This is a genomic window from Litoribrevibacter albus (assembly GCF_030159995.1).
Taxonomy (GTDB): domain Bacteria; phylum Pseudomonadota; class Gammaproteobacteria; order Pseudomonadales; family Litoribrevibacteraceae; genus Litoribrevibacter; species Litoribrevibacter albus.
Genome location: NZ_BSNM01000002.1, coordinates 288,358 through 346,028, shown reverse-complemented (window position 1 = coordinate 346,028; position 57,671 = coordinate 288,358). Strand labels below are relative to the sequence as shown.

Annotated in this window: 42 protein-coding genes (2 of these 42 only partly in view); 19 read left to right on the top strand and 23 right to left on the bottom strand. The window is 45.6% G+C overall.

Annotated elements, in window-relative coordinates:
* Window positions 1-339: the 3' portion of a histidinol-phosphate transaminase gene (hisC, locus tag QQL66_RS01635; RefSeq protein WP_284377994.1), read on the top strand. 720 nt of this gene lie to the left of the window's left edge; 339 of the gene's 1,059 nt are visible here — the last part of the coding sequence; its start codon lies off the left edge, out of view; its stop codon occupies window positions 337-339.
* A 64-nt stretch (window positions 340-403) separates the two neighbouring features.
* Here the strand turns inward: hisC and QQL66_RS01630 are convergent, their stop codons facing one another.
* Window positions 404-1,048 (bottom strand): LysE/ArgO family amino acid transporter, encoded by a 645-nt coding sequence (locus QQL66_RS01630; RefSeq protein WP_284377992.1) that lies wholly within the window; start codon window positions 1,046-1,048, stop codon window positions 404-406.
* 164 nt (window positions 1,049-1,212) lie between these two features.
* On the opposite strand from QQL66_RS01630, the gene QQL66_RS01625 reads away from it, so the two are divergent.
* Window positions 1,213-2,100, top strand: a complete 888-nt coding sequence (locus tag QQL66_RS01625) for a LysR family transcriptional regulator ArgP (RefSeq protein ID WP_284377990.1) — start codon at window positions 1,213-1,215, stop codon at window positions 2,098-2,100.
* Window positions 2,101-2,208: 108 nt separating this feature from the next.
* On the opposite strand, the gene QQL66_RS01620 is transcribed toward QQL66_RS01625, so the two are convergent.
* From QQL66_RS01620 to ttcA, 4 genes are all read right to left on the bottom strand, one after another.
* On the bottom strand, window positions 2,209-3,510 hold the full coding sequence (locus QQL66_RS01620; protein WP_284377987.1) for an ammonium transporter: 1,302 nt from the start codon (window positions 3,508-3,510) through the stop codon (window positions 2,209-2,211).
* Window positions 3,511-3,563: 53 nt separating this feature from the next.
* Window positions 3,564-3,902: a P-II family nitrogen regulator gene (gene glnK / locus QQL66_RS01615; protein WP_284377985.1), complete on the bottom strand. Its 339-nt coding sequence runs from the start codon at window positions 3,900-3,902 to the stop codon at window positions 3,564-3,566.
* Window positions 3,903-4,122: 220 nt separating this feature from the next.
* Window positions 4,123-4,755, bottom strand: coding sequence for an HTH-type transcriptional repressor FabR (gene fabR / locus QQL66_RS01610; protein WP_284377984.1), 633 nt, complete (start codon window positions 4,753-4,755; stop codon window positions 4,123-4,125).
* Window positions 4,756-4,925: 170 nt separating this feature from the next.
* Window positions 4,926-5,822: a tRNA 2-thiocytidine(32) synthetase TtcA gene (gene ttcA, locus QQL66_RS01605; RefSeq protein ID WP_284377982.1), complete on the bottom strand. Its 897-nt coding sequence runs from the start codon at window positions 5,820-5,822 to the stop codon at window positions 4,926-4,928.
* A gap of 212 nt (window positions 5,823-6,034) precedes the next feature.
* On the opposite strand from ttcA, the gene QQL66_RS01600 reads away from it, so the two are divergent.
* Window positions 6,035-6,631 carry a DNA-J related domain-containing protein gene (locus tag QQL66_RS01600; protein ID WP_284377979.1) on the top strand — a complete coding sequence of 199 codons (597 nt, stop codon included), beginning with the start codon at window positions 6,035-6,037 and terminating at the stop codon, window positions 6,629-6,631.
* Window positions 6,632-6,634: 3 nt separating this feature from the next.
* Here the strand turns inward: QQL66_RS01600 and acs are convergent, their stop codons facing one another.
* Both acs and QQL66_RS01590 read right to left on the bottom strand, forming a co-directional pair.
* Window positions 6,635-8,581 carry an acetate--CoA ligase gene (gene acs, locus QQL66_RS01595; protein ID WP_284377976.1) on the bottom strand — a complete coding sequence of 649 codons (1,947 nt, stop codon included), beginning with the start codon at window positions 8,579-8,581 and terminating at the stop codon, window positions 6,635-6,637.
* Between the two features lie 149 nt (window positions 8,582-8,730).
* Window positions 8,731-11,067 (bottom strand): response regulator, encoded by a 2,337-nt coding sequence (locus tag QQL66_RS01590; RefSeq protein ID WP_284377973.1) that lies wholly within the window; start codon window positions 11,065-11,067, stop codon window positions 8,731-8,733.
* 97 nt (window positions 11,068-11,164) lie between these two features.
* Between QQL66_RS01590 and QQL66_RS01585 the strand changes: the two genes are divergently transcribed.
* Window positions 11,165-11,788, top strand: coding sequence for a YecA/YgfB family protein (locus QQL66_RS01585; protein WP_284377971.1), 624 nt, complete (start codon window positions 11,165-11,167; stop codon window positions 11,786-11,788).
* Window positions 11,789-11,825: 37 nt separating this feature from the next.
* On the opposite strand, the gene QQL66_RS01580 is transcribed toward QQL66_RS01585, so the two are convergent.
* A complete protein-coding gene (locus QQL66_RS01580; protein ID WP_284377969.1) occupies window positions 11,826-13,517 on the bottom strand; it encodes a fused response regulator/phosphatase in 1,692 nt (563 codons plus the stop codon).
* 220 nt (window positions 13,518-13,737) lie between these two features.
* Between QQL66_RS01580 and QQL66_RS01575 the strand changes: the two genes are divergently transcribed.
* Window positions 13,738-14,196, top strand: coding sequence for a YbaN family protein (locus QQL66_RS01575; protein ID WP_284377967.1), 459 nt, complete (start codon window positions 13,738-13,740; stop codon window positions 14,194-14,196).
* A gap of 92 nt (window positions 14,197-14,288) precedes the next feature.
* Here the strand turns inward: QQL66_RS01575 and QQL66_RS01570 are convergent, their stop codons facing one another.
* A complete protein-coding gene (locus QQL66_RS01570; RefSeq protein ID WP_284377965.1) occupies window positions 14,289-16,091 on the bottom strand; it encodes an ABC transporter ATP-binding protein in 1,803 nt (600 codons plus the stop codon).
* A gap of 109 nt (window positions 16,092-16,200) precedes the next feature.
* Window positions 16,201-16,638: a nucleoside deaminase gene (locus QQL66_RS01565; RefSeq protein ID WP_284377962.1), complete on the bottom strand. Its 438-nt coding sequence runs from the start codon at window positions 16,636-16,638 to the stop codon at window positions 16,201-16,203.
* A 296-nt stretch (window positions 16,639-16,934) separates the two neighbouring features.
* Here QQL66_RS01565 and QQL66_RS01560 point away from each other — a divergent pair, with 296 nt between their 5' ends.
* From QQL66_RS01560 to QQL66_RS01550, 3 genes are all read left to right on the top strand, one after another.
* Window positions 16,935-18,857, top strand: coding sequence for a PrkA family serine protein kinase (locus tag QQL66_RS01560; RefSeq protein ID WP_284377959.1), 1,923 nt, complete (start codon window positions 16,935-16,937; stop codon window positions 18,855-18,857).
* A 118-nt stretch (window positions 18,858-18,975) separates the two neighbouring features.
* A complete protein-coding gene (locus QQL66_RS01555) occupies window positions 18,976-20,271 on the top strand; it encodes a YeaH/YhbH family protein (protein WP_284377957.1) in 1,296 nt (431 codons plus the stop codon).
* Complete coding sequence (locus QQL66_RS01550) at window positions 20,268-21,830, top strand: SpoVR family protein (RefSeq protein WP_284377954.1); 1,563 nt, start codon at window positions 20,268-20,270, stop codon at window positions 21,828-21,830. Before QQL66_RS01555 ends, QQL66_RS01550 begins: the two co-directional genes overlap by 4 nt.
* Window positions 21,831-21,926: 96 nt before the next feature.
* On the opposite strand, the gene QQL66_RS01545 is transcribed toward QQL66_RS01550, so the two are convergent.
* Complete coding sequence (locus tag QQL66_RS01545) at window positions 21,927-23,186, bottom strand: response regulator (RefSeq protein ID WP_284377952.1); 1,260 nt, start codon at window positions 23,184-23,186, stop codon at window positions 21,927-21,929.
* A 212-nt stretch (window positions 23,187-23,398) separates the two neighbouring features.
* Here QQL66_RS01545 and QQL66_RS01540 point away from each other — a divergent pair, with 212 nt between their 5' ends.
* Window positions 23,399-27,061, top strand: coding sequence for a response regulator (locus QQL66_RS01540; protein WP_284377950.1), 3,663 nt, complete (start codon window positions 23,399-23,401; stop codon window positions 27,059-27,061).
* A gap of 344 nt (window positions 27,062-27,405) precedes the next feature.
* Here the strand turns inward: QQL66_RS01540 and QQL66_RS01535 are convergent, their stop codons facing one another.
* The 8 genes from QQL66_RS01535 to napE all read right to left on the bottom strand — a co-directional run bounded on the left by QQL66_RS01535 (window position 27,406) and on the right by napE (window position 35,316).
* Entirely contained in the window at window positions 27,406-29,850 is a 2,445-nt protein-coding gene (locus QQL66_RS01535; RefSeq protein WP_284377949.1) for an EAL domain-containing protein, read from the bottom strand.
* Between the two features lie 176 nt (window positions 29,851-30,026).
* The gene (moaB, locus tag QQL66_RS01530; protein ID WP_284377947.1) at window positions 30,027-30,542 is read right to left on the bottom strand and encodes a molybdenum cofactor biosynthesis protein B; all 516 of its coding nucleotides are present in this window, start codon (window positions 30,540-30,542) and stop codon (window positions 30,027-30,029) included.
* Between the two features lie 92 nt (window positions 30,543-30,634).
* Window positions 30,635-31,219, bottom strand: a complete 585-nt coding sequence (locus tag QQL66_RS01525; RefSeq protein WP_284377945.1) for a cytochrome c3 family protein — start codon at window positions 31,217-31,219, stop codon at window positions 30,635-30,637.
* 16 nt (window positions 31,220-31,235) lie between these two features.
* Complete coding sequence (locus tag QQL66_RS01520; RefSeq protein WP_284377943.1) at window positions 31,236-31,718, bottom strand: nitrate reductase cytochrome c-type subunit; 483 nt, start codon at window positions 31,716-31,718, stop codon at window positions 31,236-31,238.
* A gap of 13 nt (window positions 31,719-31,731) precedes the next feature.
* Entirely contained in the window at window positions 31,732-34,227 is a 2,496-nt protein-coding gene (gene napA, locus QQL66_RS01515; RefSeq protein ID WP_284377941.1) for a nitrate reductase catalytic subunit NapA, read from the bottom strand.
* A gap of 62 nt (window positions 34,228-34,289) precedes the next feature.
* Complete coding sequence (locus tag QQL66_RS01510) at window positions 34,290-34,574, bottom strand: chaperone NapD (RefSeq protein WP_284377939.1); 285 nt, start codon at window positions 34,572-34,574, stop codon at window positions 34,290-34,292.
* Window positions 34,575-34,583: 9 nt separating this feature from the next.
* Complete coding sequence (gene napF / locus QQL66_RS01505; RefSeq protein WP_284377936.1) at window positions 34,584-35,168, bottom strand: ferredoxin-type protein NapF; 585 nt, start codon at window positions 35,166-35,168, stop codon at window positions 34,584-34,586.
* 1 nt (window position 35,169) lies between these two features.
* Window positions 35,170-35,316 carry a periplasmic nitrate reductase, NapE protein gene (gene napE, locus QQL66_RS01500; protein ID WP_284377934.1) on the bottom strand — a complete coding sequence of 49 codons (147 nt, stop codon included), beginning with the start codon at window positions 35,314-35,316 and terminating at the stop codon, window positions 35,170-35,172.
* Window positions 35,317-35,441: 125 nt separating this feature from the next.
* Here napE and QQL66_RS01495 point away from each other — a divergent pair, with 125 nt between their 5' ends.
* Window positions 35,442-35,960 (top strand): protease complex subunit PrcB family protein, encoded by a 519-nt coding sequence (locus QQL66_RS01495; protein WP_284377932.1) that lies wholly within the window; start codon window positions 35,442-35,444, stop codon window positions 35,958-35,960.
* A 339-nt stretch (window positions 35,961-36,299) separates the two neighbouring features.
* Window positions 36,300-37,100 carry an alpha/beta hydrolase family protein gene (locus QQL66_RS01490; protein WP_284377930.1) on the top strand — a complete coding sequence of 267 codons (801 nt, stop codon included), beginning with the start codon at window positions 36,300-36,302 and terminating at the stop codon, window positions 37,098-37,100.
* A 125-nt stretch (window positions 37,101-37,225) separates the two neighbouring features.
* On the opposite strand, the gene QQL66_RS01485 is transcribed toward QQL66_RS01490, so the two are convergent.
* The 3 genes from QQL66_RS01485 to QQL66_RS01475 form a co-directional block, all read right to left on the bottom strand.
* Complete coding sequence (locus QQL66_RS01485) at window positions 37,226-38,446, bottom strand: DUF445 domain-containing protein (RefSeq protein WP_284377927.1); 1,221 nt, start codon at window positions 38,444-38,446, stop codon at window positions 37,226-37,228.
* 199 nt (window positions 38,447-38,645) lie between these two features.
* Window positions 38,646-38,936 carry a hypothetical protein gene (locus tag QQL66_RS01480; RefSeq protein WP_284377925.1) on the bottom strand — a complete coding sequence of 97 codons (291 nt, stop codon included), beginning with the start codon at window positions 38,934-38,936 and terminating at the stop codon, window positions 38,646-38,648.
* Between the two features lie 96 nt (window positions 38,937-39,032).
* Window positions 39,033-41,072 (bottom strand): methyl-accepting chemotaxis protein, encoded by a 2,040-nt coding sequence (locus tag QQL66_RS01475; RefSeq protein WP_284377923.1) that lies wholly within the window; start codon window positions 41,070-41,072, stop codon window positions 39,033-39,035.
* 482 nt (window positions 41,073-41,554) lie between these two features.
* Here QQL66_RS01475 and QQL66_RS01470 point away from each other — a divergent pair, with 482 nt between their 5' ends.
* The 8 genes from QQL66_RS01470 to QQL66_RS01435 all read left to right on the top strand — a co-directional run bounded on the left by QQL66_RS01470 (window position 41,555) and on the right by QQL66_RS01435 (window position 57,252).
* Window positions 41,555-44,425: an insulinase family protein gene (locus tag QQL66_RS01470; protein ID WP_284377921.1), complete on the top strand. Its 2,871-nt coding sequence runs from the start codon at window positions 41,555-41,557 to the stop codon at window positions 44,423-44,425.
* A gap of 203 nt (window positions 44,426-44,628) precedes the next feature.
* Window positions 44,629-45,537, top strand: coding sequence for a sulfate adenylyltransferase subunit CysD (gene cysD, locus QQL66_RS01465; RefSeq protein WP_284377919.1), 909 nt, complete (start codon window positions 44,629-44,631; stop codon window positions 45,535-45,537).
* 21 nt (window positions 45,538-45,558) lie between these two features.
* Window positions 45,559-47,235, top strand: coding sequence for a sulfate adenylyltransferase subunit CysN (gene cysN, locus QQL66_RS01460; RefSeq protein WP_284377917.1), 1,677 nt, complete (start codon window positions 45,559-45,561; stop codon window positions 47,233-47,235).
* Between the two features lie 274 nt (window positions 47,236-47,509).
* The gene (locus tag QQL66_RS01455; RefSeq protein WP_284377916.1) at window positions 47,510-48,349 is read left to right on the top strand and encodes an adenylate/guanylate cyclase domain-containing protein; all 840 of its coding nucleotides are present in this window, start codon (window positions 47,510-47,512) and stop codon (window positions 48,347-48,349) included.
* Between the two features lie 20 nt (window positions 48,350-48,369).
* Window positions 48,370-50,607: a UDP-forming cellulose synthase catalytic subunit gene (gene bcsA / locus QQL66_RS01450; protein WP_284377914.1), complete on the top strand. Its 2,238-nt coding sequence runs from the start codon at window positions 48,370-48,372 to the stop codon at window positions 50,605-50,607.
* A complete protein-coding gene (locus QQL66_RS01445; protein WP_284377912.1) occupies window positions 50,594-52,798 on the top strand; it encodes a cellulose biosynthesis cyclic di-GMP-binding regulatory protein BcsB in 2,205 nt (734 codons plus the stop codon). Before bcsA ends, QQL66_RS01445 begins: the two co-directional genes overlap by 14 nt.
* A gap of 66 nt (window positions 52,799-52,864) precedes the next feature.
* Entirely contained in the window at window positions 52,865-53,947 is a 1,083-nt protein-coding gene (locus QQL66_RS01440; protein WP_284377909.1) for a family 8 glycosyl hydrolase, read from the top strand.
* Window positions 53,944-57,252 (top strand): cellulose synthase subunit BcsC-related outer membrane protein, encoded by a 3,309-nt coding sequence (locus QQL66_RS01435; RefSeq protein WP_284377906.1) that lies wholly within the window; start codon window positions 53,944-53,946, stop codon window positions 57,250-57,252. The genes QQL66_RS01440 and QQL66_RS01435 overlap by 4 nt, the downstream gene beginning before the upstream one ends.
* A gap of 46 nt (window positions 57,253-57,298) precedes the next feature.
* Here QQL66_RS01435 and QQL66_RS01430 read toward each other — a convergent pair whose 3' ends face one another.
* Window positions 57,299-57,671, bottom strand: partial view of a DUF4344 domain-containing metallopeptidase gene (locus QQL66_RS01430; protein WP_284377904.1) — the end only. 653 nt of this gene lie beyond the right edge of the window; the window shows 373 of its 1,026 coding nt (coding positions 654-1,026); the start codon falls outside the window, past its right edge; it ends in the stop codon at window positions 57,299-57,301.

Genomic DNA, 57,671 nt, shown 5'->3' with positions numbered 1-57,671 from the left:
TCCTACCCACTGGATAGACCAGCACAAGCCGCAGCGGTTGCTTCCTTCCTGGATGAAGAGTACTTCCAATCATGCTGTCAAAAGGTGATTGCATCTCGTGAATCATTAACTGAAGCACTTACAGCGCTTGGATTTGAGGTTCTACCTTCAGCCGCAAACTTTATATTTGCCAAACACCCAGAGCATGATGCAGAAACCTTGGCCAATCAGCTTCGTGAGCGATCTATTATCGTGCGTTACTTCAAAAAGCCTAAGATCGATCAGTTTTTACGAATCAGTATTGGCAGCACTGAAGAATGTGAACAATTAGCCACAGCATTGAAAGACATGCTTGGATAAGTAATTCATCAAGAATTAGTAAAAAGCCAGTGAGATCACTGGCTTTTTATTGAGACGAAAATATTCAGAATGGCCATTGCTCGATGACTTTAATCCATAAGGTATAGGCAATTGCCCACATCATCAGACACACCAAAGAATCCAGGATCATCCAGGATTTAGGCTTTTCAAAAATCGGGGCTAAGACAGCTGCGCCATAACTTAAGCTATAAAACCATAAGACCGAAGACAAAGTAGCACCACTGGCAAACCACCAGCGCTCAGGGATGGCATACTGCCCCCCAACACTGCCAATAAGCACGACCGTATCCAGATATACATGCGGGTTCAGTAGACTAATCGAAGCCGTCACCACCACTGCCTGAGTCAAAGAATTCAGCCCTCGTGATTCCGCTTTTAATTGTTCCCCGGAGAACGCCGACATAAAAGATCTGGCACCATACCCGGTTAAGAACAGAGCGCCCAACAAAGCAATCAACCACATCGCCATCGGATTACTCGAAATCAACACCCCCATTCCAGCCACACCGGCAAAGATCAGCAAGGCATCCAATGAACAACAGACGGTGGCAATTTCAAAGTTATATTGCTTTCGCATTCCTTGAGCGAGCACAAACGCATTCTGAGCCCCAATGGCCATTATCAACGCGATGCTGGTGGCCATACCCGTGGTAAAAGCAGCATAACTATCAATAGAAAATAAAGACATAACAAAGGCATTCCTTAACAGCACGTAGCACTTACGCATAGCCCAATGGACGCGCTCACTGAGTTTATGCCCTCACTATAGAAAACCCTGATTAATTAGTTAAATTAATCATTTTAAACTATCATTAATTTTTCTAATCTAGATTCTAATGATTTTCACCCTCTATGAAAGTTAACTTAAGCCTATTGGAAACCCTTGCGGCAATCGTTGAAGAACAAACTTTTGAAGCGGCTGCCGACAAACTGTGTTTAACACAGTCCGCTGTCTCACAACGACTAAGACAATTGGAAAGCACACTCGGTCAAACACTGTTGGTTCGCTCAACCCCACTGGCATTAACCGATGCAGGTCATTCGGCCTTACGATATTTTCAACAGGCAAAACTGCTGCAAAATGAGTTTCTGGATTCCATAAACCAAACCACAACCGAGTACACTCAGCTGCACTTAGGGGTAAACGCTGATAGCTTGGCCACTTGGTTATTTGATGCATTAGAAACGCTACTGGCAAAGGAAAAAGTTCTACTGCACATCAAAGTCGATGATCAGGATAAGACACGAGAACTGATGACCACCGGAGAGGTAATAGGCTGTATCAGCTCGGATGAGGTTCCCATTAAAGGATGCAATTGCTTCTATCTGGGGACCATGAAATATCGATGCTTAGTCTCACCCGGGTTTAAAAAACTCAACTTTAGCAAGACGCCCACCAGAGAAGAGCTTCAAAATACCCCCGCGATACAGTTCAATCACAAGGACGATCTTCAAAAACATTACATGGAACGTTACTTCTCCACATCAGATATTGGCATCAAGCATCGCATTCCTTCCACCGAATCCTATCTGGACCTGATTAAACGAGGCTATGGTTGGGGAATGGCGCCCGACATTCAAAGCCAACCGCTACTCAATGAAGGATCAGTGGAAGAACTGATTCCCAACCAGACGTTAGAAATCCCGTTGTATTGGCACATATGGAATTTGAAAACACAACTCAATCAACAACTCACCGACCACATTAGGAATTACGCCAGCAAAGTCCTGGATGCCTAAATTACAAGCATAAAAAAGCCCCATACGGACAACCGTATGAGGCTTGAGATGATCTTGGCTGCTATCAAGAAGCTCAAGCAACCTCGGATCAAGCGATCTGACTAATGACTAGATAATATAGCCACGTTCATCGTGTTCACGTAAATCAAGACCTTCAGTTTCAGTCTCTTTATCAACACGTAAGCCAATCACCGCATCAATTACTTTTAATAGCACGTAAGAAATAATCGCAGTGTAAGCAAAGGTCGCTACAATGCCTACTAGCTGAACGCCAACCTGCTCACCCATGGTAGCGATACCATCAGCAAAGCCTTGACCACTGAACACACCCAACTCGGTAGATGCGAAAATTCCCGCCAGGAACGTCCCCAAGATACCACCAACACCGTGCACCGGGAAAACATCCAAGGAATCATCAATTTTCAGACCATTTTTGATCCATGCAGTCATGAAGTAACACACGATGCCCGCTGTGAAACCGATGATTACTGCACCACCAGGCCCCACAAAACCAGAAGCAGGAGTGATGGTACCTAAACCTGCCACCATACCCGTAACGATACCCAACACAGACGGCTTACCATGACGAATCCACTCGATCGTCATCCAAGCCAAAGAACCGCATGCTGCAGAAATATGAGTTACCAACATCGCCATGCCTGCATCACCGTTTGCAGCCAACGCACTACCCGCGTTGAAACCAAACCAGCCAACCCACAGCATACCAGCACCGGTCACAGTCATAGTTAGGTTATGAGGAGGCATTGGTGTTTTACCGTAACCATTACGATTACCCAAGACAATCGCCGCCACAAGCGCACCGACACCTGCAGTAATATGAACAACCGTACCACCAGCGAAATCAAGTAAGCCCATTTCAGCTAACCAACCGCCACCCCAAACCCAGTGGGTCACAGGAACATACACAACCAACAACCAGATCGCACTGAAGATCAGCATGGCAGAAAACTTCATACGTTCAGCAAACGCACCCACCATAAGAGCAGGTGTAATAATAGCGAAGGTCATCTGGAACATCACAAATACAGATTCAGGGATGTCTCCGGACAATGTTTCTTCTTGCACACCAGCAAGAAACACATTACTTAATCCGCCAATCCAGCTATTCAAGCTTCCGCCATCAGTGAATGCCATGGTGTAACCCACAATCATCCACAGCAATGAAGCAACACAGGCAATCGCAAAACACTGCATCAATACCGACAATACGTTTTTAACACGTACCAAACCGCCGTAGAAAAGCGATAAACCTGGCAAGGTCATCATCAACACCAAGGCTGTAGACGTTAGAATCCAAGCCGTGTTCGCACCATTCAAATCATCAGCCAAGGCAAGCGATGGCAAAAGCCCTGCACCAATAAAGAGCAAAAGTTGTTTAACAAGTTTCAATGTTCTTCCCCTAAAAAACGTCTGTTATCAAATTAGGTAATCAATGATCAGAGTTAGAGTGCAGCGTCGTCCAACTCACCGGTACGGATTCGCACTACGCGCTCAAGATCTGCAACAAAGATCTTTCCGTCACCAATTTTGTTGGTATTAGCCGAGTTAATGATGGCATCAATCACAGAGTCGACCTGATCATCAGACACAGCGACCTGTAGTTTGACTTTAGGAACGAAGTCAATGATGTATTCAGCACCACGATAAAGCTCGGTGTGGCCTTTTTGACGACCAAACCCCTTCACTTCTTCGACTGTGAGGCCCTGAATGCCTACTTCAGCCAATGCTTCACGTACATCATCTAACTTAAAAGGTTTGATAATTGCAGTTACTAGCTTCATGCCTCCCCCATAGAGTGCACTTATAATTTAGTTATAATAAAACGCATCCTTTTAGGGCATTCAAAAATAAGGCCAACTTAAAGGAACTCAGTAGATTCGGGGGATAAAGCAAAATACCGCTCTAGAAAAGAGCACAAGAAAGAACCAAATTAATGCAAAATAACCAATATCGCACCAACTTGGTTCAAAATATGAAAAATATCATCACCACATTGAGGCGTTAATCATCTCTCCGATGAGCCTCTTTTGACATCAATTCAGAACCCAACATCAACATCCGCAACTGACTGATCATTTCTTCACCAATCTGTTTCTTTTGCGCTTTCGAGGTATCCAACGCATCCGCACCCTGGTTAAAGACAATGGTCACCATTGCGTGTGCAACCAAATCATGTCGGTATAACACCTGGTTTCTCATTTTAGCCTGAGCCTCAAGATGCTCGGTTAACTCGGAGACAAAATGCTCAATTTCACGTTGAATTGCCTGCCTCAGCTCCACTGAGATACCAGCTTTTTCTCGTAACAGTAGACGAAACAAATTGGGGTTTGAATGAAGAAACTCCAGAAAGGTTTCGACAGATGTTCTAATTGCTGTACCACCATTTTGGGCAATGCGTTTACGAGCTTTACGCATTAGCTGACGCAGTGATAAACCAGCCTCATCCACCAAGGCCAAGCCTAATTCATCAAGATCCTGAAAGTGACGATAGAAAGAAGTTGGTGCTATGCCTGCTTCACGAGCGACTTCACGCAAACTTAGGTTTGAAAACGCCTTATCCTGGCCGATTTGTTTTAACGCAGCCTCCATAATGGCTCTACGAGTTTTTTCCTTTTGCTCTGCTCGAATTGACATAGTACTTCCAAAATTGACGGATCAGAGAATCAAATAGCCCTTCAAAGAGTTTGAAAAAGGCAAGCGTGAAATTGTATGCTGGTTTTATAAGAACAACAAACAAGACCAGTATCTATTGGATCACGATCTTGTCACTGAATGTAAAAAGCCGCTTAATTGCGGCTTTTCATCTAATTCACCTCAACAACGTTTATATACTGCACGTCATCAAAACTGGTGGAAGATACCACTTCTTCCTCAAACGCATATTCTTGCTTATCCCCAGTTCGATCAATTTGAAGATCAGAGAAGTTATAGAGAGAGGTATCAGCTAGCTGAGTTGGGCTGACATTCTGAATGGATTTAAAAATGTTATAGATTCGTCCTGGTTGTTCTTTTTCCCAACCTGACAACATCCCTTTGATCGCCTGACGTTGAAGGTTTTCCTGAGAACCACACAGGTTACATGGAATGATTGGGTATTCTTTGTATTCAGCGAAACGAATTAAGTCCTTTTCACGACAATACGAAAGCGGGCGGATCACGATATTACGTTGATCATCCGAGCGAAGCTTCGGTGGCATCGCACTCAAATTAGCACCGTGGAACATGTTCAGGAACAAGGTTTCCACGATGTCATCCATGTGGTGGCCCAGCGCAATTTTGGTCGCACCGATTTTCTCGGCAAACGAATATAAGGTTCCGCGACGCAAGCGAGAGCACAGACCACAGGTAGTTTTTCCTTCCGGAATCTTTGACTTCACTACCGAATAGGTATCTTTATCAATGATGTAATACGGGACATTGATGGATTCGAAGTAATTCGGCAGCACATCCTCCGGGAACCCTGGCTGCTTTTGATCCAGATTGACCGCAATCACTTCGAAATCAATCGGCGCAGACGCCTTCAGGCTGAGAAGAATATCCAACATTGCGAAGGAGTCTTTCCCTCCGCTGATGCAAGCCATCACAACATCATTCTCTTCAATCATGTTGTAATCATTAATCGCTCTTCCAACATTTGCTCGAAGATTCTTTTGTAGCTTGTTGTATTCAAGCTTGGCTTTCTTTGGATCAGTCTGAGTCATATCCGGGCTTCAATAGAAATAAGAGTTAAGGGACAGTGTGTTGCCCCCCAGAAAAGTGGCCATATTTTATACGTCTTCCAAACAAACTCAAGGAATCAGAACATTCACCAAACCTTTAGATGATCAAAGGCAACAATCAACCCACACTTTATTTACAAGGCTATAAACGATAACGTACTTAACTCTCCCATAAACAACCGGATGGAGCTGTTTTGTCTGACGATCAATCTTATTGGCAACAAGAGCGAACTCACACGTTAATGCAAACCATCGATGTCATTCTGGATCAGCACATTAATGGCCTGAGCCTTTATGACCTAATTAAAACACTCAGCAGTGAAGACATCGCTTTTTTTGATGGCCGGCCTTTAGCGGAACCCCAAGGGCTCTTTCAAACGAATTTTGTGGTTATGAATGCTCTATACCAACTCGCCAAAAGCAGTTTTGATTATCACTATGAGATTCATTCACTGAAGATTTGCAAACACCCTAAAGACAGCACTAAGAAAGAGACGTCCACTGAGCTATCTGAGCTCGATCCGCTGGGAGCCTATTACCTGGATTGGAATAACTTCAATCAATCAGAGCAAGAGATTAACGAACTGATCAATCAGTTTTGGGAACGAATGCTGGTAATTGACTTTGAGGATCAGGATTTACAAACGCTGGACTTGAGCAAGCCAGTAACGTTGGCGGAGATTAAGCAGCAATATCGAAAGCTAAGCCAACAGCATCACCCCGACAAAGGCGGTGACGCTGAGTACTTTGTAGAAATTCAGCAGGCCTATACAAGACTCACTGACAGATAACGTTTATTGATGAGCACGGTTTGCAATCAAATTATCAACTACGGTTGGATCAGCCAGCGTTGATGTGTCGCCCATGCTATCTAGTTCATTACAGGCGATCTTACGAAGAATACGACGCATGATTTTTCCTGAACGAGTCTTTGGTACCGCTGGTGCCCACTGAATGATGTCAGGAACCGCAATGCCGCCAATTTCAGAACGAACAAAGTCTTTCAATTCCTGAATCAGCTCATCCGTTTCTTCATACCCCTTCTTCAAGGTTACATAGGCATAAATGCCCTGCCCTTTGATGTCATGAGGATAACCAACAACAGCCGCTTCAGAGGTCGCATGGTGAGCCACCAGCGCACTTTCAACTTCTGCCGTTCCCATGCGGTGCCCCGAGACGTTTAATACATCATCTACCCGACCAGTAATCCAGTAATAACCATCTTCATCACGACGAGCACCATCACCTGAGCAGTAATAACCTTTATACGTCGCAAAGTAGGTGTCTTTAAATCGTTGATGATCTCCGTAAACTGAACGCATTTGACCAGGCCAGCTGTCTTTGAAGACCAAATTACCTTCACAAACGCCTTCCAACAAATTGCCCTCGTTATCGACAATCCCTGGAATCGCACCAAAGAACGGTAATGTTGCAGAGCCCGGCTTAACTGGAATAGCACCTGGTAATGGCGTCAGCAAAACGCCTCCTGTTTCTGTTTGCCACCAAGTATCGACAATGGCGCAACGTTCGTCACCCACCACATGGTAGTACCATTCCCATGCTTCCGGATTGATCGGTTCACCAACCGTTCCCAACAAACGTAAGCTTTCACGAGAGGTGGATTTTACAGGGTCATCACCTGCCTGCATTAAGGCACGAATGGCCGTCGGTGCCGTGTAGAAGACATTCACTTTATGCTTATCCACCACCTGCCAGCAACGTGATACATCAGGGTAATTAGGCACCCCTTCAAACATCAAAGTCACGGCACCATTCGCTAACGGCCCATATACGATATAACTGTGACCTGTAATCCAACCAACGTCAGCGGTACACCAATAGATATCACCTTCCTGATAATCGAAGATGTACTGATGTGTCATGGATGCATAAACAAGATAACCGCCACAAGTATGCATTACCCCTTTCGGCTTGCCAGTTGACCCTGAGGTGTAGAGGATAAACAATGGGTCTTCCGCGCTCATTTCTTCAGGCGCACACTCATCTGATGCAGCATCCGTAATGTCGTGATACCAAACATCACGTCCTTCCGTCCATTCGATGTCGTTCCCTGTACGCTGAAAAACCACCACGGTCTTAACCGTAGCTGCACCAGGCTTAGCAAGTGCGTCATCTACGTTTTTTTTCAACGGGATAATCTTACCGCCTCGAACCCCTTCATCTGCGGTAATGATGCAATTTGACTGACAATCTTCAACACGCCCAGCAATGGACTCTGGAGAGAAACCTCCGAAGATCACAGAATGAATGGCCCCAATACGGGCACACGCCAACATCGCCACAGCGGCTTCCACCACCATTGGCATGTATATGGTAACCACATCGCCTTTCTTAATGCCTTGCGCCTTTAGCGCATTCGCCAAGCGACATACCTTATGATAAAGCGCTCGATAAGTAACTTTGGCATCCGTTGTTGGATCATCACCTTCCCAAATAATTGCGGTTTGATCACCACGCTCCGCCAGATGTCGATCTAAACAGCTCACTGTCGGGTTGAGCGTACCATCATAAAACCAACGGATATGAACATCGTCATAAGCAAAAGATACGTCCTTGATTTTGCTGTAAGGCTTCATCCACTCAATGCGTTGTCCATGCTCTGCCCAAAAGCCTTCAGGATCTTCAACTGACGCCTGATACATTGCTTGGTATTGCTCGGTATTAATCAGAGCTCGCTCAGTAAAGTACTCATTAACGGGGTAAGTTTTTATTTCACTCATGGTGGTGAATCCCTTCCTAATTTTTTATTTGAGTAGTGATTGCGGATGACGTTGTCTGCCATCAACTTATTTTTATAAACACCTTAGAAAGATATCGGGAAAAAGCAATCTACAGAGAGACAGTTGTCTATTGCTATTCGACATACCTTCTATTTAGGCACATTCGCTCGTGTCAGCCAGGTTTGGACACGATGATGTAATTCATCTTTCTTCACCGGTTTGGCAATGAAATCATTCATTCCTACGCTGATGCAGCGTTCCTGATCGTATTTCAACGCATTCGCGGTAATAGCAATGATCGGGGTCTCAGCTCGTTCTTGCTCTCGTTCAAATTGACGAAATTGCTGTGTCACTTCGTAGCCATTCATTTTTGGCATTTGAACGTCCATAAGAACGAGGTCATAGACTTCCTCGCGTAACAGTTCGAGGGCTTTTTCACCGTCGGAAGCGATCGTCACCTGATGACCGTTTTTCAACAGCATCGTCTTGGCAACCTTTAGATTCACTGCGTTGTCTTCCACTAACAAAATATGGCCATGAACCGACTGATCCTGTAAAAACTCTAAGCTTGGCGAAATGATCTCTTCTGGCGGTTTAGCAATGGTCCAGATAAACAACAATTCAAAACAAGATCCCTGTCCCAGCTGACTTTCGGCATGAATAGTGCCACGCATCATATCCACCAGGCGCTTGGTGATGGATAACCCCAATCCGGTTCCACCAAACCGTCGGGTTGTCGATCCGTCAGCCTGACTGAAGGCATCAAAAATGCCCATCAACTTATCAGAAGAAATCCCGATGCCGGTATCAAGTACCCGTATTTTGAATTTAACAATATTGAGTTCCCGATCCAGTTCCAGACATTCTGTAATGACCTTAACTTCACCTTCCTCCGTGAACTTGATGGCATTTCCAATCAAATTCATCAGCACTTGTCTTAGACGCAGTGAATCCGCTTCTAGGAATTCAGGAACTTGAGGATCAAAAGATGATACCAACTGGATGTTTTTCTCAACCGCCGTGCCTCGTAATAAATTCAAAACCGAGAGAATGATCTGATTGATGTTGGTCGGCTCTACATGCAATTGCATTTTGCCGGCTTCAATTTTGGAGAGATCCAGAATGTCATTAATGAGAGACAGTAAACCTTGACCCGATTCGTTAATCTGGTGGACATAAGTCCCCTGCTCTTCCGTTAGGTCTGTATCTTCAAGAATCTGAGCCATCCCCAACATGCCGTTTAACGGCGTACGAATCTCATGACTCATGTTGGCAAGAAAATCGGATTTAGCCCGATTGGCAATGTCCGCCTGCTTCTTAGCCTGATCTAACTGCCACGCCGATTCCTGTAGCGAACTGGTTCGTTCATTCACCTTGGCTTCAAGATTCTTTTTACTTTCTTCCACCTCTCGGTAAGCGGCATGGATATTAGCCACCATAGAGTTAAAGTTTTGATACAAGGTGGCAATTTCATCCTTACCTTCGTAATGAAGATTCACATGCCATTTTCCTTGCCCAATATGCTCACTGACCTGACTTAAACCACGAATCGGACGAACAATGAAGTAATCCATAATCACATAGATCAATACATAGGACGCAAGTAACACCAAGGCACCAACAATAATTAACATCACACCATGATTTTGGCTCAAGATAGAACGACTATGATCATCCAGAGCCGTAACCAGCCATAAGTCTCGTTCAAGCTCGTCCACTTTCAGTTTCAGATCCTGATTCTTCGAATTTAAGGCAAAGTATTGGGCTTTTATGTACTCATGCCCTGGCGCCTGATTCATGCTGTTTAAGCAATCCAGGTCGTTAAGATGATCACCATGAGACACCTTATAAATAGGATCACCCGAAGCATTACACAGCAACATGTGAACCCCTTCATTCACAGCAAACGTTTGAAAGCCGGATAACACACTGTCTAATTCAGCCCCAAAGAAGAGAGTAATGTGACGACTGGTATCTTTGAGTGGGATATTCTTGGCTTTCAGAACAAAATATTTGTCCGACGTTTTGTCAAAGAAGTTCAAAGTCTGAATTTGCTCATCGTCTTGCAACTGTTGAGTCAACGCTTCCAGCTGAAGGCTGGTCAGCACAGCGTGCTCTGATTGAGCCAAAACATGCCCTTCACTATCGAGCACATAGATAAAGCTCAATGAAGGGAATAAATTGGCAGCACGGGAAAATCGGACAGACAAATGCTTAGCCATATCCGAAAAACGATCAGGATCGCCCAGTTGTGAGGTGAATGAATGGAAGCTCATATCATCGACAAAGAAATCCAGCTTAAGCTCGACCTCCTGATCAAACTGTCGTATAGACATCATCACTTCTTTTGAAATGGTTTGAAGCTGCGTGCGCCTGACCTTATCCATTTGTTCCTGTAGATGGTCTAATGACAACTTTCCCACCAAAAGCAGGGGAATGAGCACCAGAGGCATCAGAATCAGCGCTAACTTAACTCGCAGTGGCATAAAGAGATTCCCTGCAAAGACAAAAAACTACTGCTAATGTGTCTCGTCTTGATTGTATAATTATTCTTTTTAAATCGATTTCAGCTTAAGGCGCAATATGTCCCTCGATCATGCTCACCAACAACTCGAAGATATTTTAACGTTACCAGAATTGGAAGAAGATGCTCTGGATTATATGGGCTGTTTAGGTGCCTTAGCTGCGTTTGTTATCACTCCCAAAGAGCTAGACATTAAAAGTATCACTGATCACGTGGTAGATGAAGCAATCAATGCGCTTAATGAGACACAAATTGCTGAATTACAAGAAGCCATCAAGCTCGTGTGTGCGGATATTCAGGTTCAACTGGAAGGTGAAGAAGATGTTGATCTTCCTTGGATGAACGAAGAAGACGACGAAGATGCCATTATTTCCTGGGCGGCCGGTTTTGTAGAAGTGGTATTGGCCTTTGAAGACATCTGGTTGAACAGCAAATATGAAGAAAACGCCACTCAACTGTTGATGCCGGTCTTTGCCATCTCCGGCATGTTAGAAGAAGAAACTCAGGACATCACCGCCAATGACCAGTTGATCAGTCAGTGGATTGAAGAAATCCCTGAAATTCTCATCGACCTATTCCTGTTGTTCCGAGTGGAAGAAGAAAAGAAAGGCCCGCCTAAGAGTGTCTACGGAGCCAGCAAAAACACTCAGAAAAAACGCGGGAGCCGTGGCGGCAAGCGCTAATTTAAAGCAAAGCCCTACCTCTCAAGAGCCAGACAGGTTATAGACTGAATCTGGCTCTTACTGAAGCACCACTGTTATAAAACTCTACGGATTCACACAAGTATCGAATCAGACCAAGCCCACGACCATGACTGAGCGAATCATTCTCCGGTCGGGTAGTCACTTCAGCCACATCAAAACCCTTACCAGAATCAGACAATTCCAAATCCAGATACGCTTGCCCCATGGAAGTACAAAGATGCGCTTCTATCTTAATCCAGTCCGAGTCACTCAATTCAAACAATCGTTCAGCTCGTAACTGCTCATAGTGCTCTAATCCTTCAACTGAATTTTTCAACTCAGATTTCAAACGCAAAATGCCATGCTCTAGCGAGTTACTGTACATTTCGTTGAGCACTAATCGAAGTAAGTCCTTACGCACCGCTTCACTAAAGAAGGGCTCGACCATAGCAACAATGGAATCCACACAACGTATGTCCGACAACTGCTCGCCGGTAAACGCCCAGTTCATGGTACAAGGCGTGATTTTGTGCTCTGCTGTTTCTGCGGCGATCGGCTCATCGGCCCAATCCACATGACCAAAGTTCAGCTCAACCAAGGACACATCATCGTATTCCTGGTCGACCGCACAAAAGCCTTTCCAATGTTCGATAATGCCTCTTAACCCGTTTGAGGCATTGTCTTTAACCGCAGACACCAAACCATCAATGCCATACATATTGCCTTGTGATGACACCGCTTCGGTAATGCCGTCCGTATAGGCATACATGATGTCTGTCGGTTCTACGGCAATCACCTTCACATCGTCTTCGAAATCCCCATCGCCTACCATTCCCAGAGGAAGGTGTAACGGCTCTAATACTTTGATAGAAACATCATCTATGGAAGAGTCATCGACCGAATGAGAGGAAGCCAACAAAATATCAGGCAAACCACCCTGCCAAAGTGTCAGTTGAGAGCCCGTCTTGTTCACTTCCACTACGGCAGCAGCACAAAACATATGACTCGGCAAAATAGACCACAGTTCGCGGTTAATCTCCCGAGCGATGTCACTTACGGCTTCACCGCGTGCCGACATCTGAAAGAAAATCTGAGAGGTTGGAATGGCACCAATCGCTGCCGGTAGACCGTGCCCGGTAAAATCTCCCAACAACAGATATAAGCCACCGGAAGGACTTCGGTTATATAAAAACAGATCACCACTGAAGACAGAGGCAGACGACAAATAATGAGAGAGGTTGGTACAGTGGTTCGGGTTCTTTTCCATAACATTGGAAAAAACCCGTTGGGCCATTAATTGCTCTTGCTGAATTCGGCTGTTGTGGAAGGTCAGCGCGTCGTTCTTGTCATTCAACTGCTTATACAATACAGCCACCCGACGGTGGGCCCGAATTTTCGCTTTCAGAATGACTTCATTGAAAGGCTTAGTGAGGAAGTCTTCACCGTCATCCAAACAACGGGACAGCGATTCCAGATCCGTTTTGGCAGTTAAGAAAATGATGGGGATATGGCGATTTCCTGCCTGCTCTTTGATTTTCCGAGCCGCTTCATAGCCATCGATGCCCGGCATCATGATGTCCATCAAAATTAAATCCGGTTGCTCATCAATATAAAGTTGAATGGCTTGTTCACCATCCGACGCCATATGATATTGATAGCCTTCGTCTTCAAGAATGAAGCTTAACAGCGTGCGATTGATCTCCTGATCATCGACAACCAAAACCTTCATTCATACCTCCTTTACACCATAAATGGCTCATTCTTCCATCTCATAATGAGCAATAACCGACCAAATATTCCACAAGCATTGACCTGAGCGGTCGATAATAAAGATCAAGCATCAACCCACTTGTATTCATTGTCAACTTCAATAGACTGAACAACTAAGTAACGGTTATCCAGATGAGTACGATGCATTAGTACAGTACATGAGTACAAAGGTGAGACATTTGAAAAAAAGGAAACACCCAATTTTACATTGGAGTTTATTAATTCTTGGTTGGGTGGCCGTCGTCTTAGGTGTTCTCGGAATTTTTCTTCCCATTTTACCTACCACTCCGTTTCTATTGTTAGCCGCAGCATGTTTTGCCAGAACGTCCGATCGCTTTTATCACTGGCTGGTTGATCACCCTAGGCTTGGCCGTTATATCTCCGCCTACATCGATGGCAAGGGCATACCCTTCAAAGCCAAATGCTATACCTCAGCATTGATCATTTGCATGATGTCACTGAGCATCTGGATCGTAAAACCACCGGTATGGGTAATTGTATCTATGGCCTTGATCGCGCTGTGCGTTTCGATTTACCTGTTTCGGTTACCTACGCTGGACGTCCAACAGAATCAGTCCATCAGTGATCACACGTCAAAAGGCAATCCAACAAAACCTGCGCCGCCTTCTAATCAATAAACCAGCTAATCAATAAACCAGCTCATCGATAAACCAGCAAATCATTAAACCTTCTAATCGGTGAACCAACTAATTATTAAATCAACCGCTCATCAAACTAACTGACGTTCACCGTAGAGATTCGCGTACAAGCCACCACGATCCACCAAACTCTGATGATTGCCTTCTTCGCAAATACGCCCTTCGTGGAAAACAAAAATGCGGTCGGCTTGTTTCACGGCACTCAAACGATGCGCAATGATGATAGTCGTCCGCCCTTTAAGAAAGTCAGACAAGGCATCGTGTAGATTGGCTTCCGTTTCGGTATCCAGGGCCGACGTTGATTCATCGAGAATCACCACTTTAGGGTTCATTAGTACCATGCGGGCAATGGCCAAACGTTGACGCTGACCACCGGAAAGTCGAATGCCGTTTCGACCCACAACTGTGTCCAGTCCATCGGGCAACTGCTTCACCACGTCATCCAGCTGAGCCACCTGCAGCGCTTGCCAGAGTTGCTGATCACTGTAATCAATGCCCATATCCAAATTCATACGCACAGTGGCGTTAAACAATGCAGGCGTTTGAATCACGGTGCAGACATTCTCACGAATCAGCGGCCAACCAATATCACTGATAGATCGGCCGTTAAAGCGAATGTCACCTTCCGTTAACGGGTACATGCCCGTTAACAGCTGGACCAAGGTCGATTTACCGCCGCCACTGGCGCCAACAAAGGCCACCCGTTCACCGGCTTCGATAGAGAAAGAGACATGATTCAATACCCGTTTATCCTGATGATAACCAAACACCGCATCATCTACGTCAATCCGAACATCGGCCTGTTTAAACGGGTTTGCCAATGGTTCAACCTGTGGCTCAATCTCCAGATCAAAACTGGTATTGATTCGCTGCAACGCCGCTTTGGCACTGTAATAGGCATATTGCATGTTGAGAATTTCTTGAACTGGCCCCATCATGAACCATAAGTAACCAAACACCGCAAACATTTGCCCGATGGACAAATCCGAGAAAATCACCATCAACATGGAGATCATTCGGAACATATCAAATCCTATCAGGAAGACATTAAAGCTGAATCGGCTGGCGGCATCGGAGCGCCATTCAAAGGTGATGGATCGCTGTTTCACCGCATCAGCCAGATCCTGAATTCGTTGGTAATAAAACTGTTCCCGATTCACAATTCGAATTTGATGCACTGCATCCAGGGTTTCAGTGAGCGCTTGCTGAAAGGCTTCATAGGCAGAATTTTCCCGCTTCTTCAACGTCTTCACCTGCTTACCCAAAATCATGGTGCAATAGATCACCACAGGGTTAAGAAACAGGATAAATAATGCCAACTGCCAATGCATCCACAGTAAAATAACCGCTGTACCAATGATGGTTAACACCGCCACCAGAAGTCGGCTGACGGACACACTGACAAAACGATCAATGGTGTCTAAATCCGTCACAAAGCGACTGGCAATACCACCACTTCCGATGGATTCATATTCCTTCATTGAGACTAGCCGAAGCTGCTTTAACAGCCGCATTCGCATCCTGTAAATCAGGTCTTTTGAGACAATGGTGAGCTGTCGGCTCTGCCACACATTTAATAACATGCTGGCAATTCGTAAAACGATACTTAATAGCGTCATCGCCACGATATAGCTGGCCGCCGAATGGAAGGAATCTGGCAGCATCCATTGTAAAAAGGAAACCGCCTGCCCCGGTTGGTCCAACAGTACTTCATCCACCAGAACAGGCAGAAGTAAAGGCAAAGGCACCGCAATAACCGTTGCCAGAATGGCAATCAAATGAGCGTAAATAAGCTCTTTACGATGTTTCAATAACAGACGTTTAAAGAAACCGGATCCAAACTTTTTCTGAGAAACTTCTAATGATCTACTCAACAACAACTACTCGATATTTGAAACTCAATTCAGGTATAAAACCGCTAAAAAAGATTCCTTTGATTATCGCTAATTATTCTCATTTAGGCGAATGGATAAATTATTCAGTTCATTCGCCGATATCTTCATTCCATAAGGTAGGTTGTTCCTGAATAAAAGCTTCCATCATGGCAATGCATTGAGGGTCATTTAATACCGTGACTTCGACACCTCGGGAGCGAAGCAACTCCTCTTCCCCCATAAAAGTGGTATTTTCAGCGACAATCACTTTCGGGATGCCATACAACAAGATTGTGCCCGAGCACATGCAGCACGGTGACAAAGTTGTGTACAACTCACACTCTTTATAGACACTTGCCGGTAACCTGCCAGCGTTCTCCAAAGCATCCATTTCACCATGCAAAATAGCACTGCCTTTTTGGATGCGACGATTGTGTCCCCGCCCCAAAACGTTGCCCTTGTGAACCAAAACGGAACCAATGGGTATGCCACCTTCCTTGAGTCCTTGTTGTGCCTCTTCATACGCCATTTTCATGAATTGATCCATATAACAACTCCTTCTGAACTGCCCCTGTCATTTTATTGTCCAACATAGCAGGCATCAGGAAAAACAGCACTTTTAATTTTATTCGAGAAATCTCGACTACAATTAAAATCAGAGACTTAACAAAGCCACTTTAAGTAATGGCATAGCAAATGCAGGAGTAAATTTGCACAAAAAGCGTTAACACTATAAGCACAGCCAGACTTTTGAGGAGCAAAAGCGCGGCGTGTACAGCTGGGTGATCATGAGAATCACTTGAGCCTGACAAAGCTATATTGAAAACCTATTCAGGAGGCCATATGAGCATATTCGACAGGTATCAGGATCGCTACATCGCTAAGCAGGAAGATGAGCTTACATTAGAAGAGTATTTACAACTGTGTAAGGAAGATCCCACCGTCTATGCCAATGCCGCAGAACGTATGTTAATGGCAATTGGTGAACCCGAAGTTGTTGACACTTCGAGAGACTCAAGATCGTCCAGAATTTTTTCTAACAAACTAATTAAACGCTATCCAGCCTTTAAAGACTTCTTCGGCATGGAAGAAGCGATTGAAAACATCGTCTCTTATTTCCGCCATGCTGCACAAGGTCTGGAAGAACGCAAACAAATCATCTATCTCCTTGGCCCTGTTGGTGGTGGCAAATCCTCCCTGGCCGAAAAACTCAAAAGCCTAATTCAACAAGTCCCTTTTTATGCCATTAAAGATTCCCCGATTCAGGAATCGCCTTTGGGGTTATTTAATCCCGAAGAAGACGCGCAAATTTTAGAAGAAGACTACGGCATTCCCAGACGTTATATAAAAGGCATTATGTCGCCCTGGGCGGTCAAGCGTCTGCATGAGTTTGGAGGCGATATTTCAAGATTCAAAGTCGTTAAGGTTTACCCTTCCGTATTGGATCAGATCGCGGTCGCTAAAACAGAACCCGGCGACGAAAACAACCAGGACATTTCCAGCCTGGTCGGGAAGGTCGACATCCGGAAACTGGAAGAATTCTCTCAAGACGATACCGATGCCTACAGCTATTCCGGCGGCTTGTGCCGAGCTAACCAAGGCATGTTGGAATTCGTTGAGATGTTTAAAGCACCGATCAAAGTGCTACACCCGTTATTAACGGCGACTCAGGAAGGCAACTACAACGGGACAGAAGGGCTCAGTGCCATTCCGTTTGATGGCATCATTCTCGCCCACTCCAACGAGTCGGAATGGCAAACATTCAAGAACAACAAAACCAATGAAGCCTTCATCGATCGGGTGTTCATTGTCAAAGTGCCTTACTGTAAACGAGTTACGGAAGAAGTTCACATCTACGAGAAACTGCTGGAAAACAGTTCTTTGAGCCACGCACCATGTGCACCGGATACCTTGACTATGATGGCTCAATTCTCAGTGCTTTCGCGACTTCGTGAGCCAGAAAACTCCAGCGTCTACTCAAAAATGCGGGTATACGATGGTGAAAACTTAAAAGATACCGATCCTAAAGCCAAAAGCCTTCAGGAATATAAAGACTCCGCTGGCGTTGACGAAGGCATGGACGGTTTATCAACGCGGTTTGCATTTAAGATCCTTTCGAAAGTCTTTAACTTCGACCCGGAAGAAGTGGCCGCTAACCCGGTTCACTTACTCTATGTATTGGAACAGGAAATTGAACAACAACAATTCCCGCCTGAAATGCATGAACGCTTATTAAAATACGTAAAAGAGTTCTTAGCACCGAAATACATAGAATTCTTGGGCAAAGAAGTGCAAACCGCGTATTTGGAATCTTACTCTGAATACGGTCAAAACATCTTTGATCGCTATGTCACCTATGCGGATTTCTGGATACAAGATCAGGAATATCGTGATCCGGACACTGGCGACATATTGGATCGAGCAGCCATCAACGAAGAATTGGAGAAAATTGAAAAACCAGCCGGCATCGCGAATCCAAAAGACTTCCGAAATGAGATCGTGAATTTCGTACTCAGAGCACGTGCCAATAACGCAGGTAGGAATCCAAACTGGTCCAGCTACGAAAAAATGCGGCTGGTCATTGAGAAGAAAATGTTCTCAAACACTGAAGATCTGCTGCCAGTTATCTCATTTAATGCGAAAGCCTCCAGCGAAGATCAGAAAAAACACAACGAGTTTGTGAAACGCATGATTGACCGGGGCTACACAGAGAAACAAGTGCGGTTGTTATGTGAATGGTACATCCGGGTACGTAAGTCTCAATAATTGAGCATTCACACAAAAGACAGAGAACGGCGACGGAACGCTAGACGATAACGTTCGTCGCCTGCATCTGTCCAAAAGCACGGCACTGTCGTTCTCAAATACGAAGTTTGGAGGGCCTATGACGCATATCATAGACCGACGTTTGAATGGTAAGAACAAGAGCACTGTTAATCGACAGCGTTTTCTTGATCGCTATAAAAAACACATTAAAGAGGCGGTCAATCAAACCATCAAACAACGCAGTATCAAAGACATGGAGAAAGGCACTGAAATCAGTTTGCCCAGTCGAGACGTGTCAGAACCGATTTTTCATCACGGGCCTGGCGGCGTAAACACACGCGTTCACCCTGGTAATAAAGAATTTCATCAAGGCGATGTTATTGCCCGACCACCCTCTGGTGGTGGCGGAGGCGGGCTAGGCGAAGGGCAAGCCAGCAACCAGGGCGAAGGCATGGACGACTTTGTCTTCCAAATCAGCCAGGAAGAATTCCTGGACTACATGTTTGAAGACCTGGAGCTTCCCAACCTTGTTCGAAAACAATTAAAGGATGCATCCAACTTTGAATACCGACGCGCTGGCTACACCAGTGTCGGAACCCCGGACAAACTCAATGTGGTTCGCTCATTACGAAATGCCCACGCTCGCCGCATTGCCCTGGGAGGAAAAAAGCGTAAACGGGTAAAAGAAATTCTTGAAGAACTGGAAGCGCTCGATCAGCAGTGCTTGGATAACGAAGTGAGTGACATAGAAGCTAATGTCATTCGCGCTGCCTTGTTCCAGGAGTTAGAAGAACTCAGACACAAGTTAGGAAAACTCCCCTTTATCGATGACTTTGATCTTCGCTATAACAACCTGATCAAAGTTCCATTACCTAGCACCCGTGCTGTCATGTTCTGTGTGATGGATGTGTCCGGCAGTATGACACAAGCCATTAAAGACATCGCCAAACGCTTTTTCATCCTGTTGTATCTTTTCCTGAAACGGAATTACAAACAGATTGATGTGGTATTCATTCGACATCACACCACCGCACAAGAAGTGGATGAAGAAACCTTTTTCTATTCCCGAGAGACAGGCGGCACCATCGTTTCCAGCGCGTTGGAGTTGACCTCCGAAGTGATTCAAAAACGCTACAACCCGGCCGACTGGAACATCTATGTCGCCCAGGCCTCAGACGGCGACAACTGGGACGACGATTCGATACGCTGTGCCAAGCTACTGTTAAAAGACATCATGCCGAAAGTGCAGTATTTCGCTTACGTTGAAATTGGCTCGCGCTTTCATCAGAACCTATGGGAGGAATACCGACAAGTCGCCGCCACCTATCCCGATCAATTTGCCATGCAGGACCTCACTGATGCATCGGACATTTATCCTGTGTTTAGAGAACTGTTTGAAAGGAGAGACGCATGACAAGAAAACCAACGCCCTTACCCTTGAACCGTAAGTTTAAGCGTCAGTATCTCTCGGAAGGTTCAGAGTGGAACTTTGATCTGATCAAACTCTACGACCAAAAAATCAGCGAACTGGCGCAGGAGTTTGGTTTGGATACCTACCCCAATCAGATCGAAATGATTTCTTCTGAGCAAATGATGGACGCCTATGCCTCCATTGGTATGCCATTGATGTACAACCATTGGTCGTTCGGAAAACACTTCCTTTCAACGCACAAAAATTACCAACGGGGTGCGATGGGGCTGGCTTATGAGATTGTCATTAACTCTTCGCCTTGTATCTCCTATTTAATGGAAGAAAACACCATGGCGATGCAAGCCTTGGTGATTGCCCATGCTTGCTATGGTCATAACTCCTTCTTCAAGGGCAATTACTTATTCCAGACCTGGACGGACGCCACAGCCATCATTGATTATCTGCTGTTCGCCAAACAATACATTCAAAAATGTGAAGAGCGCTACGGCACCGATCAAGTAGAACAATTGCTGGACTCCTGCCACGCGCTGATGAACTATGGTGTCAACCGCTACAAACGTCCGGTGCCTTTATCACCGCAAGAGGAAGAAGCCAAACAGGCCGAACGGGAAGAGTATCGCCAGCGTCAACTTAATCAGCTCTGGAACACCATTCCTAAAAGTAAACGACCCAAAGACGAAGGCAGCAAGCGTTTTCCAGAAGAACCGGAAGAAAATATCCTCTACTTCATTGAAAAAAACGCGCCCTTACTCGAAACCTGGCAACGAGAGATCATTCGTATTGTGCGAAAACTCTCTCAATACTTTTATCCACAAAAACAAACCCAGGTAATGAATGAAGGGTGGGCGACCTTCTGGCATTACACCTTGATTAACGAATTGTATAACCGAGGCTTCATTACCGAAGGCATGCTGATCGAGTGCATGCAGTCCCACACCAATGTGATCTATCAACCGGACTTCGACAGCCCGTATTATTCAGGCATCAACCCATATACCCTGGGCTTCAGTATGATGCGGGACATCCAACGCATCTGTCAGAATCCAACGGATGAAGATAAAGAGTGGTTCCCGGACATTGCCGGTTCAGACTGGGTTAAAACATTGGATTACGCCATGCGTAACTACAAAGATGAAAGTTTCATCCTCCAGTTTTTATCCCCCAAAGTAATGCGAGATCTTCACCTCTTCGGCATTCGGGACGACAAACAAAAAGATCACTTGGAGGTCACCGCAATTCATGATGAGTTGGGGTATCGGGAATTACGCTGTGAGTTGTCCGATCAATACAACCTCGGGAACATCGAACCTAACATCCAGGTCTACAATGTGAACGTCCGAGGGGATCGTTCCATCACACTCAAACATTACATGCACAACAGCCGTCCGTTGGACGACCACTCCAGTGAAGAAATGCTCAAACACATTTATTCACTCTGGGGGTTCCCGGTCCGGCTTGAATCTGTGGATAACCAAATACTGGTTCAAAGTTGGGAGTGCCCGGACAAAACCACCGAAGAGCTGATTGGCAAAGCCAGTTAAGTCGGGTGTCCAAGAGATGAGCAGTTTGAGAAGTCTATGAATCTCCCCGTTGAAGAGATCAACACCTCTTCAACGGGTAACATTATTGGTTAGTATTTAAACATCCCCGACGACTGAATTTCGGCCCATTTCCTTGGCCCGGTATAAGAGTTCATCCGCGTGATGCAGCATACTGTCCAAACTGTGTCCCAAATAGCTGGTTACACCAATGCTGATGGTGGCCTGCAAATAGTTATCCCCCAGATACACGCCTTCATCTTCAAAGCGTAACCGGAACTGATCCATCAAGGTACGTGCTTGCGTTTGAGATAATCCGGGCAGTAGCACACAGAACTCTTCCCCACCCAATCGGGCCGTCACAAACCGACTGAACGATTCACTGAGCAATTCCCCCATGTGAACCAACATCGCATCGCCCGCCTCATGCCCGTAACTGTCGTTAAAAGATTTGAAATGATCAATGTCCATTACCGCCACAGCGAGTGGTCGACCTTGTTGAGCACTCTTGTAGAGTTCTTCCCCGGCACTGTATAGATAACGACGATTGTACAGGTTGGTTAGATAATCCCGGTTCGCGGCTTCATTCAACGCCTGAATCTGCTCAATCGACTCCAGGTTATGAATCACACGACAGTGCAACTCTTCCGGAAAGAAAGGTTTCTGAAGAAAGTCATTCGCGCCGTTTTTGATGAACTTAGCTGATAGCGCGCCCTTCTCCATCGACGACAGGCCAATGATCGCAAGATCGGATTTATCACTCTGAGTACGAATCTGACGCACCAACTCAAAGCCGTCCATTTCCGGCATGTTGTAATCGGTAATGATCAGACGAATATCGGGATGCGCTCGATAGACATCCAGTGCTTGTACCCCATGCTCAGCTTCCAGAACCTGAAACAAATGCTGTTCGAGTAGGGTTCTCAGGTATTTCCGGGCGGTGGTTGAATCCTCAACCACCAGCACTTTAATGTGCTCATTCAGACTGAGTCGTTGAATCAACTTCACAGCGTATGCGTAAGAGAAACGACTCTCTTTCACCACATAATCCACAATGCCCATCATCAACAGTTTTTCACGACGTTCTTCACTGTAAGAGCCGGTAAGAACAATACAGGGAATCTTATTGCTTAAGATGTATTGAACAACCTCGCCATCAGGGGCATCCGGTAAATTCAGATCGGCCAACGCTGCGAAATACTGATGTTCAGCAACACAAGCCTGAGCCTCAGCCAGGGATTCGGCATAATCGACGTGATAATGTTTGGAATTTAATTCCTGATGGATAATGTGCCGAATGATTTTCAGAACGATTGGGCTGTCTTCGACGACTAAAATGCGTTTCTTCTGAGACGACATAGACTGACTCACTTCTCATTATTCTTCTTGATGGCCCTTGTAGTTTGTCCACCGAGCCTTCCGACACACCTCAATATATTGGCTGTTTAAACCGGCCTGTCGACTGCGTAACAAAGTGCAAGCTCGGTTTTATTAGTCACTATTAAAAGGCATACCAAATGTTTAGTATAAGTAAAAATTCTAATAATAAACAAAATTGAGGATGCCAAACCTTGCGCGCACCCAACTTCTTGCGAAGCATCGTCTTGTTTGGTTGTTTGTCCACGCTATTGGCCTGTTTTTCTTGTTTTGCTCAGACACCTGGCCTTCTGGACCTAAGCAATCACGATTTCAAAACCTCTGAGGTTTACACCCTGGACGCCCAATGGAAAATTGCCTGGGGGAATTTCTACAATCCACTTGAAGTACCCAGTGAAACGAGTGCATTCACCTTTCCAGGCGTCTGGAATAACCACCTCAGACCCGATGGTTCTTCCGGTCCTTATGGCGTTGCTACGCTCTATTTAGACGTAGAATTTCCCGAGTCGCTGGAAGGTGTTTATTTGAAGCTGTCCGACTTACCTTCTGCCGGCACCTTATGGGCCAACGGCGTTGCTATTGTCACTCAAGGTCAGATCGGGCATTCATTCGATAGTGAACAACCCGGATTTGGTCCAGACACTGTTTACATCCCGCTGGTTTCAGAGGCGACTTATACACCACTCAGCGACTCTCCCTCAAAACAAAGTTCAAACCACGTTCTACTCACATTGCACCTTTCGAACTTTCATTTTAAAGAAGGCGGCGCATGGCATTCGATTCAGGTGTCGGGCGAGTCAGGTCTGAACGCCTTGGCAACCTTTCCAGCGGTACTGGATTCCTCGCTCACCATTCTTTTACTGGTGTTAGGTGGCCTATTTCTTTCTTTATACATGGCCAGACGACAAGAAATGGCCGCACTCTTCTTTGGTTGTTTCTGCTTAGCCGTTGGGATACGAAATGGCGTGACGGGCGAACACATTCTTAATCACTGGTTACCCTTTATTTCATGGACTCTGAGTCAAAGGCTGGAACATATTCTTATGTTCATCAGTGCACCGTTATTTATTGCCTTTGCGCATCAGCTTTATCCTCAATACCGATCCAAACAGGCTGAACGAATCTTCACTGCAATTGCCCTGCTGTTCAGCGCTTTTACCCTATTCACGCCCTCTACCTGGTTCACCCAGAGCAGCCTGCCTTATCAGGTCATTATCCTTATCTGTTTACTCTATTTATTCCGAATTGCCGTACTGGCAGTGAGACACAAACGGAATTCTTCAGTCACCTTTCTGCTGAGTTTTATCGTACTCAGTGTTTTAGTCTTCCTTGATGTGCTGACGCATAACATGATTTTACAGCTTCCGTTAATGACAGAATGGGGCGTCACCTCCTTTGTGATTATGCAAGCTTGGTTACTCAATCAAAGGTACGCTTTCAGCCTGAACAATGAAGAAGCGCTCAGCCAACGATTACAGCAGAAAAATACAGAACTGAAGAAACTGGACGCCATGAAAGATGATTTCCTGGCACAAACCTCCCATGAACTTAGAACCCCGATTCACGGCATCTCTTCTCTTACTGAGCTGGTGCTGAATCAGGAAAAACAGCTGGACCAGGAATCAACCACCAACCTCAAACTGATTCACTCATCTTCCGTTCGGTTGTCGAATTTGGTGAATGACATTCTGGACCTCTCCAGCATCAAACATAATCAACTCAAGCTACACATCGTGGCAGTGAATCTGTCAGCGGTGTTAGATCAAGTCACTCAGAGTCTTCGCCCTCTGTTGAAGGGCCGCCCTGTCAGTCTCCAAACCCACTGCCCTCAATGGTGTCCGAAGGTCATGGCGGACGAAAGCCGGCTTCAGCAGATCCTGTTTAACCTGATCGGTAATGCCATTAAATTTACGCCCGAAGGGGATATCAGTGTAACGGTAGAAGTTCGGGACAAGGATCGTATCCTAATCAGTATTAAAGATACGGGACTGGGCTTTGATGTATCTGAGTCAAATGAACTGTTTGAAGCATTTCGTCAGGGCACACAACCTGGTATGAGTGCAAGCGGCCATGGGTTGGGGTTAACCATCACTCGCGACCTGTTACGAATGCATAACAGCGAACTAAAAGTTAAAAGTATTCCAGGTCATGGCAGTACCTTCTACTTTGAACTGGAAACAGCGACGCATCTGCCGCTGTCAGTTCAGGAAATCACTCGTAAGGATTTGATCAAACAAACGCCGACAGATTCAGCAACAGATTCGTCAGCACATTCACTAACCGATGTGCCAACAAATTCATCTCAAGTGTCAGAACGACGCCATACAGATCGATCAACTCACCCTAAAGCCCCAACAAACAACACTACCCGAAGTCAGGACTACCCCTTAATGGTATGGGCAGTGGATGACGAGCCCATTAATTTACAGATCATTGAACATCAAATAACCGGTTTTGGTTATCAGTTCCGAGGCTTCAGCCTCGGCCAACACCTCTTGGACGCTTTAGAGAAAGACGAACAACCAGATCTTCTTTTACTCGACATTATGATGCCTGGTATTAACGGCCTTGAGCTTTGCCGGTTGGTTCGTAGCAGCTATTCAAATCTGGAACTGCCCATCATCATGCTGACAGCCCGGCAACAAACCAAAGACATCGTAGATGCGTTTGAAGCAGGCGCGTCAGATTACTTGGCTAAACCCTACAATCAGGCCGAACTGAGAGTCCGGGTCGATGCTCAAATTAAAGCCTCACTCTGTCATGAACTTTCTCAGAATAACGAACAATTACTCACGCACCTGGAAACGACAGAAGCACTCCAGGAACAATTGCAACATCGCAACCAATTGCTGCTCAACGTGTTTGATGCCAGCAGTACTCCGCTGTTGGTGCTGAACGAAGATCTGTCGCTTGAATACCAGAACTTGGCCATGACGCAGCTCATTCGCTCAAACCCAGCCATCTTTAGTAATAATCAACCAACCCCGTTAATCGATAGAATTCGAAACAACCTTGATAAGCTGATACCCAATCATCGTTGGCTGAATACGTTTACAGAGATCAATCACCAACTGATGGTGCATCAGTTCCAGCACAATAAGAAAACTACCTATGCAGTGATCCTCGAAGAGTTATCACCGCCAAACCACACAACCTCTCTTAACTCTCCAGAAATAGAAAATACAAACATAGAGAAAGCAGGTGTAGAGGCCACCAAAACGGAATCGCTAGACACTAACGATAGAATAGAAGACCGTGTCCGATTGTTGGAAGAATTGGTGATCCAACTCGCCAATGTCTCACCACAATCACTGGGTTCGCTAAATAACCCAACACTGATCCGTTCGATGCAAATAAACTCGACGCATACCAATCAAGCTCCAAACCATTCAACCCGTGGAAGTTCGACTTCAAACGATTCAGCATCGAGCGATACAAGATCAAATACCCCCCTACACGACAACCCCTCCGCCAGTGAGACTCAATACCGCCAGCTGTTAGATTCGACCTTTATCTCAACAGAGAGCAACGCAATAAATCAGGCACAACAGGCTCGACACACCCTGGTGGATGCAACGAGGCTGGCCTTGCGTTTATGGCAAAAACACACGAATAAAACCAAAACAGATCTGGCAGAGGAAAGTGGTATTTGGCGAATCTATATCGACGGTGGAACGCTTAAAACACGAACGCTGGACAAGTATCTGAATGAGAAAACGCTGCCTCAGAAGCCGCGCTGGCGATCCGTCATCAAAACACTGGATTACCTTGTGCAGAACTGCACTTTGGACGCCAAAGAAAAAGAACAAATAGAAAGGCTGATCACTCTGATTGAGGAGTACCACCTTTCTAAATGAAGACTGTTTGATTAAAGCATGTCTAATAAAAAAGTGTCTAAATAAAGAATTTCATTAATTAATACAGGGGCTTGTACTTATTCAAGTCCCTGCCAGCCCGCTTGATTACAGGGATTCAGGCGAATCTCTTATCCATTCGATGGTTTATCACTATAAGATATGTCTCTTTAAGACCTTTTCATTCTCAAAAATATCCGTACTATATGGTTCCGAGTGAACACAACAGTAACCTGCAACCTTATGGATGTAGGGAGCAAGCCTGTGACACCTCTTATACCCCGTTGCTGGCGTGTTCACTCACCTTTCAGGCTCCGTCAGAGCTTTCTCACGATTTAGGGTACTTATTAAGCGACAACACGCTCTCTGAGCATATCTTCGAAGCGTTTACACTCAACGGGCGGGCTGTACAAATACCCTTGATAACGCTGACAGGAAGTTCCTTTAAAGAACTTATAATGCTCTTCGGTCTCGATCCCTTCTGCCACCACCTCCAGGCCAATATTTTTAGACATCGACAAAATGGCTTCAACGATGGCCTTATCGGTAGGATCAACGGTGATATCCCGAACAAAAGACTGATCAATTTTAAGTACGTCTAGTGGAATGCGTTTTAGGTAAGACAAGGAAGAATAGCCTGTCCCAAAGTCATCCATCGCAATACGAATGCCGTTGGATCGTAACAACTCCAATTTCTTAATGGTGTTTTCCGTATCCCGAATCACGATCCCTTCGGTAATTTCCAACTCTAACGCCGTAGGAGAAAGCCCCGCTTCTTTCAAAGCCTCCATCACGTCGTCCACAAACACCGGATTATAGAATTGGTTAGGACTCACATTCACTGAAAGCCAGGCTTCATCATGCCACAGCCCGAGATCCTGCCATTTTCTAATGTAATAACAGGCTTCTCTGATGATCCATTTACCGACTTCGTAAATTAACCCTGAGGACTCCAATACAGGGATAAACTCGAACGGCGGGACAATCCCCCGGTCAGGGTGACGCCAACGTATTAACACTTCGGCGCCTTGAATAACACCATCCTGAACACCCACCTGAGGCTGGAAAACCAGGAAAAACTGGTTCTGAGCTACGGCAACCCTCAACTCATTTTCCAATGAGTAGGCGGACTCAGCCCGACTGGCCATATCAATTTCAAAGAACACATGCTTATTCCGGCCTTGCTTTTTGGCCTCATACATCGCCGTGTCCGCAAAGCGCATCACTTCATTGACGTTATTACAGTCGTTCGGATACATGGCGATGCCAATACTGGCCGAAGTCACCCAATCCCGATTCTTTACAAAGAACGGCGTGGCAATCTTTTCCGTTAACATTTTGGCAACCGATTGAGCGCTTAATTTTGCCTCTTCCAGGTTTTCAGATAACTCGGGTAAGATCACCAGGAATTCATCACCTCCCAAACGAGCCACTGTGTCCACAGCCCGTAGAGCACCTTTCAGTTGTTCCGCCACATGCTGGAGAACCTGATCGCCCACCGCATGACCAAAGGAATCATTCACGCCTTTGAAGTTATCCAAATCGATAAACAACAGAGCACCCGTTGAGTGATGGCGTTCCGCCCGACGCATTTCGAGATCCAAACGATCTGTCAGCAAGTTGCGATTAGGTAAGCCGGTTAGCGCATCATAAAAAGCCAGTTCAATGACTTTTTCTTCCGCCTGTTTACGTGCGGTGATATCTACCATGATGGATAAAACAGACGCTTGCCCAAAGTAGGTAAAGGGAACTAATGAGGTTTGGAAATAATGTAAGTTGCTGTCATGATCCGTTAAACAAAAATCGGCAATAAAACAGCTCTCTCCGGTACGAAGGACACTTCTGTCAGCCGCTTCCAGCTCAACACTCTGATCTTCATTGATCCCCCGATGAAGCTCATATTGATTCAACTCTTCCATTTTGGCTTCATCTAATCCATAAAACTCAGCCAACGAGCTGTTTACAAACAAAAACCGGCCTTCAGTGTCTCGGGCACAGATCGGATGGGGTACGTTATCGATGATTTCTCGGGTTTGTAAAAGGCTGTCAGACAGACGAAGTTCGGCGCTGTCTCTCTGCTTAATGTTTTTCTCTACACTGGCAAAGAACTCATTGGTCATGTCAGCAATCACGCCAAGCTCATCACCACGTTCAACAAGATCTTGGGAAAGACGGGCACCGGAAGGATTGATGGGGTTCACCTTACGCAAGACTTGAGCAACCCGATGCATAGGTTCCGCTAGCGCGGCATAGAACACATAGAACAATATCAAAGCCAGTAGCATGTTTCGTACTAAGCCACTGGTAACAACATACACAAGACGATGATAAAAAGGTGACAAAGCCACATCCCAGTCGATTACTAAAACCAACTTGCCAAAACCGGCTTCGGGCTCCTGACTGACTTTTAAAGGCTGAACATAGTTTTCGTCTGCATCGACCAACCACTCAGTCAATCTGGAGGGTTTAATTTCAGAAGCTGTTCCGGGTTCGGAACGGGCTAACTGAACGCCCAAATCATCGATGATCTCAGCACTGTGAATAAATTCGTAATGCATGAAACCATTCACAACTTCCTTTGCTAAACTTTCATCCAGAGTACGTACAGCGCGGGCAGCTGACCCCGATGACACCGCTATCATTTGGTCTACTGCATGAGACAAACTTTCTTCATGTTCCTGATAATCCAGATAGACCTGTATGGAACTAAGAATCAGTCCGACAAAGAAAGCAATGATCACTGTTTGCTTTGCTAACTTTGTGGATATCTTTTTTTGGAAGGCTACACGCATAATACTCACAAACTCTGTGGCTCAAAAATCCCTTTCTGTGCTATTTCAGGTAACACGTATGCACCCTAGTGAGTATAGAAGGACGATGGCCAGTCTTGTTACCAGATATGCAGCAACCTATGTAGGAGATTGACTACACGTTTGGCGTAAAGACCGGCACCACCATCCATTTGTCCCTAAGGTTTTACATGCGGCATGAAATTACACGGCCGATGACGGTTATCCAACTGTTCTTTCAATATTTTAGTCCAAGCTGTTCGGCATGCGTTGGTGGACCCAGGCATACAGAAGATCGCCGTGCCATTTGCAAAACCTGCTAACGCACGAGACTGCACCGTGGATGTACCAATTTCTTCGTAGGACACATGACGGAACAACTCACCAAAGCCCTCAATTTCCCGATCAAATAATGGTCTCATCGCTTCTGGCGTGGTATCCCGACCGGTAAACCCGGTGCCCCCGGTAATTAATACCACCTGAACCTCGTCAGAGGCAATCCACTGCGAAACCACCGCACGCATAATATACACATCATCGACAATCAGATTACGATCAACCAGTTGATGTCCTTCTTCGGTCAGTGAGTCCACCAAATATTGGCCGGACGTGTCTTCTTCCAACGTTCGGGTATCTGAAACCGTAAGTACAGCAATGCGAGCCGCTTTAAATTCTTTAGGTGTTTTATGTGCCATAACCGTTATCCAAGCCCTTTTAATCACAAAAAACCGCCCATATAGGACGGTTTTTCTTTACCTTTCACTCCTTGGGAGTGTACCTCTAACACTTACCAGCCTTCAACGCCCTTCATATCAGGGAGGTGGTGTGCGATGCCTTTATGGCAATCAATACAGGTTTTCTCACCGCTGGCCAACGCCGTAGAGTGTTGTTCCATTGCTCGTTTACTTTGACGAGTGAAATCCATGTATTCGAAGTTATGACAGTTACGACATTCCAACGAATCATTCGCTTTCAGACGCCGCCACTCGTTTTCAGCTAAACGACGACGGTGCTCAAGGAACTTCTCACGCGTATCGATAGTACCGAAAATCTTGCCCCACACTTCCTTGGACGCTTGCATCTTACGAGCAATCTTATCAGTCCAGTTGTGTGGCACGTGACAGTCGGAACACTTCGCACGTACACCAGAACGGTTTGAGAAGTGGATGGTTGTTTTCAACTCTTCATAGACGTTGTTACGCATTTCGTGACAACCAGTACAGAAAGCCTCGGTATTGGTTGCTTCCAGGGCGGTGTTAAACGCACCCCAGAAGATGATACCGGCAATGAAGCCACCCAGTGTTAAGAACCCCAAGCTGTAATGCACACTCGGCTTTCTAAGAATCCTGAGGTATTTCTTAATTGTGCCCATATAACACTCTCCTCAGTTACTTCTTCTCGCCAATGATGTGATACACATCCTGGAAGTCATTCTCAACCAATGGTTTTGAATCAAGCTGAACAACATGGCATTGGTTACAGAAGTAACGACGAGGTGACACCTCAGCCAGGAAGTTACCATCACGATTCATAAAGTGGGTCACACTTACCATCGGTGCCTGAGACTCCTCTGCACGATCACGGGCATGACACGACATACACTTGTTGGCGTTTTTGTTCACCGGATAGTTGTCGATTTTATGAGGAATGGTCGGTGGCTGCATCGGATAAGCACGCTGGCGCTTGACATCCTCGTTCATCACCTTACCCATCAACGGGGCTTCCGCCTCTTTATTCAGATCAACCTCACCGCGCAGCGTGGAGATGTAAGTTTCTCCTGCCACGGCAAATGCAGTCATCATTGAAATCACCAAAGCAACAGAAGCTACCAAGGCGTGGACTGATTTCTTAATAAGAGTCAATTTAGTCATGATCCTTCTCCCCTTACGCCTTAACAATCTTGATTGCACACTTCTTGTAGTCTGTTTGCTTCGAAATCGGATCAGTTGCATCCAGAGTCACTTTGTTGATCAACTGAGACGCATCGAACCAAGGAACAAACACCAAGCCTACAGGTGGTTTGTTTCGACCACGTGTTTCCACTCGAGTACGAATTTCACCACGACGAGAGATCACTTTGATTTCATCACCACGACGTAAACCACGTTTTTTCGCATCTTCCGGGTTCATAAAACACACTGCATTCGGAACCGCTTTGTAGAGTTCAGGAACACGCTGAGTCATAGACCCTGAATGCCAATGCTCCAATACACGGCCAGTACAGAGCCACATATCAAATTCATTATCAGGTGCTTCTGCTGCTGGTTCATATGGCAACGCAAAGATAATCGCTCTGTTGTCTGGTTTTCCGTAGAACTGGTAGCCAGTACCCGCTTTCACATAAGGGTCTTCACCCTCAATGTAGCGCCACTTAGTCTCTTTCCCATTCACTACTGGCCAACGCAGACCACGCTCTTCATGGTATCGATCGAACGGCGCCAAATCATGACCATGCCCACGACCAAACTCAGCGTACTCTTCGAACAGACCTTTCTGGATATAGAAGCCGAAATCTTTCGCTTCGAAGTTTTCGTAATCTTTGCTGATTTGATCCAGCGGGAATTTATCCACATTGCCATTCTTATAAAGTACTTCAAACAAGGTTTTGCCTTTATAAGATGGATTTTCAGCCAGGATTTCAGCAGGCCACACTTCATCCGTTGTGAAGCGTTTGGAGAATTCAACCAACTGCCACAAGTCAGATTTCGCTTCGCCAGGCGCATTCACCAATTGGTGCCAGAACTGGGTACGACGTTCTGCGTTACCGAAGGCACCTTCTTTCTCAACCCACATTGCAGTTGGAAGCACCAAGTCTGCCGCTTGCGCTGTCACAGTTGGATACGCATCTGAAACCACAATGAAGTTGTCTGGATTACGATAACCAGGCAAGGTCTCTTCATTCATATTCGGAGCCGCCTGGAGGTTATTATTCACCTGAATCCAGTAAGCGTTAATTTCACTGTCTTTTAACTTACGATTCTGTAGCACTGCATGATAACCAGGCTTGCCAGGAATAATGCCTTTTGGCAATTTCCAAACTTTCTCAGCATACTCACGATGCTTAGGATTCTTAACCACCATGTCTGCCGGCAGACGGTGAGCAAAGGTTCCTACCTCACGGGCAGTACCACACGCTGAAGGCTGACCAGTTAGCGAGAACGGGCTGTTACCAGGCTGAGCAATTTTACCGGTCAACAAATGCACGTTATAAATCAGGTTATTAACCCACACACCACGTGTATGTTGGTTCACACCCATAGTCCAGAATGAAGTCACTTTGGTGTTTGGATCGGCGTACATTTTCGCCAACTCAATCAATTTATCTTCTGGAACTTTAGAAATCTTGCTGGCTTTCTCAACGGTATACTCGCTTACAAAGGCTTTATACTCGTCGAACGACATTGGTGAAGAACCACCCGCTTTGTCTGCGTTCTTAGCTTTCTGCTGTAGCGGATGCTCAGGGCGTAGGCCATACCCGATGTCGGTATTACCACGACGGAAATTCGTGTGCTTGTTCACGAAATCCCAGTTCACTGCATTGTTCTCGATAATGTAGTTCGCAATGAAGTTAAGGATCGCTAAGTCCGATTGAGGCTCAAAGGTGATTGGCATATCTGCCAAGTCATAGCAACGGTGCTCGTAGGTAGACAATACCGCCACTTTCACATGAGGTGCGCTTAAACGACGATCAGTCACTCGCGTCCAAAGAATCGGGTGCATTTCCGCCATGTTAGAACCCCAAAGCACGAATGCATCGGCGTTTTCCATATCATCATAACAACCCATTGGTTCATCAATACCAAAGGTACGCATGAAACCAGCCACCGCTGACGCCATACAGTGACGTGCGTTTGGTTCGATGTTGTTGGACAAGAAACCGGCTTTCATCAATTTAGACGCGGCATACCCTTCCCAAACAGTCCATTGACCAGAACCAAACATGCCAATGGCTTTCGGGCCTTTTTCTTTAAGGGTTTTCTTGAACTTCTCTTCCATGATATCGAAGGCTTCATCCCAGGATACCGGCTCGAAGTCACCATTCTTGTCGAACTTACCGTTCTTCTTACGTAGCAAAGGCGTAGTCAGACGATCCTTGCCGTACATGATTTTGGATAGGAAGTAGCCCTTCACACAACTCAAGCCCTTATTTACTTCGGACTTAATATCACCGTGTGTTGCCACGACTTTCCCTTGCTTCGTAGCTACATGGATACTACAACCTGTACCACAGAAACGACACGGTGCCTTTGACCACTTCAGTTCCGTTTCTTTGGAACTGGTGATCACATTACTTGCCTGTGTTGGCAAGCTAATACCCGCTGCCGCTGCGGCCGTAGCTGCTGCTTGTGCCTTGATATAATCACGACGAGTTAGTTTCATCTTTCACCCCTCAAGCTCTTGCTGAGAATCACATTAAATTATGAATTGAATTTTTTACTTAGCTAATCTTGTTCATCATCGACCTGGTGATAGACCAAAGACACATTCACCACGCCTGAAATCGCTTTTAATTGATCAATGATAGAGACCATGCCTCGCTCAGTTTCATGCTCTACCACCACGACCATCTTGCCTTGATCATCATCGACACCACGTATCTCCGCACCTTCGATGTCGTTGATACCCGACTTAACCTGACAATGAACATCCTGTTTAAACTGAACAATCACACTCGAAATGTGATATTCGCCTTCCAATGAGTCCACGTATTGCTCTGGAGATCTCATGGTTTACTGCTACTCCTTTACCCCTGTCTGCTGATCTGCAGCACAGTTATTCATTAAGTTCTTCTTCTCGATAGATGACATTTGAATGGCTTGAGTTGGACACACCGAAAGACACGCACCGCAACCAGTACAGACATCATCGTCAATTACAGGTACCGGGACAGTTGAAGACTGATAGCTCATTCGAATGGCTCGAACGTCACACACATCTTTACAGCTTTGACACACCACCCCTTGATGGGCCATGCAGACACCGTCTAGAGAAACGGAAGAAGAGGAAGAGAACGCCTCAGTAATGTTTGCCACCAAATCCCACGGTTTTTCCTCTTTATTTCGGAACACGGGTTCAGAACAAACATCCACGCACTCAGCACAGAAAGTACACTCCCCATGCTTGAAATTTACGGTTGGATACCCACCATCGCCTTTTTCAATGATCTGCTCAGGACAGACGTCGATGCACTTGGCACAACGAGAACAGTGATCGGTGAACACCTCGGAAGATACCATCCAAGGCATACGAACCTTTTGCACAATCGCAATACTGTTTGAACTGAAACGACCCCGAAATAAAGCCCGACGGGAGAGATCCATACTACGCTCCTGGAGGTCCCATCAAAAGTTGACTAATCCACACCGCAAAGCCATAAGCTCCAACCACTGCCACCGAAAGTACAGGGAACAGCACCACAGTCAGAAACAAAAACATGTTTCTTTCTTCGCCTTTTTCAAACTCGTCCATAACGCCCTCACCGTTGAATATTGCGTTGACCTTTATAGGTTTTAAATAGTAGACAGTTTTCATCTTCTCTGTGAAAAGACTCTATAATTTGTGCAGGTTTATTTACTTGATTAGGATCAACAACCATGGAAATAGAACAGAAACAGCTAAAAAACGTCTTTATTTTTATAGTTTTAACCGTAATATTTAGTTTGGTTTCATGTCGACATATTCACAAGGTCAAAACTCTAAACTGGGAACCGCTTCACAGCTCCCATCGCTGTTCATTTCAACAACCTCAAATACAGCTTTTAAATTCCGATCAAGGTCAGCTGCTCTATCAACAAGAAATTCAACATCAAAATAAACGAATAATCGGAGCGACTTCTACGGCACGACCGATTACGAAAGACACAAGCATTTTGCTGGTCGCTATGGGGCTTAAAAGCAGTGGTGGCTATGCAGTAAAAGTACGAGACATTACACACAGTGATTCGGTGCTGAAAGTTCAGGCAGATTGGATTACGCCATCCCCTGACAGTATGACCACATCAGCATTGACCAGTCCGTGTGAAATGGTGGTCATCAAACACAACTTTACTCAGCAACAATTAGACGGGTTAGTGGTTGAAATATGGGACACAAAGGGTCGAAAAGTTTTATAGCTTCAGTGCATTCTTAAAATACTGCACTGATGTGGCAAAGCCACTTATCGCTTATTGCACTAAATTAATGCAGTCGATAAAAAATTGTAACTGTACGCACCATTATTTTTCATTATCATGGCGCCCTATAAGCGCACATCACAGCTAAACGCAGAAAAAGCCGTTTTTTACCCAAAAATCAGCTATGGCATGATTTTAGCTAAAGTATTCTGTGTTTGTGCATCGAGCGATTGCCCTCACCAGGAAAATCATCGCCGACATAACTAATTTTTAAGACTCGATTTCTACTTGCGCATCCCACTGTGCAAGATAGGCAATAGCAGCCTCAAAGGGTTAAACATGACTAAAGTAACTCGCCAAAAAGTAACCTTCACCAACACAGATAACCTTCGTCTGGACGGAATGTTAGAAAGCCCGGAAAACCCGGTAGCCTATGCATTATTTGCGCACTGTTTTACGTGTTCTAAAACCAGTGTGGCAGCCAGCCGAATTGGCCGCGAACTGGCATTACGTGGTGTTGCCGTACTCAGGTTTGATTTCACGGGCCTTGGCAGCAGTGAAGGCGATTTTGCGAATACTAACTTTTCATCAAACATCGAAGATCTGGTAGCGGCTGCCCGTTTCCTTGAAAACACCTATCAGGCCCCTTCTCTATTGATCGGACACAGCCTCGGCGGTGCGGCCGTATTAGCTTGTGCAGATCAGGTACCTTCTGCAAAAGCAGTAGTAACCGTTGGTGCACCAAGTGACCCGGCTCACGTAGCTCACTTGTTTGAAGCGCATCGCGCAGAAATCGAAGACTGTGGTTGTGCCTTGGTTAACCTGAGTGGTCGTGAATTTACGATTAAGAAGCAATTCCTTGAGGACATTCAGGAACAGAACCTGGACGACAAAATTCGTAAGCTGAAAAAAGCCTTGCTGATCATGCACTCTCCGGTGGATGACACTGTAGAGATCGAAGAAGCCGCTCACATTTATCAAGCAGCAATGCACCCTAAGAGCTTCGTTTCACTTGATCAAACCGATCATTTGATCACTCGTAAAGAAGATGCGGAATACGTGGCAGGAACAATTGGTGCCTGGGTATCACGTTACATCAAGAAAGACGATGCGCCGGTTGCTTTGACTTCTGTGGCATAAGCCTAATCAGAACAAGACTCAGAGTACGTTTAGAACTGCTCAGCCGTGCTACAAAATATAGGTCTATCAAACATAGGCCTACAAGACACAGGCTGAGCAGCTTTTTATCCGGAAACAAAACACCATCAGGCAAACATTAAGAACTGCATACCACTGATTGCAAACCCAATCACAGCTCCAATGACCACCAACGTGGTTTCATCCTGTTCAAAGACAATTCGTAGAACACGCTCAAATTTTTCTTTCGACAACTCAGAAAGATTCGCTTCGATAATCTCTGCCACACGATAGTCCGCTTCAAGCAAACGCTTCAGTTCAGAAACCAATTGAGGTTCTAACTCCAATTGTCTCTGATAATAAAACTCAATGGCTTTATCTGCGATTTCGTCTTTGGACACACCTTCCGGCAAGTGATCAAGATAATTACCAATAATACGATGCAAGATACGACGGGCCGTTTGCTCAAGATCGTCGATAAACGCTTTCTCTTCCAACACCGACATGATTTCATCTACAAACGCAGTTACGGGTAACACATGTTGTTCGCCTACCTGAGCAAACTGTGCAGCGATGTTGCTCTGACGTTTTGGAAATAATCCCTGGAAAGTAACCCCCAAGATTTTCGTTGGCTCACGAGGTCTGAAAATCATTTCAATGGCCAACCAGTTGGTGATCGCCCCCACCAACGTACCAAATAGAAAGATGGTCCAGCTCATTTCAGTAAAAGCGAACAACAAACCTTCAATAGCACCAATAATGGCACCAAAATACAGACCGTAAACTTCGATCATTCGTAATTCCGGCCGAGCAATACTACCGAACAGCTCAGCCAATAAGCGGGAATCCTTGGACAGGCGATGACTAATGACCCGACGAATATCAAACCGCTCGACAAACTTGGCACGAGCAATTTTTACTAATTCGAGCAGTAACGAATGACTGTCAAAACGAATCTGCATTTTTACCATCTGCTGTTGCAATGGCGTCATTTTCTGCCAGTGCTCACCCAACATATCCGGCAGGAACTCCCCGCCTTCAATTTCTTTCCATAATTCAGGAAACTTATTCACAAACGCCTGAGCATGTTGAATATTTACTTTTGGCAACAGGTCTTCCGCTTGAAGCATGTTTTCAGACACTTGCTTTCCAATGGCTTTAGCAAAGCCAGAAGATTTTCGGTGGATAATGCCTTGCCAGCCAAATTTAAAACGACCAATTTGCACCCCGCGCCAAACCCGAGGATAAAAAATCATTTTAATTGCAAGCCAGTTAGTAATCCAACCAATAAAGCCAGCAATAATAGGAATGAGTAGCAACCAATGCAGTCCAATACTTTGATCGATCAAGGTGTCCATCCTTTGGGTATTTATTGTTCTAGTTATTGGGTATTTATTGTTCTGGTTATTGAGTGTTATATCATAACTAAAAATCAGAACAGAGCGAGACAATAACTAAGATTAGACGGAGAGCTTACGCGAGAGAAACGGCCTTGAACACTCAAGACACGACACACAGGCTAAAGACTCCAAAGGTATTCAGAGTGAATCAACACAGTTTAATCAGACTCACCAGGATATAGACAGATACCCCACTGACACCGGCACTCACCAAGGCGATGAGGGCATATTTAAGGAAGGGTTGCCAAGAAAATGAGGACGCACGTTGTTCTTTAGTCTGTTGAATTTCGTCCCGCTCCAGTTGACGGCCGACGGCCAATAACAATTTAACTTCGGGGGTGGCTCGTTCAATAATAAACTCAGCGGCTTCACGCCACCTGGGGTGTTTCTTTCCAACTTTAAGAATATTAATAGCTGCCTGAGAGGTATGAAAACTCATAGGAAAATCCCAAAATCCGTTTTCCTCATCTTAGCAGCCATTAAAAAGAACTTACCAGAGTCTCCATGAGCTGGTTTTAAAGTTCGGAAAACGCCATTACTTCACCACGTTCTGATCTACCTTGTAGCGACTCAGAATGCGTTTAAGCTCAACGGACATTTCAGACAACCTTGATCCCGACGATGCAAGGTCTCTTGCGTTATCAGAAGAAGAGGTCGCATCATCCGCAATACGGACGATACTCTGCGTTATTTCATCCGCCACATAGGATTGCTCATGAGCGGCCGTCGCAATCTGAGCACTCATATCGGTAATTTTAAAGACGGCTTCAGCAATAGCCTGAAGGGTATTACGTGCCTCACTCGCCAGTACAACTGCATCACTGGCATTGCCTTCACTGGTTCGCATAACCTCAGCCACTCGTACAATCCCCGACTGAATCTTTTCTATTACCGCTTGAATTTCCTGGGTTGAGTTTTGTGTACGTTGCGCCAATGTTCGGACTTCATCAGCCACTACGGCAAATCCCCGACCTTGCTCTCCGGCCCTCGCCGCCTCAATTGCAGCATTCAAAGCCAAGAGGTTAGTTTGTTCAGCAATAGACTGAATGACATCCAAAATACCGGTAATGCTCTTACTGTTTTCTTCCAAGTTTTCAACAACCCCCACCGCATTGACCAGATCCTGGCTCAGCGACTGAATGTTACTCACCACATTGGTAATGACTTGCTCGCCTTGTTCTGCCTGAGTCTTGGCCTCTTCTGCTGAAGCCGAAGCCTCCTCAGTTCTGCCCGCCACTTCACTCACAGAGCTATTCATTTCGGTAATGGCACTGGAAGAGGTATCCAATTCTTTAGATTGACTATCCACAGACTGAGCAGTACTCGAACTGGCGGCCGCCACCTCATTTGCCGTATCTGCGATCTCATCACTGTATTTTAGAACCGACAGAATGGACTGTTTCATCCCTTCTGCAACTCGGTTAAAACTATCAGCAATCAATCTCATTTCATCCCGAGTCTGAAGCACCAAACGAACCTCCAGATTCCCATCACACAGCTCTCCAGCCATATCGGACATTTCTTTGATATTTTTCCTGATGCCTAAATAAATCCCCATAAAGAAGAAAACAAGAATACAGGTAATCACCGCAATAATGATTGCCATGGTATTAAACGAGGCCGACGACGCGGATACCCGCTCAGCCATTCGTTGAGTGAGAACCTCTAACAAAGCGTCATACAAAGTTAAAAGATTGCCGATGGTTTTAGTGCCTGTCGCGAAGAAGTCGCTTGCTTCCATCGTTTTAGAGCTCGCTTGAATTACATGTGTTTCTGTAAGATGAATAAAATTGTTTAAGTCTTCCACCGCTTGTCGATAAGTCACCGACAGTTCTTTTTCTAATTCAGGCGCTTCATCAAACAAATACTCCATGTCTTTCTGAAGTGCTTGTAAATAGCGCTTATCCGCTAATGAACTGACGATTAATTTGTTGTCCAGCGTAAAGGCACCAGATGCTATTACACCGGACCCTTTGCCACGTAACTTACCTAACGCTTCCACTTGGTTCGGTAACGTAATCAATAAGGTATTTATGGCATAACTGTTGGCAGGATTCTCTTCTTGTAACAGCCCTCCTTCACGACCCACGGTGTCTAAAAAATCCAGAACAGATGCAATCAACGAGGTATAGTCCGAGAATACTTGGTTAGCCTGACCATTAAATGCAGCGTTGGAGATCTTCTGCCAACGTCCATACAGCGAGTTCGGTATCCCACGATAGTCATGACTCAATATGGTGTGTTGCTCAGTCACCCTCAGCAACTCGTTAAAGCTCTCTTCTACCTTTGATCGTTTGGCTAAGATCTTACTCTCGAATTTTTTATCCCCCAGCAAATACGCATTAGTCATGCCCCGTGTTTGAGCAATGTCTTCAACCAAGTGCCTTAATGGCTGGATATAAGAATTCGCGGATAACGCGGCTTTGGCCAAGGTGCGCGTATCCAAAGAATCTTTCATGATGACGCCGTATCCGACCACCAACGGAATCAGACTAACAGCAATTAATAAAAGAAATTTTTGCTTAAAAGAAAGGTTATTCGAAACACTGACAGCCAAGTCTAAAATGATTTTCACTGGAGCACCCTTTAATGATCACCTCAGATTCATTAAAGACGAATACCCACATCAAACTGTATATTTTTCACTCAACCTGATAATCGGTTAGAAGACGCCCCAAAGATCACGCAGCGCATATTGTTTTGAAACTCTTTGCCCTCTTCAAGGTCTTAAACCTATTGGATTTTGCGAAGAAACAGCACAAATTTCATCGTTGGGAATACACAACACAGAAGAAATTGCTCATATTAAGAACACTTAACAGCTATTAGAAAGGGATAAACACTCATGAAATAACAGACATCTGTTAACCCGTCTGAAGCACTCGGATCAATTATCCAATGCAAACGACCCATTTACGGTTGATGACCGTTGTTTACGACTACCCTCCTTCATAAATTATTCAGTCGATCTCGTGATCATTTGATGAAAAATTCCTGCTCAACAGTTAGGATAGTCAGTCACTTTCGCTTGTAAGGAAGAACAAAAAGGACAAGGCGATGAGTTCAAAAATCAGTTTTCTAAGTATTGGTATTCTTATAATTATGGCAGTTGCATACGTTTCTCTGAAAAACTCACAGTATGATCCAAATGTCGTGATCCAACCGGATACCGATAAAAAGTCATATCAATACATTGAGCTTCCAAACAAGTTAAGAGTATTGCTAATTTCCGACCCAGCCACAGACAAGGCCGCTGCGGCTCTGGATGTGCACGTGGGTAGCCTGCAAGATCCAGAGAATCGTCAAGGTTTGGCACACTTCCTTGAGCATATGCTGTTCCTGGGAACCGAAGATTTCCCTGAAGCCGGTGAATATCAGGATTTCATCAGCAAAAATGGCGGCAGCCATAACGCCTTCACAGCAAGTGAACACACCAACTATTTCTTCGAAGTAGAAAAAAGCGCGTTAGAGCCGGCATTAAATCGCTTCTCTGCGTTCTTTAAAACGCCGTTATTTACAGAAAAATACGTGGATCGCGAAAAGAATGCGGTTCATTCAGAATACCAAGCCAAGTTGAAAGACGATGTTCGTCGCAACTATGAAGTGATCCGGGAAATTATTAATCCTAAGCACCCGGCATCGAAGTTTTCTGTAGGCTCACTCGATACCTTGTCTGACACCGATCAAAGCTCAGTCCAGGATGAATTGAAAGCCTTCTATAAGAAGTACTACTCTGCCAACCTGATGACATTAGTGGTATTGGGTCAGGAAGACTTAGCGACGCTGAAGAGCTGGGTCGAAGAGAAGTTCTCAGCCATCCCGAATCATGAAACCAAACTGGACTCTATTCAGGAACCGCTCTTTACCAAAGGCAGCTTACCGGCCGAGGTGAATATCAACCCTATCAAGAACACACGTACCTTGTCTCTTGTATTCCCAATTGAGTCACTGGCCACTCACTACCGTGAAAAGCCAATTCAGTACATTTCCAACCTGATCGGTCACGAAGGAGAAGGCAGCTTACTGTCAGAACTGAAAGCACAAGGTTTGGCTGACAGTCTCAGTGCCGGTTCCGGCTTCAACAACCTGGAATACGCAACCTTCAACATCAGCATTAAGCTCACTCAAAAAGGGTTAGAGCAATATCAGGACATTGTGTCTGAAGTGTTTGCCTACATTCAGTTGCTGAAAAATGAAGGGCCTAAGCAATCCTTATTCGATGAACAATCCAGCTTGAACAGCATTGCTTTCCGCTTCCAGGAACAACAAGCACCTCGCCAAACAGTGTCGCATCTGGCGGGTAACCTGCAACGCTATACCGCCCGTGAAGTCATTCGCGGCCCATACTTAATGGCTCGCTATGATGCAAAGTTGATTACTCGTTATCTTGATCAACTAACACCTGATAATGTTTTGGTGACCATTGCCGAACCGAATTTACCAACGGATAAACTAAGCAAATGGTATCAAACACCTTATTCTGTAAAACCATTAACAGAAGATGAAATAACCGCCTGGAAGTCTGCGCAACCAAACGGTCATCTTAAACTGCCCGTTGAAAACCAGTTTATCCCTGAGCACCTGACGCTGCTTGAAAATACACAACCCCAGGAGAAACCGGTAAAAATTACCGAAGAAGAAGGCTTCACTGTATGGCACAGAACCAATGTAAGTTTTGATAGCCCGAAAGCCGACATCTTCATCAACATTCGTAGCCCGCAGGGGAACAACACGGCCCAGCAAGGTGTAGCAGGCAACCTGTTCGCGAAATTAATCAACGACAGCCTGAATGAATATTCCTACCCAGCGTATCTTGCTGGCCTGGATTATGCGTTTTATCGCAACTCTCGCGGAGTAACGATCAAGGTCTCAGGGTACAGCGAGAAACTGGAAACTCTGCTTAATACTGTGATCGACAGCATGTTCAATGCACCGCTGGAAGAACAACGCTTCAACATCTACAAAGATGAAACCCTGCGTGCCTACACCAACGAAGCCAAAGACAAGCCTTACAGTTTGGCTTATAAAAAGCTGGTGACTTTGTTGATGAGCTCATCCTGGACGCTGGAAGAACGCATGACTGCGGCCCAAGAGATCACACTTGAAGACATCGAAGCCTATCGGAAAAACCTCTTTAAAGAAATTGAAGTGGTTATGCTAACCCACGGTAATCTGTCTGAAGACGAAGCCAAAAAAATTGGTGCACACGTCAAGCAAACCTTATTCAAAGACAGCCAGAGTACTACTGTGCCAGCTAACCAGGTTGCTAAACTGACCAAAGGTGAAATCACCGGTTTCAATCTGGACACTCAGCATAACGATTCCGTACTGCTTGCTTACTATCAGGGGCTGGAAATATCAGATCAGGAACGCGCACTGGCCGGCTTGGCCAGTCAGGTGATATCTACACCTTTCTACACTGATATTCGCACCGAAAAGCAACGTGGTTATATTGTTTTTGCCACACCAATTCCGTTGGCTCAGGTGCCAGGTTTCACTCTGATCACTCAGTCTCACGTAGTTGGACCAAAAACGCTTTCAAACGACTACCAGGCATTCTTACTTCAATTCCGAGACACGCTGTCTACCATGCAGCCTGAAGAGTTTGATCAACATAAAGCAGCTCTCGTTTCGAAATTGAATGAGAAGCCGCAAAGACTGAGTCAACTTTCCGACCGTTACTGGCAGGAAATTGATCAAGAACAAACGGAGTTCGACAACCGTGAACGTTTGTCTTCAGCCATTGAAGCCATCACCAAAGACGAGCTACTTGCCTTCTACGATCGTTTCTTCTTTGGACCTGAAAGTCGTGAGCTGTTGATTCAATATCAGGGACAAAGCGTGACACCAGAAAAGGCAGAGCTGATTGAAGTTAAGAACCTGATCAGCAACCCAAGAAGTTTCAAGCAAGAACGCCAGTCTTTTTAACGACTTATTAGTCCACTTTTACCCACAAGGGCTCTGACTCTCTAAAAGTCAGAGCCCTTGTTCGCGTTAAAACGTCTAAAGACACACTTCGTCTATTTATATGCAAATTAAGTCTAATCAAAGCTGTTCTTATAATGCTTTATTTTTTGGTATAGTTTCGCTCAACTAAAACTAGACACTTTCCAGGACATACGAGACCAATCATGTCGGAATACAACCTTACCCACTTGAAAGAGCTTGAAGCAGAGAGTATTCACATCATCCGTGAAGTTGCTGCCGAGTTCGAAAATCCTGTAATGCTTTACTCCATCGGTAAAGACTCAGCAGTTATGCTGCATCTTGCGATGAAAGCGTTCTACCCAGCAAAACCGCCATTCCCATTGATGCACGTTGATACCACGTGGAAATTCAAGGAAATGATCACCTTCCGTGATGAGATGGTGAAAAAGCTTGGTCTAGAATTGATCGTTCACACCAACCAAGAAGGTGTCGATCAGGGCATCGGTCCTTTCACACACGGCAGTGCCAAACATACTGACGTAATGAAAACCGCTGCGTTGAAGCAAGCGTTGGACAAGCATGGATTTGACGCAGCCTTTGGTGGTGCACGTCGTGATGAAGAAAAATCTCGTGCTAAAGAACGTGTGTATTCTTTCCGTGATAAAAACCACCGTTGGGATCCTAAGAGTCAACGTCCTGAGTTATGGAATGTATACAACGGTAAAGTAGACAAAGGCGAAAGCATCCGAGTTTTCCCACTGTCTAACTGGACGGAACTGGACATCTGGCAGTACATCTACCTTGAGTCGATTCCTATTGTTCCTTTGTACTTCTCTGCTAAGCGTCCGGTTGTTGAGCGTGATGGCGTAATGATCATGGTTGACGATGATCGTATGCCACTAGAGCCAGGTGAAGTACCTGAAATGAAGAGTGTGCGTTTCCGTACACTAGGCTGCTACCCACTAACAGGTGCAGTTGAATCTGAAGCCGCAACCCTACCTGACATCATTCAGGAAATGTTGCTGACCACCACTTCTGAGCGTCAAGGCCGCGTGATCGACCACGATAGCGCCGCTTCGATGGAGAAGAAGAAACAAGAAGGTTATTTCTAAGGCTTAAGGTAGGAAACGAATATGTCACACCAATCTGATTTGATCGCAGAAGACATTCTGGCGTATCTGAAAGAACACGAAAACAAAGAACTGTTGCGCTTCCTGACCTGTGGTAGCGTTGACGACGGTAAAAGTACCCTGATCGGTCGTTTGCTTCACGACTCTAAAATGATCTATGAAGATCAGTTAGCGTCGATCCAGTCTGACAGTGCAAAAATGGGCACTACCGGTGAGAAACTGGACCTTGCACTATTAGTTGACGGTCTGGCAGCAGAGCGTGAGCAAGGCATCACCATCGATGTGGCTTACCGCTACTTCTCCACCAGCAAGCGTAAGTTCATCATCGCGGACACACCGGGACATGAGCAATACACTCGTAACATGGCAACGGGCGCCTCTACCTGTGACCTTGCAATCATCTTGGTTGATGCCCGTGAAGGCGTAAAAACCCAAACCAAACGTCACAGTTACATTGCCTCTCTATTAGGTATTCGCCACGTTGTGGTTGCAGTGAACAAGATGGACCTGATCGACTTTGATGAAGCGAAATACGAAGCCATCAAAGCGGACTACCTTGAGTTTGCAAAAGAACTAAACATCAAAGACATTCAGTTCGTCCCTATGTCGGCGCTGGATGGCGATAATGTTGTAAACCGCAGTGAGAAATCACCGTGGTACGACGGTAAAACACTGATGGAAATCCTTGAGACGGTTGAGATTGCTGACGACCAGAACTTCGATGATTTCCGTATGCCAGTTCAGTTGGTATGTCGCCCTAACCTGGATTTCCGTGGTTTCCAAGGCACGATTGCATCCGGCATTATCAATGTGGGTGATGAGATTACCGTTCTTCCTTCTGGTAAGAGCAGCAAAGTCAAAGAAATCGTGACTTACGACGGTAAGCTTGATCAAGCGTTCGCACCGATGGCAGTGACCCTTACTTTCGAAGACGAAATCGACTGTAGCCGTGGCGATGTGATCGTTAAATCTGACAACCTTCCACAAAGTGCCGAGAAAATCGACGCACACATTGTATGGATGGCAGAAGACGCTTTGACGCCAGGTAAGGAATACATCATCAAGCACAACACCAACAGCACAACGGGCCGTGTTTCTACACTTCGCCACCGTGTTGATGTGAATACCCTTGAGCACAAACACGCGGCTCAATTGGCGTTGAATGAAATTGGTCTGTGTGAACTGACGCTGAGCAAGCCAATCAGCTTCGATGATTACCAAAAGAACAAAGGTACGGGTGCTTTCATCATCATTGATCGTCTAACCAACATCACCGTTGGTGCAGGTATGATCCATGTTTCTGAGAAAGTAGAGAGCATTGACCTTGATGCACTGACACCGGTAACTCAGGAAGAACGCGAAGCGCGCTTCGGTCAGACTGGTTCTGTGATCCTATTGTCAGACGAACAAGCCAACCTAGCGTCTGCGCTAGAGCGTTTACTGTTCAACCAAGGCCGCGCTGTGGCAATTATTGATGAAGACTCTTGCGGTTCAGATGCAGCACACAATGCAGCCGTTGCAGCTCAGTTTGCTAAAGCGGGCCTGATTGCCATTTGTGCTCTGGAAGCCGGATTCGAAAAAGAGTTAATCGACTCTGCGTTTGACGGTACTAACGTGATCGACGTGACTGACGAAGGCACGCCTGAAGAAACGTTAAAAGCACTATTAAACTCGCTTTAATCTAAAGCAAGTTCGCTAGTCCCCAAAAGCCTCATCTTCGGATGGGGCTTTTTGGTTTCTCCCTGTTCAAACCACCTCCTATTATCCAAATTAGCCCTTACCGACGGTCAACGCCACTAAGCAACCGGTTCTCATTTTCCCGATCTTTATAACCAACTCATCTAAACGTGCTTTCTTAATAGCCATTTCAACTTTGCAAAAGACCCACTGCTGAACTTTAGTGAAATATGTCATAGAAGGAAATTGACCAAAAATTAAACAGGCATATAGGGCTATGAATACGGCACACAAACATCCTGAAAAATCACTATCAGCAGAAGAGTTATTGGCGGAACGAAATCGGTTAGAGGAGTTATATCGCGATAAATACACGCGTGAAATCAGTGTTATGTTCACTGATTTAAAAGGCTCGACCGCGCTCGCTGAAACGCATGGTGATTTAGCAACCAGGGAGTTAGTAAACGCACACAACAGTATGCTCTACCCCATTATTAATCAGAACTCCGGGGTGCTGGTTAAAACAATGGGGGATGGCACCATGTCCTATTTTGAGTCCGGCGTACAGGCCATCCGTACTGCCATTGCTTTCCAGCAGGCAGTATCCAATAGAAATAAAAAATCGAAAGACAATCTCCCCTTAGAGGTCAGAATTGGTATTCATACCGGTGTTGGCATCGTCGAAGAAAACGATATCTATGGGGATGTCGTCAATGTGGCCTCCCGATACGAGGGACTAGCCGAAGCCGGTGAAATCTACATATCAGATTCCACCTGGCTAACCGTCGAAGATAAAGACGAGTTCTACATTCGCTTTCACAAAGAATCGAACGTCAAAGGCAAAAAAAACATCATTCAGGTCTACAAAGTCTTTTGGGATGAAGAAGAAATCAAACAGGATGCAGACATTGAACATCCACTACCATCATCTCATCAAAAGCCCACCAAGAAATCCCGTATCACAGCATCAGGTATCGTTCGTCTCATCATTGCTGCTGCCGTAATGGTCGGCAGCGTATATGCGTTGATGAGCCTTATGGATCAGAATTTTACGGATGACATCATCATAGATACTCGAACCAAACAGGATGTCGCCGCCCCTGAACGGAAACCCTAAAGGACAACCAAAGGACAGCTATGCAATCAGCACCTATCTCCAATCCTGTAGATAGATTGAGCAGCGGTATGCTCAAAATAGGCTTTGCTGTCTGTGGCCTTTTTATTCTCTATATGTCACAGCTTCGAATCGCCCTTGATCAACAGTTCATACTTGGCTGGGGGCTGGTCGCACTACTGTTTGTCATCCGCATGACCAATCTGACCGAAAAGCAGTTTGGCCGTGTTTTTCTTGTGCTGATCGCCAGTTTCATTTCGATTCGCTACTTTGTCTGGCGAGTTCAGGACACGCTCATCTACATTGATCCACTGGAGTTTTTCTTAGTCGCTATTCTGTTTCTGGCGGAAGTGGATGTATTTCTGGTTCACTTTGTAGGAATGTTTACCAACATCTGGCCTCTGAATCGAAAAGATCAACTGGTAGATTTACCTGACAATGAACTTCCTACGGTCGATATCTTTATTCCCACTTACACAGAGCCGGCAGAAGTGGTCAAGATCACGGCCACGGCCTGTACTCAGATTAACTACCCGAAAGACAAACTCAATATCCACATTCTTGATGATGGTGGTACCGAACAACGCTGTGACCATCCTTCATTAGGAGCGGTCAGTCGTCACCGGGCCAGACAACTCAAGAAAGTGGCTGGTGACTTAGGCATCAGCTATATCACTCGTCCTAAAAATGAACATGCCAAAGCGGGCAACATCAACCATGCGATGAAAACCACCTACGGCGAACTGATTTTGATTCTGGACTGTGATCATGTGCCAACCAATGACATTCTGCGGAGAACCGTAGGCTGGTTTATTAAAGACCCTAAACTCTATCTTGTTCAGACCCCGCATTTCTTTATCAACCCAGATCCTGTAGAGAAAACGCTGGGATGTTTTCACTCTGCACCCAGTGAAGGCGAAATGTTTTATCGAGGCAATCAGCCCGCCAACGATTTCTGGAATTCAGCATTTTTCTGCGGTTCAGCAGGCGTGTTACGGCGAACCTTCCTGGACGAAGTAGGTGGCATTTCAGGGGACACCATTACCGAAGATGCCGAGACCTCAATTAAACTTCATGCCAAAGGTTACAACAGTGTCTATGTCTCTCGCCCAATGGTGTGTGGGCTCTCTGCAGAAACCTTCAGTGATTTCATCATACAACGTTCCCGCTGGTGCCAGGGGATGCTTCAGATCGGCCTTCTTAAAAACCCCATGCTCAACAAGGGCCTAAAGTTCTATCAGAAGCTCTGTTACAGCAGCAGTTACCTCTATTGGTTTTTCGGTTTTGCCCGCTTTATTTTCTTCGTCGCACCTACGCTCTTTTTATCAACCGGAATTCAGCTGTATCACGCATCGTTGGAACAAGTGACCGCCTATGCCCTTCCCCACTTGTTTGCCAGTTTCCTGATGATGAGCATGCTGTTCGGAAAATACCGCTGGCCTTTATTTTCTGAACTCTATGAAACCGTTCAATCGATCTTCTTGTTGCCCGCCACTCTTGGCGTGATACAGAACCCCAGAGCGCCATCGTTTATCGTAACCCCCAAAGGCGCAACCTTAACCAAAGATTTTCTGAGCCCGTTAGCGCCTCCGTTCTATATCATGATTCTGATCATGTTGAGCTCTCTCCCGGCCGCCATATTTAAATGGCATGACAATCCCCAACTCCATGACGGCATCATCATCTGCACCAGTTGGTTAATGATCAACTTATGTATTGCCTATGTCTCTTTGGGCATATTCTGGGAAAAACATCAGGTACGGAATTATCATCGCGCATGGGCTTCGGGCCCGATCCGAGTTCAGGTTGGCGATGTTACCTGGTCTGGGTCACTGACCGATTTTTCACTGACAGGGTTAGGTTTTCATCTGCCGGCTCAATCTGGTATCACCAAAGGGCAAACCATTATGGCGCGCGTCAAAAACAGTCAGGGAGAAGACTTTCTTCTGCCCTTTAAAGTGGTACGCGCCACCCCCAAAGGCGATGAAATTATTGTCGGTGGCGAATTCAAAGATCCCGAAGCCCACTACCAAGAGTTGGTTCATCTGGTCTACGGTGATAGTCAGCGTTGGATGGACTTTTGGAACCGAGACACGAAACCACCATCGCTGCTCAAAGTCTTCGTTGATTTCCTAAGACTGGGTATGAAAGGCGCCCGTCAAACCACCCGGGGTATGTTCGTGTATTTCAGGAACAAGGCGTATCTGTTCCTTAAACATTTATGGATTACGGCCTTACGGAGGCAGCATGAGATCAAGTAGCTTACAGATCTTCATATTTGCAATTTTCAGCGTTTTTTCATTCAACGCATTCGCCATCAAACAAGTCATTCCATTAAAAGACATCACCAAAGTCGATACCGTACAACTCAAGTGTATCGCCAGTGAATACGAAGTCATGCTACCTATTCCTGAACGCTGGGAAGTAAAAAAAGCCAGTCTGGAATTTGGTTACTATAACTCGGCAGCCCTACTTAAACGGACCTCCCAAATGGTAATTGGCCTTAATGGTGTGCCTTTATCCCAAATCAAACTCGATCCACAGGCACCGGAAGGTTATGCGGAAGTTGATCTCCCCCCGTTATTATTGGAAAACGATTACAACAGCTTTCGCATTGCCGTCTCACAACATTACGCCACCGAATGCGAACTGCCTTGTATGCCGGAACTTTGGACCAAAGTGATGATGAACGAGGCCAAATTAAACATCGAATACGAGCTTAAACCCGTTCCACTCAAACTCTCAGCCGTGTCGAATTTCCTGTTTGATCCTAAGAGCTTCCCGACAGGCAATGTTCATATCATAGGTTCAGAAACCCCTGAAGATGATTTTCTAACGGTATTAAGCATGACCACGTCAGGAATATCACTGCGCTACGACTATCGAAAAACCTACTTCAGCTACGGCCAGACCATTCAACAAGGCAAGGACAATGTTCTGCTCGGTAACTACGAGCAGGTAAACAAACTACTTTCAAAGTATGAGCTGTCTATGGAAGGGGACGGCCCCGCCATCAAAGTCTTCCACTTACCCAATCGATACAAGAATACCCAACGAGCGGAAGACGAAGCCGAATGGTTGGTTACTCAAGATCCAACCTATGCCTTATTGGTGATTGTCGGGGACAACATTAAGGATTTAAAACTGGCAGCGGAAACCGTGGACATCATGTCGATTCCTTTTCCCCATTCGCAAAGTATGCAGGTTAAGGAATTCCACATGCCCGAAATTGCCTTGTATTCAGGCAAGCAAATCCTACTCACAGATAAAGAATACCCCTTCAAGAAACTGCAATATTCCACCCGAACCTTTCGTGGCTTTAACTCTTCGCCGGCCGACATCGTATTTCGGGTGCCCTCCGATTTCATGGTCAAACCTAATGAATACGTCGAACTGTCTCTGGACATAGCCTATGGTGCCGCATTAAGAATCGACTCAGCGCTTAATATTCTACTGAACGGTCATCATGTGGGCGCCATTCACCTGGATGATTCAAGTGGCTCCATTATCACAGGCTATAAACTGAGATTACCCACGCACCTCTTCCGAGGCGGGCTGAACCAGCTTTCATTTTCCGCCACCCTGACTCCGTTTGTGACAGAGAACTGTTCTTACGTGCAATCCGAAAACTTGTTCCTTACCTTGTTTGACTCTTCGACCATTCTCTTTCCCGAAATGCCCCACCGGGTAGAAATGCCGAATCTCGGGCTGTTTTTCGTGAATGGATTCCCTTACACACGATGGCCTGACGGCTATGAAAGTCAGGTCTACCTGACCAGTAACAGCAATCTTTCCATCTCATCAGCACTTAATCTGGTCGGTCTTCTGACTCAGAAAAACGGATATCCATTATTTGGCCTGGAATTCACCACGCAGACACCTACAGACTACAAAGGCGAACTGATTGTGATGGGCACCATCGAAAATATCCCGCCGCTCTATTTTCAAAACTCACCACTGAAGATCGGGGAAGAACATCAGGTGCCGTATCCCGTGTTTGAAAGCTGGGATCAAAAACAGGCGCTTGCTTACAGTCGACAAGTCAGTGATGTTGGAGATGAACAGGGCATAATTTTCCAAACGGCTTCGCCCTACCAGGAAGGTCGGACTATGACCGTCTACACCTCTAAGAAGGAGGAAGGGGTATCGAATCTCGCTCGCGCTATCCTTGAGCCGACTGTCCAAACCGCCGCTATTGGTGATCTGGTCTTTGTCGATTACATCTACAATGAATACAGCCATCAACTCTTTGGTAATGGCCTCGACTACCAGGTCGTAGCGCTGTCGGCAGGTGACACCTATATGACAGGAAAGGCAGGAATGATTTCCAAGCCCGACTATTATCTCACCAAGGATCAACGCATTTACTGGGCCGCCTTAATAGGAGGGTTAATCGTTCTAAGTGCATTTATCTATTTCATCTTGAGACGACGACATCAGCAGAGATCCTGATTTAAAGAGGTGGACTCAGTGAAACTCTCTGCGGCTCTAACAAGTACAAAGATACCAGCAAGGTTGATGACATTCTCACTTCATCAACTCGGCCGCATTGTATTCGTTTGCCTTGTAATCTTCTTCTATGGTTGTGCCTCCTACCCTAAGGAATGGCAAGAGTACAAACACCTCTTTCTGGCTAATGGACGGATTCTGGACAGGGGTAATGGCGACATCAGTCACTCGGAAGGCCAAGGCTACGGATTACTGTTAGCATTGCACTATCAGGATCAGGCGGCTTTTGAGCGCATATGGTCATGGACTCATAACAAACTGCAGGTACGGGATGATCATTTGTTTGCCTGGCAATGGGCTAAAGCAGAGAAAGAGAGCGAAGGCAGGCAAGCAGACTATCGAATCACCGACAGCAACAATGCAACCGATGGTGATCTACTCATTGCCTGGGCATTATTCCAAGCCGGACAGCAATGGCAGAAATCCGACTACCTTGCCTCTGCAAGCCAAATTGCAGACTCCATTCTGGAACAACTGGTTGTGCCGCTGGATCGGCAGCGCACGCTGCTGTTACCTGCCCACTATGGTTTTCAAAAATCCACCCAGATTGCCTGGAATCCCTCGTATCAGATTCTTCCTGCCTATGACTCGATGGCTGAACTTCACCAAAACACACAGTGGGAAAATCTAAAACGCACCAGCGAACAACTGCTGATCAGCAGCTTACACCCTGAAACTAAACTGCCTTCCGACTGGGTCTCAGTCACACCCAATCAAACCTCACTGCTCTCATCCAATATGTCTCAATGGCCGGAGAAACGGAACTACTTTGGTGACGAAGCCATTCGTGTCTTCTTATACCAACTATGGCAACCCAAGTTACTGATCGAGCCTTACTTTTTATTTGAGTACTTTGAACAGCACAACCGTCTTCCTCGCTATGTCCAAGGAACAAAGGCTCTACCAGAGAAAGAAGCAATGGCAGGTTATTACGCCATTCTCAGTGCCAACGCGCGACGATTAGGAAAGAACACATTAGCCGATCGACTGCTACTCAAAGCCGATCAACGCATGATCACGGAGAAGAAAAACTACTATTCCCACACACTCTACTTGCTGGCCATTCATGCCGCTCAGCAGGTAACACCATGAAAAAACATGCCATCACATCGCTTCTCGTGGCTGTTCTATTCTTCAGCACAACACTTCTGAACGCTGCAATCAATACCGATTACCCCATAGAAGAAGAGTTTCAGGACGATGGTACCCGTTACACCGTTTTGGTGGTTAGAAAAGTCTCAGAACAACAAGCCACAGAAGATGCCATTTACATCAGTTCCTTTCTAAACCTACCCGTCTTCGTTGTTCAAAAAGATCAGACCTACTCTGTTTATGTGGGAAATTTTATCCATCAACAGGAAGTACCCAATTTGATGGTGCAATTAAGAATGAGCGGCTATCGCAGACTCTCCTACAAGAAAAAAAACTGGGCGCCAGAACAAGAGTCTGCACAGTTTAATCAGCAATACCTTTCAGCCTATGAAACGCCTCCTAATACAGAGGAGAGTCAACTCAAAGAGGATGCCGTGAAGATCATCGGTGAGCAACCAGACGCTCAGCCCGACTTGTGGGTATCGGTTCCGGATCATCCCGTCTTTGAAAACGAGCTTCGACAAGGCTGGTTGTTTTTAAGTCTGAATCACTTAGAACAAGCCTGTGATCACTTCGCAGAATTAAGAAAAAGCGAACTCATTAAAATGAAAGCCACCTATGGTTTGGCAACTTGCTATCACAAGACCAATCAGCCCGAACGCTCTGTACCGCTGTATACCGAGTTGCTGATCAATAACCAAGGAATCGAATACTTCATCATCGAATTTCTGGATGACCTGAATGCGTTGGGTCGTACAGAAGAAGCTCAACACTACCAAAACCTGTTTGAATCACTGACCAAAAACTACTGGACCAGCGAGCAATATTTGTTGAGTTTCAGAGAGAAAGTTCTTCAAACTATCCATGAAAATGATGCCGGTAAAATGTTTGCTCTGCTTGAAAGTCATGAGCGTTTGCTGAATCGTTGTGAAGCCATAGGCAGTTTCTACGGTGGCGCAAACTTTCTAAAACGCGTAGGTCATACCCATCAAGCGAAACAATACTATCTGAAATTAATGGAAAAGTGCCCTGAGAAATGGCATCTGAAACTGGGACTTATATATTCCCTATCCAGTTTATCTTCCACCAAGGAAAACCAAATTCGCATCTCTCAAGAGATGCAACAAACAAACGCGCCAGCATCCTATCAGAGACGTTTAAATAGTTTGTTGTTCGAGCTTGAACTGAACAAAGCGTATGCCCTGCCAAAATACACACAAACAGCGTATGAGCAATTTCAATCCTTAAATCAACGTTATCCGAATCGTCCTCAAATATTAAACCAACTCGGCTGGTGGCATTATCAACATGAAGAGTTTGATCAGTCTTTGGCGTTTTTTAAACACAGCCAGGACATTCGTGCTACCGACGAAGCCAACAAGGGCATTCTCTACAGCCTGTTACGGCTGGGTAAGAACGAAGAAGTTCGTCAACAAGCAGGAAGCCAACCTGTTGAGGATATCCAGTTAAATCTACTGAAAGATCAGCTACGAGAATTAGAGGTTAATGATCCTCGCGTGGATGAACTGACGCAACAGATTCTCGTGCTAGCACCCGACGATCTTCCCACAAAAACGACACGTGCCTGGCATTTATATGAGGTTCAAAAATACTCCGAATCCCGAGATGCCTTCGCTGCCCTGCGTCAACAGCAGCCTAACGACGTATCTTTTCTCAAAGGCCATGTATATAGCCTGATACAGTTGGGAGATGCAGATCAAACGGAAGCCATCCTTAGTGAAGAACAACCTCAAGACGAGGATCTGGAACAAGTTGCTGCCGGCATTTACATGGATAAGGCCATCTTCAACTATGAAACTAAACACTACTCCGCAGCGCTCAATTACACCAATAAGTACTTAGCCTTAGAGCCCAACAACCAAGATGCACTGGCCCTCAGAAGCTGGATTCATTTTCATCTGAACGAGAAGTCAAAAGCCGTCTCAGACCTTGAAAGCGTATGGCAAGACAACCCCTCTCATGAACACACCAAGTCACTGTTGTTCTTGTATCGAAGTCAATATCAAGATTCTCCAACCGATACGAGCTATCAGGAATTTTTGGCACAGTTGCAGGGGTCATACAATCGAGATTGGAATACCCTGGCAGCCAATGAATTCGCCTCTATCAATCACCCCGTTCGCGCGGCGCAAGTTTCTGATGATCCTAACACCAGCTATTACAACGCCAATAGCCCCCACGCTCACCTCGCCTTCGGTCTGCGAAGAAAATCTGGTGATAAAGGCACCTCTCAGCTCCAACAAGTTGGCGCCTATTTAGGAGCTGACATCTATTCCAACAATGGAAAACAGTGGCGTTTGCAATTGGGATGGGAAACCTTGGATGCAGGTACCCTACCTCAGTCCCCTTTTATCGGAAGAGCCTTTCTCTCTGAGGAGACCAACCAACCCAAACAAACCCCGGACACAAAGTTAAGCGCCAAACGGATATGGCTACAACATATCTCTGAAACCGGCTTCCTTAAATCAGCAACACTAGGGACGACTGCCATTAATTCGATCATCTCAACTCAACCGGTTTTTGAACTGGAAGGCAGCTTTCAAACCAACCTACTCGAACAGCGAATCGGTCCCTATTGGAATATTCATCAACGCTTGCTCGATGACACCCTGCTCAGTTATCTAGGACAACACGACCCATACTCGGAACAAGAATGGGGACGCGCAATGAAAACCGGCGTTACCCTTGGTAATCAATGGACACTAACCACACCGTACTGGCTAAGCGCAAATGTATCGGGAGATTATTACTGGGGAAAACATCTGTGGGAAAACTGGTCCATAGAAGGCAATGCCTCTCTTGGAAAAACAGACATCTACGACACTCACCTTCGCAGTCTTGGAATCTATACAAACCTACAACATTACGACCGAAATTCTAACTTTTTTACTTTTGGTCATGGCGGTTACTACAGCCCACAGCTACTGATTGGTGCAGGCCCTTTTGCTGCGTGGGAAGCCCGTCGACAAAACATACAATTTTGGTGGAAAGCTGAAACCTCAATCGGAGCATTCTGGGAGTTAGCAGACAGCGCCCCACTTTATCCAGTCGATCAACAAGCCCCCGGAGAATATGACAGTGATTCTGGATTGGGCATAGGTGCTCGGATTAAGGTCCAATATCGGAAACTTTGGAACAGTTACTTTGAAACCTCAGGCCTGCTAGAGTGGCGGAAAGCACCCGATTATGACGAAGCCAGGGCTCAAGCCACCTTCCGTATTTACTTTGAACCTAGAAATGCCTTAACCACCTTTGAGGTGCTCGACCGAATCGAATTACCTTAACACCTAACAATTAACCCTATCGGCATCAGACATACCAAACCGCGCTCTAATCCCCCACCAAAATGTCATCCATCAATTGAATAAACTCACGACGAATTGTCTCTCGGTCCTGAGCAAGTAAACCCGAATACTTTTCAGGAAACAGAAAGAGAAACGGCAATTCAGATTCATTACTCAACCGCTTTACCAAGGGCTGTAATTTTTGAGCATTGTTTTGAAATTGCTCTATCAACGAATAGCAAATTACGATGCCATTTATTGCCGGATTCCACCAGGCATCCGGGCCTGAGCATTGCGTTTCAAAATAGATAGTTACAGGTTCGGGAAGCTTTAATATCTGATTCGTACGATCAATCAGATACTTGAGTCGTTGCGACGACATTAACCAGTCTATTATCGGCTCATACGCCACATTTGAT

Bases quoted from the DNA above. Each gene is read 5' to 3' on its own strand.
- QQL66_RS01490 (WP_284377930.1), top strand. From the start codon at position 36,300: ATGACTAAAGTAACTCGCCAAAAAGTAACCTTCACCAACACAGATAAC.
- QQL66_RS01545 (WP_284377952.1), bottom strand. From the start codon at position 23,186: ATGTCGTCTCAGAAGAAACGCATTTTAGTCGTCGAAGACAGCCCAATC.
- QQL66_RS01590 (WP_284377973.1), bottom strand. From the start codon at position 11,067: ATGCCACTGCGAGTTAAGTTAGCGCTGATTCTGATGCCTCTGGTGCTC.
- napE (WP_284377934.1), bottom strand. From the start codon at position 35,316: ATGGACGAGTTTGAAAAAGGCGAAGAAAGAAACATGTTTTTGTTTCTG.
- QQL66_RS01440 (WP_284377909.1), top strand. From the start codon at position 52,865: ATGACATTCTCACTTCATCAACTCGGCCGCATTGTATTCGTTTGCCTT.
- QQL66_RS01555 (WP_284377957.1), top strand. From the start codon at position 18,976: ATGACGCATATCATAGACCGACGTTTGAATGGTAAGAACAAGAGCACT.
- moaB (WP_284377947.1), bottom strand. From the start codon at position 30,542: ATGGCACATAAAACACCTAAAGAATTTAAAGCGGCTCGCATTGCTGTA.
- QQL66_RS01550 (WP_284377954.1), top strand. From the start codon at position 20,268: ATGACAAGAAAACCAACGCCCTTACCCTTGAACCGTAAGTTTAAGCGT.
- QQL66_RS01495 (WP_284377932.1), top strand. From the start codon at position 35,442: ATGGAAATAGAACAGAAACAGCTAAAAAACGTCTTTATTTTTATAGTT.
- glnK (WP_284377985.1), bottom strand. From the start codon at position 3,902: ATGAAGCTAGTAACTGCAATTATCAAACCTTTTAAGTTAGATGATGTA.
- bcsA (WP_284377914.1), top strand. From the start codon at position 48,370: ATGCAATCAGCACCTATCTCCAATCCTGTAGATAGATTGAGCAGCGGT.
- cysD (WP_284377919.1), top strand. From the start codon at position 44,629: ATGTCGGAATACAACCTTACCCACTTGAAAGAGCTTGAAGCAGAGAGT.
- QQL66_RS01520 (WP_284377943.1), bottom strand. From the start codon at position 31,718: ATGACTAAATTGACTCTTATTAAGAAATCAGTCCACGCCTTGGTAGCT.
- QQL66_RS01470 (WP_284377921.1), top strand. From the start codon at position 41,555: ATGAGTTCAAAAATCAGTTTTCTAAGTATTGGTATTCTTATAATTATG.
- QQL66_RS01535 (WP_284377949.1), bottom strand. From the start codon at position 29,850: ATGCGTGTAGCCTTCCAAAAAAAGATATCCACAAAGTTAGCAAAGCAA.
- QQL66_RS01630 (WP_284377992.1), bottom strand. From the start codon at position 1,048: ATGTCTTTATTTTCTATTGATAGTTATGCTGCTTTTACCACGGGTATG.
- QQL66_RS01510 (WP_284377939.1), bottom strand. From the start codon at position 34,574: ATGAGATCTCCAGAGCAATACGTGGACTCATTGGAAGGCGAATATCAC.
- QQL66_RS01455 (WP_284377916.1), top strand. From the start codon at position 47,510: ATGAATACGGCACACAAACATCCTGAAAAATCACTATCAGCAGAAGAG.
- QQL66_RS01560 (WP_284377959.1), top strand. From the start codon at position 16,935: ATGAGCATATTCGACAGGTATCAGGATCGCTACATCGCTAAGCAGGAA.
- acs (WP_284377976.1), bottom strand. From the start codon at position 8,581: ATGAGTGAAATAAAAACTTACCCCGTTAATGAGTACTTTACTGAGCGA.
- QQL66_RS01565 (WP_284377962.1), bottom strand. From the start codon at position 16,638: ATGGATCAATTCATGAAAATGGCGTATGAAGAGGCACAACAAGGACTC.
- QQL66_RS01625 (WP_284377990.1), top strand. From the start codon at position 1,213: ATGAAAGTTAACTTAAGCCTATTGGAAACCCTTGCGGCAATCGTTGAA.
- ttcA (WP_284377982.1), bottom strand. From the start codon at position 5,822: ATGACTCAGACTGATCCAAAGAAAGCCAAGCTTGAATACAACAAGCTA.
- QQL66_RS01525 (WP_284377945.1), bottom strand. From the start codon at position 31,219: ATGGGCACAATTAAGAAATACCTCAGGATTCTTAGAAAGCCGAGTGTG.
- QQL66_RS01480 (WP_284377925.1), bottom strand. From the start codon at position 38,936: ATGAGTTTTCATACCTCTCAGGCAGCTATTAATATTCTTAAAGTTGGA.
- fabR (WP_284377984.1), bottom strand. From the start codon at position 4,755: ATGTCAATTCGAGCAGAGCAAAAGGAAAAAACTCGTAGAGCCATTATG.
- cysN (WP_284377917.1), top strand. From the start codon at position 45,559: ATGTCACACCAATCTGATTTGATCGCAGAAGACATTCTGGCGTATCTG.
- QQL66_RS01435 (WP_284377906.1), top strand. From the start codon at position 53,944: ATGAAAAAACATGCCATCACATCGCTTCTCGTGGCTGTTCTATTCTTC.
- QQL66_RS01445 (WP_284377912.1), top strand. From the start codon at position 50,594: ATGAGATCAAGTAGCTTACAGATCTTCATATTTGCAATTTTCAGCGTT.
- napA (WP_284377941.1), bottom strand. From the start codon at position 34,227: ATGAAACTAACTCGTCGTGATTATATCAAGGCACAAGCAGCAGCTACG.
- QQL66_RS01580 (WP_284377969.1), bottom strand. From the start codon at position 13,517: ATGAAGGTTTTGGTTGTCGATGATCAGGAGATCAATCGCACGCTGTTA.
- napF (WP_284377936.1), bottom strand. From the start codon at position 35,168: ATGGATCTCTCCCGTCGGGCTTTATTTCGGGGTCGTTTCAGTTCAAAC.
- QQL66_RS01585 (WP_284377971.1), top strand. From the start codon at position 11,165: ATGTCCCTCGATCATGCTCACCAACAACTCGAAGATATTTTAACGTTA.